This is a genomic window from Xanthomonas sp. WHRI 6106, assembly GCF_040202405.1.
In the GTDB taxonomy this organism is placed as follows: domain Bacteria; phylum Pseudomonadota; class Gammaproteobacteria; order Xanthomonadales; family Xanthomonadaceae; genus Xanthomonas; species Xanthomonas cannabis.
The window spans coordinates 1-55,250 of sequence record NZ_JBEGFC010000001.1; the positions used below are offsets into that span (position 1 = coordinate 1).

The 55,250-nt window shown below is 64.3% G+C and carries 59 protein-coding genes, 1 other RNA gene and 2 pseudogenes (1 of these 62 running past the window's edge); 50 read left to right on the top strand and 12 right to left on the bottom strand.

The window, feature by feature from the left end; genetic code table 11:
* From ABQZ09_RS00005 to ABQZ09_RS00155, 31 genes are all read left to right on the top strand, one after another.
* Positions 1–564: EF-Tu C-terminal domain-related protein (locus ABQZ09_RS00005; RefSeq protein ID WP_349775806.1), on the top strand; the 564-nt coding region annotated here is incomplete at its 5' end.
* 460 nt (positions 565–1,024) lie between these two features.
* Positions 1,025–1,336 carry a 30S ribosomal protein S10 gene (gene rpsJ / locus ABQZ09_RS00010; protein ID WP_003486723.1) on the top strand — a complete coding sequence of 104 codons (312 nt, stop codon included), beginning with the start codon at positions 1,025–1,027 and terminating at the stop codon, positions 1,334–1,336.
* An 11-nt stretch (positions 1,337–1,347) separates the two neighbouring features.
* Positions 1,348–1,998, top strand: a complete 651-nt coding sequence (gene rplC / locus ABQZ09_RS00015) for a 50S ribosomal protein L3 (RefSeq protein ID WP_011036123.1) — start codon at positions 1,348–1,350, stop codon at positions 1,996–1,998.
* Between the two features lie 12 nt (positions 1,999–2,010).
* Positions 2,011–2,616, top strand: a complete 606-nt coding sequence (gene rplD, locus ABQZ09_RS00020; protein ID WP_010371054.1) for a 50S ribosomal protein L4 — start codon at positions 2,011–2,013, stop codon at positions 2,614–2,616.
* A complete protein-coding gene (gene rplW / locus ABQZ09_RS00025; protein WP_002811694.1) occupies positions 2,613–2,912 on the top strand; it encodes a 50S ribosomal protein L23 in 300 nt (99 codons plus the stop codon). Before rplD ends, rplW begins: the two co-directional genes overlap by 4 nt.
* A gap of 10 nt (positions 2,913–2,922) precedes the next feature.
* The gene (rplB, locus tag ABQZ09_RS00030) at positions 2,923–3,750 is read left to right on the top strand and encodes a 50S ribosomal protein L2 (RefSeq protein WP_003486715.1); all 828 of its coding nucleotides are present in this window, start codon (positions 2,923–2,925) and stop codon (positions 3,748–3,750) included.
* A 6-nt stretch (positions 3,751–3,756) separates the two neighbouring features.
* Positions 3,757–4,026 (top strand): 30S ribosomal protein S19, encoded by a 270-nt coding sequence (gene rpsS, locus ABQZ09_RS00035; RefSeq protein WP_005993369.1) that lies wholly within the window; start codon positions 3,757–3,759, stop codon positions 4,024–4,026.
* Positions 4,027–4,038: 12 nt separating this feature from the next.
* Entirely contained in the window at positions 4,039–4,374 is a 336-nt protein-coding gene (gene rplV, locus ABQZ09_RS00040; protein ID WP_002811686.1) for a 50S ribosomal protein L22, read from the top strand.
* A gap of 17 nt (positions 4,375–4,391) precedes the next feature.
* Positions 4,392–5,126: a 30S ribosomal protein S3 gene (gene rpsC, locus ABQZ09_RS00045; RefSeq protein WP_039412819.1), complete on the top strand. Its 735-nt coding sequence runs from the start codon at positions 4,392–4,394 to the stop codon at positions 5,124–5,126.
* Between the two features lie 5 nt (positions 5,127–5,131).
* Positions 5,132–5,545 carry a 50S ribosomal protein L16 gene (gene rplP, locus ABQZ09_RS00050; protein ID WP_003486706.1) on the top strand — a complete coding sequence of 138 codons (414 nt, stop codon included), beginning with the start codon at positions 5,132–5,134 and terminating at the stop codon, positions 5,543–5,545.
* Positions 5,545–5,730 (top strand): 50S ribosomal protein L29, encoded by a 186-nt coding sequence (gene rpmC, locus ABQZ09_RS00055; protein ID WP_003486703.1) that lies wholly within the window; start codon positions 5,545–5,547, stop codon positions 5,728–5,730. The genes rplP and rpmC overlap by 1 nt, the downstream gene beginning before the upstream one ends.
* An 11-nt stretch (positions 5,731–5,741) precedes the next feature.
* Positions 5,742–6,011, top strand: coding sequence for a 30S ribosomal protein S17 (rpsQ, locus tag ABQZ09_RS00060; protein ID WP_003486701.1), 270 nt, complete (start codon positions 5,742–5,744; stop codon positions 6,009–6,011).
* 14 nt (positions 6,012–6,025) lie between these two features.
* On the top strand, positions 6,026–6,394 hold the full coding sequence (gene rplN, locus ABQZ09_RS00065) for a 50S ribosomal protein L14 (protein ID WP_003486699.1): 369 nt from the start codon (positions 6,026–6,028) through the stop codon (positions 6,392–6,394).
* A 15-nt stretch (positions 6,395–6,409) separates the two neighbouring features.
* A complete protein-coding gene (gene rplX, locus ABQZ09_RS00070; RefSeq protein ID WP_003486696.1) occupies positions 6,410–6,727 on the top strand; it encodes a 50S ribosomal protein L24 in 318 nt (105 codons plus the stop codon).
* Between the two features lie 11 nt (positions 6,728–6,738).
* Positions 6,739–7,281: a 50S ribosomal protein L5 gene (gene rplE / locus ABQZ09_RS00075; RefSeq protein WP_010371090.1), complete on the top strand. Its 543-nt coding sequence runs from the start codon at positions 6,739–6,741 to the stop codon at positions 7,279–7,281.
* A gap of 18 nt (positions 7,282–7,299) precedes the next feature.
* Positions 7,300–7,605 (top strand): 30S ribosomal protein S14, encoded by a 306-nt coding sequence (rpsN, locus tag ABQZ09_RS00080; RefSeq protein WP_005917137.1) that lies wholly within the window; start codon positions 7,300–7,302, stop codon positions 7,603–7,605.
* 204 nt (positions 7,606–7,809) lie between these two features.
* The gene (gene rpsH / locus ABQZ09_RS00085; RefSeq protein ID WP_010371096.1) at positions 7,810–8,208 is read left to right on the top strand and encodes a 30S ribosomal protein S8; all 399 of its coding nucleotides are present in this window, start codon (positions 7,810–7,812) and stop codon (positions 8,206–8,208) included.
* A 15-nt stretch (positions 8,209–8,223) separates the two neighbouring features.
* Positions 8,224–8,751 (top strand): 50S ribosomal protein L6, encoded by a 528-nt coding sequence (rplF, locus tag ABQZ09_RS00090; protein ID WP_228314452.1) that lies wholly within the window; start codon positions 8,224–8,226, stop codon positions 8,749–8,751.
* A gap of 88 nt (positions 8,752–8,839) precedes the next feature.
* Positions 8,840–9,199 carry a 50S ribosomal protein L18 gene (gene rplR / locus ABQZ09_RS00095; protein ID WP_005993383.1) on the top strand — a complete coding sequence of 120 codons (360 nt, stop codon included), beginning with the start codon at positions 8,840–8,842 and terminating at the stop codon, positions 9,197–9,199.
* Positions 9,200–9,357: 158 nt separating this feature from the next.
* Positions 9,358–9,900, top strand: a complete 543-nt coding sequence (gene rpsE / locus ABQZ09_RS00100) for a 30S ribosomal protein S5 (protein ID WP_003486682.1) — start codon at positions 9,358–9,360, stop codon at positions 9,898–9,900.
* On the top strand, positions 9,893–10,084 hold the full coding sequence (rpmD, locus tag ABQZ09_RS00105; RefSeq protein ID WP_003486678.1) for a 50S ribosomal protein L30: 192 nt from the start codon (positions 9,893–9,895) through the stop codon (positions 10,082–10,084). Before rpsE ends, rpmD begins: the two co-directional genes overlap by 8 nt.
* Positions 10,085–10,088: 4 nt before the next feature.
* The gene (gene rplO / locus ABQZ09_RS00110; RefSeq protein ID WP_003486676.1) at positions 10,089–10,532 is read left to right on the top strand and encodes a 50S ribosomal protein L15; all 444 of its coding nucleotides are present in this window, start codon (positions 10,089–10,091) and stop codon (positions 10,530–10,532) included.
* Between the two features lie 7 nt (positions 10,533–10,539).
* Positions 10,540–11,907 (top strand): preprotein translocase subunit SecY, encoded by a 1,368-nt coding sequence (secY, locus tag ABQZ09_RS00115; protein ID WP_039412801.1) that lies wholly within the window; start codon positions 10,540–10,542, stop codon positions 11,905–11,907.
* 332 nt (positions 11,908–12,239) lie between these two features.
* Positions 12,240–12,596 (top strand): 30S ribosomal protein S13, encoded by a 357-nt coding sequence (gene rpsM, locus ABQZ09_RS00120; protein ID WP_003486672.1) that lies wholly within the window; start codon positions 12,240–12,242, stop codon positions 12,594–12,596.
* Between the two features lie 10 nt (positions 12,597–12,606).
* The gene (rpsK, locus tag ABQZ09_RS00125; protein WP_003486671.1) at positions 12,607–12,999 is read left to right on the top strand and encodes a 30S ribosomal protein S11; all 393 of its coding nucleotides are present in this window, start codon (positions 12,607–12,609) and stop codon (positions 12,997–12,999) included.
* A 15-nt stretch (positions 13,000–13,014) separates the two neighbouring features.
* Positions 13,015–13,641, top strand: coding sequence for a 30S ribosomal protein S4 (rpsD, locus tag ABQZ09_RS00130; RefSeq protein WP_002811641.1), 627 nt, complete (start codon positions 13,015–13,017; stop codon positions 13,639–13,641).
* 53 nt (positions 13,642–13,694) lie between these two features.
* The gene (locus tag ABQZ09_RS00135) at positions 13,695–14,693 is read left to right on the top strand and encodes a DNA-directed RNA polymerase subunit alpha (RefSeq protein WP_002811635.1); all 999 of its coding nucleotides are present in this window, start codon (positions 13,695–13,697) and stop codon (positions 14,691–14,693) included.
* 180 nt (positions 14,694–14,873) lie between these two features.
* On the top strand, positions 14,874–15,257 hold the full coding sequence (gene rplQ, locus ABQZ09_RS00140) for a 50S ribosomal protein L17 (RefSeq protein ID WP_003486665.1): 384 nt from the start codon (positions 14,874–14,876) through the stop codon (positions 15,255–15,257).
* A gap of 321 nt (positions 15,258–15,578) precedes the next feature.
* Entirely contained in the window at positions 15,579–16,097 is a 519-nt protein-coding gene (locus ABQZ09_RS00145) for a disulfide bond formation protein B (RefSeq protein WP_184552666.1), read from the top strand.
* A gap of 463 nt (positions 16,098–16,560) precedes the next feature.
* A complete protein-coding gene (locus ABQZ09_RS00150; protein ID WP_349775807.1) occupies positions 16,561–17,958 on the top strand; it encodes a class II 3-deoxy-7-phosphoheptulonate synthase in 1,398 nt (465 codons plus the stop codon).
* An 85-nt stretch (positions 17,959–18,043) separates the two neighbouring features.
* Complete coding sequence (locus ABQZ09_RS00155; RefSeq protein ID WP_349775808.1) at positions 18,044–19,171, top strand: mechanosensitive ion channel family protein; 1,128 nt, start codon at positions 18,044–18,046, stop codon at positions 19,169–19,171.
* A gap of 178 nt (positions 19,172–19,349) precedes the next feature.
* On the opposite strand, the gene ABQZ09_RS00160 is transcribed toward ABQZ09_RS00155, so the two are convergent.
* The 3 genes from ABQZ09_RS00160 to typA form a co-directional block, all read right to left on the bottom strand.
* Positions 19,350–20,963, bottom strand: a complete 1,614-nt coding sequence (locus tag ABQZ09_RS00160; RefSeq protein ID WP_349776094.1) for an amidase — start codon at positions 20,961–20,963, stop codon at positions 19,350–19,352.
* Positions 20,964–21,068: 105 nt separating this feature from the next.
* Positions 21,069–21,539: a DUF2127 domain-containing protein gene (locus ABQZ09_RS00165; protein WP_047695379.1), complete on the bottom strand. Its 471-nt coding sequence runs from the start codon at positions 21,537–21,539 to the stop codon at positions 21,069–21,071.
* 18 nt (positions 21,540–21,557) lie between these two features.
* Entirely contained in the window at positions 21,558–23,387 is a 1,830-nt protein-coding gene (typA, locus tag ABQZ09_RS00170) for a translational GTPase TypA (RefSeq protein WP_039413200.1), read from the bottom strand.
* Positions 23,388–23,630: 243 nt separating this feature from the next.
* Between typA and ABQZ09_RS00175 the strand changes: the two genes are divergently transcribed.
* Both ABQZ09_RS00175 and ABQZ09_RS00180 read left to right on the top strand, forming a co-directional pair.
* Complete coding sequence (locus ABQZ09_RS00175) at positions 23,631–24,125, top strand: peptidylprolyl isomerase (protein ID WP_039413197.1); 495 nt, start codon at positions 23,631–23,633, stop codon at positions 24,123–24,125.
* 118 nt (positions 24,126–24,243) lie between these two features.
* On the top strand, positions 24,244–25,230 hold the full coding sequence (locus ABQZ09_RS00180) for a malate dehydrogenase (RefSeq protein ID WP_039413194.1): 987 nt from the start codon (positions 24,244–24,246) through the stop codon (positions 25,228–25,230).
* Positions 25,231–25,419: 189 nt separating this feature from the next.
* Here the strand turns inward: ABQZ09_RS00180 and ABQZ09_RS00185 are convergent, their stop codons facing one another.
* Together ABQZ09_RS00185 and ABQZ09_RS00190 are read right to left on the bottom strand one after the other, a co-directional pair.
* Positions 25,420–26,034: a glutathione binding-like protein gene (locus ABQZ09_RS00185; RefSeq protein WP_039413192.1), complete on the bottom strand. Its 615-nt coding sequence runs from the start codon at positions 26,032–26,034 to the stop codon at positions 25,420–25,422.
* 38 nt (positions 26,035–26,072) lie between these two features.
* Positions 26,073–26,147, bottom strand: a non-coding RNA gene (locus ABQZ09_RS00190) — sX9 sRNA.
* Between the two features lie 368 nt (positions 26,148–26,515).
* Between ABQZ09_RS00190 and ABQZ09_RS00195 the strand changes: the two genes are divergently transcribed.
* Positions 26,516–28,351 carry a chloride channel protein gene (locus ABQZ09_RS00195; protein ID WP_349775809.1) on the top strand — a complete coding sequence of 612 codons (1,836 nt, stop codon included), beginning with the start codon at positions 26,516–26,518 and terminating at the stop codon, positions 28,349–28,351.
* Positions 28,352–28,441: 90 nt separating this feature from the next.
* Here ABQZ09_RS00195 and ABQZ09_RS00200 read toward each other — a convergent pair whose 3' ends face one another.
* The 3 genes from ABQZ09_RS00200 to ABQZ09_RS00210 all read right to left on the bottom strand — a co-directional run bounded on the left by ABQZ09_RS00200 (position 28,442) and on the right by ABQZ09_RS00210 (position 32,836).
* On the bottom strand, positions 28,442–28,903 hold the full coding sequence (locus tag ABQZ09_RS00200; protein ID WP_039413190.1) for a cell wall hydrolase: 462 nt from the start codon (positions 28,901–28,903) through the stop codon (positions 28,442–28,444).
* A gap of 611 nt (positions 28,904–29,514) precedes the next feature.
* Positions 29,515–31,548, bottom strand: a complete 2,034-nt coding sequence (locus ABQZ09_RS00205; RefSeq protein ID WP_349775810.1) for an oxidoreductase — start codon at positions 31,546–31,548, stop codon at positions 29,515–29,517.
* Positions 31,549–31,813: 265 nt separating this feature from the next.
* Positions 31,814–32,836 (bottom strand): zinc-binding alcohol dehydrogenase family protein, encoded by a 1,023-nt coding sequence (locus ABQZ09_RS00210; protein WP_349775811.1) that lies wholly within the window; start codon positions 32,834–32,836, stop codon positions 31,814–31,816.
* A gap of 414 nt (positions 32,837–33,250) precedes the next feature.
* Here ABQZ09_RS00210 and ABQZ09_RS00215 point away from each other — a divergent pair, with 414 nt between their 5' ends.
* From ABQZ09_RS00215 to ABQZ09_RS00225, 3 genes are all read left to right on the top strand, one after another.
* Complete coding sequence (locus ABQZ09_RS00215; protein ID WP_029219243.1) at positions 33,251–34,348, top strand: OmpA family protein; 1,098 nt, start codon at positions 33,251–33,253, stop codon at positions 34,346–34,348.
* 200 nt (positions 34,349–34,548) lie between these two features.
* A complete protein-coding gene (locus tag ABQZ09_RS00220; RefSeq protein WP_039413182.1) occupies positions 34,549–35,049 on the top strand; it encodes a hypothetical protein in 501 nt (166 codons plus the stop codon).
* Positions 35,050–35,068: 19 nt separating this feature from the next.
* Entirely contained in the window at positions 35,069–35,929 is an 861-nt protein-coding gene (locus ABQZ09_RS00225) for a pseudouridine synthase (RefSeq protein ID WP_349775812.1), read from the top strand.
* On the opposite strand, the gene ABQZ09_RS00230 is transcribed toward ABQZ09_RS00225, so the two are convergent.
* A complete protein-coding gene (locus ABQZ09_RS00230; RefSeq protein ID WP_039413178.1) occupies positions 35,868–36,272 on the bottom strand; it encodes an HNH endonuclease in 405 nt (134 codons plus the stop codon). The genes ABQZ09_RS00225 and ABQZ09_RS00230 overlap by 62 nt on opposite strands.
* A 2-nt stretch (positions 36,273–36,274) precedes the next feature.
* The gene (gene kbl, locus ABQZ09_RS00235) at positions 36,275–37,483 is read right to left on the bottom strand and encodes a glycine C-acetyltransferase (protein WP_349775813.1); all 1,209 of its coding nucleotides are present in this window, start codon (positions 37,481–37,483) and stop codon (positions 36,275–36,277) included.
* Between the two features lie 92 nt (positions 37,484–37,575).
* Between kbl and ABQZ09_RS00240 the strand changes: the two are divergent.
* The 5 genes and pseudogenes from ABQZ09_RS00240 to ABQZ09_RS00260 all read left to right on the top strand — a co-directional run bounded on the left by ABQZ09_RS00240 (position 37,576) and on the right by ABQZ09_RS00260 (position 42,548).
* Positions 37,576–38,672: pseudogene (locus ABQZ09_RS00240) on the top strand (sulfate ABC transporter substrate-binding protein).
* 2 nt (positions 38,673–38,674) lie between these two features.
* Positions 38,675–39,535: a sulfate ABC transporter permease subunit CysT gene (gene cysT, locus ABQZ09_RS00245; protein WP_184552648.1), complete on the top strand. Its 861-nt coding sequence runs from the start codon at positions 38,675–38,677 to the stop codon at positions 39,533–39,535.
* Positions 39,532–40,485: a sulfate ABC transporter permease subunit CysW gene (gene cysW / locus ABQZ09_RS00250; RefSeq protein ID WP_047695388.1), complete on the top strand. Its 954-nt coding sequence runs from the start codon at positions 39,532–39,534 to the stop codon at positions 40,483–40,485. Before cysT ends, cysW begins: the two co-directional genes overlap by 4 nt.
* 7 nt (positions 40,486–40,492) lie before the next feature.
* Positions 40,493–41,524, top strand: coding sequence for a sulfate/molybdate ABC transporter ATP-binding protein (locus ABQZ09_RS00255; RefSeq protein WP_349775814.1), 1,032 nt, complete (start codon positions 40,493–40,495; stop codon positions 41,522–41,524).
* 307 nt (positions 41,525–41,831) lie between these two features.
* On the top strand, positions 41,832–42,548 hold the full coding sequence (locus tag ABQZ09_RS00260; protein ID WP_349775815.1) for a TorF family putative porin: 717 nt from the start codon (positions 41,832–41,834) through the stop codon (positions 42,546–42,548).
* A gap of 727 nt (positions 42,549–43,275) precedes the next feature.
* On the opposite strand, the gene tdh is transcribed toward ABQZ09_RS00260, so the two are convergent.
* Together tdh and ABQZ09_RS00270 are read right to left on the bottom strand one after the other, a co-directional pair.
* Entirely contained in the window at positions 43,276–44,310 is a 1,035-nt protein-coding gene (tdh, locus tag ABQZ09_RS00265; RefSeq protein ID WP_179455019.1) for an L-threonine 3-dehydrogenase, read from the bottom strand.
* A gap of 570 nt (positions 44,311–44,880) precedes the next feature.
* Positions 44,881–47,292: a TonB-dependent receptor gene (locus tag ABQZ09_RS00270; protein ID WP_349775816.1), complete on the bottom strand. Its 2,412-nt coding sequence runs from the start codon at positions 47,290–47,292 to the stop codon at positions 44,881–44,883.
* A gap of 103 nt (positions 47,293–47,395) precedes the next feature.
* Between ABQZ09_RS00270 and ABQZ09_RS00275 the strand changes: the two genes are divergently transcribed.
* The 8 genes and pseudogenes from ABQZ09_RS00275 to purF form a co-directional block, all read left to right on the top strand.
* Entirely contained in the window at positions 47,396–49,477 is a 2,082-nt protein-coding gene (locus ABQZ09_RS00275) for a phosphocholine-specific phospholipase C (RefSeq protein ID WP_349775817.1), read from the top strand.
* Positions 49,478–49,506: 29 nt separating this feature from the next.
* Positions 49,507–49,919: pseudogene (locus ABQZ09_RS00280) on the top strand (S46 family peptidase); the annotation flags it as partial.
* A 53-nt stretch (positions 49,920–49,972) separates the two neighbouring features.
* Positions 49,973–50,617: a histidine phosphatase family protein gene (locus ABQZ09_RS00285; RefSeq protein ID WP_039412210.1), complete on the top strand. Its 645-nt coding sequence runs from the start codon at positions 49,973–49,975 to the stop codon at positions 50,615–50,617.
* 311 nt (positions 50,618–50,928) lie between these two features.
* Positions 50,929–51,210: a hypothetical protein gene (locus tag ABQZ09_RS00290; protein ID WP_349775818.1), complete on the top strand. Its 282-nt coding sequence runs from the start codon at positions 50,929–50,931 to the stop codon at positions 51,208–51,210.
* A gap of 149 nt (positions 51,211–51,359) precedes the next feature.
* Entirely contained in the window at positions 51,360–52,628 is a 1,269-nt protein-coding gene (gene folC, locus ABQZ09_RS00295; protein ID WP_184552639.1) for a bifunctional tetrahydrofolate synthase/dihydrofolate synthase, read from the top strand.
* A gap of 68 nt (positions 52,629–52,696) precedes the next feature.
* A complete protein-coding gene (locus ABQZ09_RS00300; protein WP_184552637.1) occupies positions 52,697–53,776 on the top strand; it encodes an SPOR domain-containing protein in 1,080 nt (359 codons plus the stop codon).
* Positions 53,777–53,991: 215 nt separating this feature from the next.
* Positions 53,992–54,738, top strand: a complete 747-nt coding sequence (locus ABQZ09_RS00305; protein WP_184552635.1) for a CvpA family protein — start codon at positions 53,992–53,994, stop codon at positions 54,736–54,738.
* 30 nt (positions 54,739–54,768) lie between these two features.
* Positions 54,769–55,250, top strand: the beginning of a protein-coding gene (purF, locus tag ABQZ09_RS00310) for an amidophosphoribosyltransferase (protein ID WP_039412221.1). 985 nt of this gene lie beyond the right edge of the window; only the first 482 of its 1,467 coding nucleotides appear in the window; it begins with the start codon at positions 54,769–54,771; its stop codon lies off the right edge, out of view.

Sequence of the window (55,250 nt, forward strand, 5' to 3'; positions counted from 1 at the left end):
GACCGTCCGTTCCTGATGCCGGTCGAAGACGTGTTCTCGATCTCCGGCCGCGGCACCGTGGTGACCGGTCGTATCGAGCGCGGCATCATCAAGGTGGGCGACGAAATCGAAATCGTCGGTATCCGCGACACGCAGAAGACCACGGTCACCGGCGTGGAAATGTTCCGCAAGCTGCTGGACCAGGGCCAGGCAGGCGACAACGCCGGTCTGCTGCTGCGCGGCACCAAGCGTGACGACGTGGAGCGTGGCCAGGTGCTGTGCAAGCCGGGTTCGATCAAGCCGCACACCGAGTTCGAAGCCGAAGTCTACGTGCTGTCCAAGGACGAGGGTGGCCGTCACACCCCGTTCTTCAAGGGCTACCGTCCGCAGTTCTACTTCCGCACCACCGACATCACTGGCGCCTGCCAGCTGCCGGAAGGCGTGGAGATGGTGATGCCGGGCGACAACGTCAAGATGGTCGTGACCCTGATCAACCCGGTCGCGATGGACGAAGGCCTGCGCTTCGCAATCCGTGAAGGTGGCCGCACCGTCGGCGCCGGCGTGGTTGCCAAGGTCATCAAGTAAGCAGTGCCTGCAGTCGGCGGCGTTTGCCGCTGGCGTCGCACGGAAGGGTCGGCGCAAGCCGGCCCTTTTTATTGCCCCTCGGCCTAGATTGGTTTACCGACATCCGGCTGCAGGTTCTGCGCTTGCGCGCTGAAATCTACGTCGCTATAATGCGCGGCTCGGTGTCCCTGGGTAGGGCGCTGGGTTACAGCGAAAAGAACGGCAGGATGCCGCTCGTGTTCGCCAGACCGGGAAGGTCGTGTTGCATGGAGCACTCAACAACTCATACGTTGTTGACCGTGCTCTAGCTGCGCATTATACTTTTCCGTCTGGGCAGGCCGGTTTACCGGGCTGCCTCAGTTTTTGGGCGGAGGAAAGCCCTCGTCGGCAGGAAGTACGGCGATTTCACCAACGCAGGAATATCGGGGCAGGTATCCCAGAGGCCTTGCCCGTCGCTCTTTTAACGAAGGAAGCTTCCGTCATGTCGGAACAAAAGATCCGGATTCGGTTGAAGGCGTTCGATCATCGTTTGATCGACCGTTCGGCCAGCGAGATCGTCGAAACGGCCAAGCGGACCGGCGCGCAAGTGCGTGGCCCGATCCCGCTGCCGACCAAGATCGAACGTTACACCATCCTCGTATCCCCGCATGCCGACAAGGATGCGCGTGACCAATACGAAACCCGCACGCACAAGCGTGTGCTCGATATCGTCGACCCCAACGACAAGACCGTGGACGCGCTGATGAAGCTCGAACTCGCGGCTGGCGTCGACGTCCAGATCAAGCTCACCTGAGGACTACGACCATGACGAAGAAATATTCGTTGGGCTTCGTGGGCCGCAAGGCTGGTATGAGCCGCGTCTTCACTGAAGACGGCCGCTCGGTACCGGTCACGCTGATCGAAGCAACTCCGAACCGCATCGCGCAGATCAAGACCGTCGAAGTTGACGGCTACAGCGCCGTGCAGATTACCGTTGGCGCGCGTCGCGCCGCACTGGTCAACAAGCCGGCCGCCGGTCACTTCGCCAAGGCGAAGGTCGAAGCGGGTCGTGGCTTGTGGGAATTCCGCGTTGAAGATGCGCAGCTCGGCGATTTCGCCGTTGGCGGCGAAATCAAGGCGGACATCTTCGAGGTCGGCCAGAAGGTCGACGTCCAGGGCGTCACCAAGGGTAAGGGTTTCCAGGGCACCATCAAGCGCTACAACTTCCGTATGGGCGATGCAACCCACGGTAACTCGCTGTCGCATCGCGCGCCGGGTTCGCTGGGTCAGCGCCAGACCCCGGGTCGTGTTTTCCCGGGCAAGAAGATGTCGGGCCACATGGGCGCCGTGCAGCAAAGCACGCAGAACCTGGAAGTGGTCAAGGTCGACGTCGAGCGTGGTCTGATTGCTATCCGCGGCGCCGTGCCTGGCGCAGCTGGTGGCGACGTGATCGTCCGTCCGGCGAGCAAGGCATAAGGAGAGATGACGATGGAACTCGTTATCACGGGTAGCAACAACAAGGTCTCGGTCTCCGATGCCGTGTTCGGTCGCGAATTCAGCGAGGATCTGGTTCACCAGGTCGTCGTCGCTTATCGCAACGCCGGTCGCGCTGGTACCAAGGCACAGAAGACGCGTTCGGAAGTTGCGGGCACGACCAAGAAGTCGAAGAAGCAGAAGGGCGGCGGCGCGCGTCATGGCGCACTGACGGCTCCGATCTTCGTCGGCGGCGGCGTGACCTTTGCGGCCAAGCCGCGCAGCTTCGAGCAGAAGGTCAACCGCAAAATGTATCGCGCGGCCATCTGCGCGATCTTCTCCGAGTTGAACCGTCAGGGTCGTCTGATGATCGTCGACGCGTTCGACCTCGAAGCGACCAAGACCAAGGGTCTGATCGAGAAGCTGAAGGGACTGGATGTGGGCAAGCGCCCGCTGATCGTCACCGAAGAAGCCTCCGAGCACCTGTATCTGTCCGCCCGCAATCTGCCGTATGTGCAGGTGCGTGATGTGCAGGGTCTGGATCCGGTCGCGCTGGTCGGGGCCGATACGGTCGTGATCACCGCCGATGCGGTCAAGAAGGTCGAGGAGTGGCTGGCATGAGCAGCAACGAAAAAATCTTCAGCGTGCTGCGTGCTCCGCGAGTCTCCGAAAAGACCGCGCGCCTGCAGGAAATCTCCAACCAGTATGTCTTCGAAGTTTCGAACGAAGCCACCAAGGCCGATGTAAAGGCCGCGGTTGAGCAGCTGTTCGACGTCAAGGTCAAGGCAGTCAACGTGGTCAACGTCAAGGGCAAGAGCAAGTCCTTCCGTAACCGTGCTGGCAGCCGTGGCAATTGGCGCAAGGCGTACGTCCGCCTGGTTGATGGTCAGTCCATCGACGTAACGGCCAAGGCCTGAGGTCCATCCCATGCCATTGATGAAGTTCAAACCCACCTCTCCCGGCCGTCGTTCCGCCGTGCGCGTGGTTACTCCCGATCTGCACAAGGGCGCACCGCACGCGGCGCTGCTCGACTCGCAGAGCAAGTCCGGTGGTCGTAACCACCATGGCCGCATCACCGTGCGTCACGTCGGTGGTGGCCATAAGCAGCACTACCGCATCATCGACTTCAAGCGCAACAAGGAAGGCATTCCGGCGCGTGTGGAGCGGATCGAATACGATCCGAACCGTACCGCTCATATCGCCCTGCTGTGCTACGTCGATGGCGAGCGTCGCTACATCATCGCCCCGAAGGGCCTGAAGGCTGGCGACCAGGTCATTGCTGGTGCGAATGCGCCGATCAAGACCGGTAACACGCTGCCGCTGCGCAACATCCCGGTCGGTACGACGGTTCACGGTATCGAGCTGAAGCCGGGTAAGGGCGCTCAGATCGCACGTGCTGCCGGTGCAGCCGTCCAGCTGGTCGCTCGCGAGGGCATCTATGCCACGCTGCGTCTGCGTTCGGGCGAAATGCGCAAGGTGCCGGTCGAATGCCGCGCCACCATCGGTGAAGTCGGCAACGACGAGCACAACCTCGAGAAGCTGGGCAAGGCCGGCGCCAAGCGTTGGCGCGGTGTTCGCCCGACCGTTCGCGGTGCGGCCATGAACCCGGTCGATCACCCGCACGGTGGTGGTGAAGCGAAGGCTGGTCAGGGTAATCCGCATCCGGTCACCCCGTGGGGTGTTCCGACCAAGGGTTACAAGACGCGCAAGAACAAGCGCACCCAGCAGTTCATCGTCCGCGATCGTAGGGGCTAATCGACCATGGCACGTTCACTTAAGAAAGGCCCGTTCGTCGATCACCACCTTGCAAAGAAGGTGGAGTCCGCTGCGGGTAGCAAGAAGCCGATCAAGACCTGGTCGCGCCGTTCGATGATCCTGCCCGAAATGGTAGGCATCACCATCGCCGTGCATAACGGCAAGAACCACATTCCGGTGCTCGTCAACGAGAATATGGTCGGCCACAAGCTCGGCGAATTTGCCGTCACCCGGACCTTCAAGGGTCACGGTGGCGACAAGAAGTCGAGCAGGTAAGGAGAGATGACGATGGAAGCGAAAGCAATCCTGCGCACCGCGCGCATCTCCCCGCAGAAGGCCCGCCTGGTCGCTGATCAGGTGCGTGGTTTGTCCGCCGAGCGTGCGGTCAATCTGCTGAAGTTCTCGGACAAGAAGGCTGCACACCTGATCAAAAAGGTAGTGGAGTCGGCTATTGCCAATGCCGAGAACAATCAGGGCGCGGATGTCGACGAGCTGAAGGTCAAGACCATCATGGTTGATGAAGGTCCCTCCCTGAAGCGTTTCATGGCGCGGGCGAAAGGCCGCGGTACCCGCATCCTCAAGCGCACCAGTCACATCACTGTGATTGTCGGCGCCGCCAAGTAAGCGGAAAGGAAAAGACCATGGGTCATAAAGTTCATCCGACTGGAATCCGTCTTGGTATCTCCAAAGACTGGAACTCCAAGTGGTACGCAAACAAGGGCGACTTCGCCGGTTACCTGGCAGCCGACCTGAAAGTGCGTGAAATGCTGCGCAAGAAGCTCGCGCAGGCAGGTGTCAGCAAGATCTTGATCGAGCGCCCTGCCAAAACCGCCCGCGTCACCATTCACACCGCCCGTCCGGGCGTGGTGATCGGCAAGCGTGGTGAGGATATTGAAAAGCTGCGTAAGGAAGTGAGCGAACTGATGGGCGTTCCGGCGCACATCAACGTCACCGAAGTGCGCAAGCCGGAGCTGGATGCGCAGCTGGTCGCCGAGTCGATCGCGCAGCAGCTCGAGCGTCGCATCATGTTCCGCCGCGCAATGAAGCGCTCGGTTGGTAACGCGATGCGCTTGAGTGCCCTGGGCATCAAGGTCAACGTGGCTGGCCGCCTCAACGGTGCAGAAATCGCCCGTTCGGAGTGGTACCGCGAAGGTCGCGTGCCGCTGCACACGCTACGTGCCGACATTGATTACGGTTTTGCCGAGGCGTCCACGACGTACGGCATCATCGGTATCAAGGTCTGGATCTATAAGGGCGAGGTTTTCGACTTCTCCCAGGTTGGCCAGGAAAAGCAGGACGACAGCCCGCGCAACGATCGTAACGATCGCGGCGACCGTGGTGACCGCCCGTCGCGCCCGGCTCGTGAAGCGAGGTAACGGCAATGTTGCAACCCAAGCGAACCAAATATCGCAAGATGCACAAGGGCCGCAATGACGGCCTGGCATGGAGCGGAAACGCCGTCAGCTTCGGCGAATATGGCCTCAAGGCCACGGCGCACGGTCAGCTGACCGCGCGCCAGATTGAAGCAGCACGCCGCACGATCAGCCGCCATGTCAAGAAGGGCGGCAAGATGTGGATCCGTGTGTTCCCCGACAAGCCGATCACCAAGAAGCCGATCGAAGTCCGCATGGGCTCCGGTAAGGGCAACGTGGAGTACTGGGTCGCGCAGATTCAGCCGGGCCGCATGATCTATGAAATCGAGGGGATTCCCGAAGAGACCGCACGTGAGGCATTCCGCCTTGCCGCTGCCAAGCTCTCGGTGACGACCACTTTCGTGACCCGGACGGTGCGCTGATGGATATCAAACAACTCCGCGAAAAGTCGGCTGACGAACTGAAGGCCCACCTGACCGACCTGCGTAAGGAGCAGTTCTCGCTCCGTATGCAGCAGGTCACCGGCCAGCTGCCGAAGACCCACGAAACCCGCCGGGTGCGCCGCGAGATTGCTCGCGTCAAGCACCTGCTCGGCAGCACCAAGTAAGGACGGCCGCGATGAGCGACAATAACGAAAAGCAAACGCTGCGCACGGTCGAAGGCCGTGTCGTCAGCAACAAGATGGACAAGACGGTCACCGTGTTGGTGGAGCGCCAGGTCAAGCATGCTCTGTACGGCAAGTACATCAAGCGCTCGACCAAGCTGCACGCACACGATGCCGACAATGCCTGCAATGAAGGCGATGTCGTGCGCGTGACCGAAATTGCGCCAATGTCCAAGACCAAGAACTGGCGGGTGGTGGAAATCGTCACCCGTTCGGCCGAATAAGGGAGATCTGAATCATGATCCAGATGCAGAGCTACCTCGATGTCGCCGACAATTCGGGTGCCAAGGAAGTGATGTGCATCAAGGTGCTGGGCGGCTCCAAGCGCCGCTACGCACATATCGGTGACATCATCAAGGTGACCGTCAAGGACGCCATTCCGCGTGGCAAGGTCAAGAAGGGCGAAGTCTACGACGCCGTCGTGGTGCGTACCCGCAAGGGTGTGCGCCGTCCCGACGGTTCGTTGATCCGCTTCGATGGCAATGCCGCTGTGCTGTTGAACAACAAGCAGGAGCCGATCGGGACCCGCATCTTCGGGCCGGTGACGCGCGAGCTGCGTTCCGAGAAGTTCATGAAGATCGTCTCGCTCGCTCCCGAAGTGCTGTGAGCGGAGGACATACACATGGCTAACCGTATCAAGAAGGGCGACCAGGTCGTCATCAACACCGGCAAGGACAAGGGTAAGCAGGGTGAAGTGGTGCGTGTGGACGGCGATCGCGTGATCGTCTCCAACGCCAACGTCATCAAGCGCCACACCAAGCCGAACCCGCAGGCGGGTGTCGCCGGCGGCGTGGTCGAGCGTGAAGCGTCGATCCATATCTCCAACGTCAATATCGTCAACCCGGCAACGGGCAAGGGCGAGCGCGTTGGCTTCAAGGTGCTGGAGGATGGACGCAAATTGCGTGTGTTCCGCTCCAGCGGTGAGGCGCTCGACGCCTGAGGAATGAGATCATGAACACTCGTCTCGAAAAGTTTTACAAGGAAAACGTGGTGCCGGCCCTGATGAAGGAATTCGGCTACACCAATCCGATGGAAGTGCCGAAGCTGGTCAAGGTCACGCTCAACATGGGCGTGGGCGAGGCGGCTACCAACAAGAAGATTCTGGAAAATGCGGTCGCCGACATGTCCAAGATCTCCGGCCAGAAGCCGGTGGTCACCAAGTCGCGCGTTTCGGTCGCATCGTTCAAGATTCGTGACGGTTGGCCGATCGGCTGCAAGACCACCTTGCGTCGCGCCAAGATGTACGAGTTCCTGGATCGCCTGATCAACATCTCGTTGCCGCGCGTGCGCGACTTCCGTGGTGTGTCCGGTCGTTCCTTCGACGGTCGTGGCAATTTCAACATGGGTGTGAAGGAACAGATCATCTTCCCGGAAATCGACTTCGACGCCGTCGACGCGATCCGCGGTATGGATATCGCCATCACCACCACCGCCAAGACGGATGCGGAAGCGAAGGCGCTGCTGGCAGCGTTCAAGTTCCCGTTCCGTAACTGACCATAGAGGACATCCGAAATGGCAAAGACCTCCATGATCCACCGCGACATCAAGCGCGCAAAGCTGGCGAAGAAATTTGCCGGCAAGCGTGACGCGCTGAAGAAGATCCTCTCCAGCCAGGATGCATCCTACGAAGAGAAGATCGATGCGTCGACCAAGTTGCAGAAGCTGCCGCGCGATTCGTCGCCGAGCCGCCACCGCAACCGTTGCGAGCTGTCTGGTCGTCCGCGCGGTGTCTACCGCAAGTTCGGCCTGGGTCGCAACATGCTGCGCAAGGCCACGATGAACGGCGACGTTCCGGGCCTGCGCAAGGCAAGCTGGTAACAGCAGCCCGGCCGCTCGCGGCCGGTTTGAGCAGGATTGTTCTGTTCAACAAGGGAGTCCGACGCAAGTCGGGCTCTTTTGTCGTATACTTCCGCTTCTGTCTTGCCCGTGCGGGTTTGACGTGGCGTCAAGGGTCCTGGCCCGTCCCCAGGAAAACACAAGATTTTCGCGAAAGCGGATATCGGTGCACTCAAAGGTACTCATATGAGCATGACTGATCCCATCGCCGACCTGCTGGTTCGCATCAAGAATGCGGCCGCGGTTGGTAAGCAGACGGTGAAATTGCCGTCGTCCAAGATCAAGGTTGCGATCGCCCAGGTCCTGAAGGACGAGGGTTACATCACCGACCTGCGCGTTACGGCCACCGAAAACAACAAGTCGGAGCTGGAAATCGTGCTGAAGTATTTCGAAGGCCGCCCGGTCATCGAGACCCTGAAGCGTTTCTCGCGCTCGGGTCTGCGCCAGTACCGCGGCAAGACCGAGCTGCCCAAGGTCCTAGGTGGCCTGGGTATCGCCATCATCTCCACGTCGAAGGGCATCATGACCGATGCGCAGGCTCGCGAAGCCGGCGTTGGTGGTGAAGTCCTGTGCTTCGTGGCCTAAGGGAAGGAATCGAACATGTCCCGTGTAGCCAAGAAGCCTGTTTCCCTTCCGAAGGGTGTTGAGCTCAACGTCCAGCCTGAGCTGGTCAGCGTCAAGGGCCCGAAGGGCACCCTGACTTTGCCCAAGCCGGTGGGCGTGGAAATCGCCATCGATGGCGACGTTGCCACGCTGTCGGCCAATGATCCGTCGCAGATCGCCATCACCGGCACCGTGCGCGCCATTCTGGCCAATATGGTCAAGGGTGTGTCCGAAGGCTTCGAGCGCAAGCTCGAGCTGGTCGGCGTCGGTTACCGTGCCGCCATGCAGGGTAAGGATCTGAGCCTGGCGCTCGGCTTCTCGCACCCGTTGGTGTTCGTGGCGCCGGAAGGCATCACGCTGTCGACCCCGAGCCAGACCGAAATCGTGGTCCAGGGCGCCGACAAGCAGCGCGTCGGCGAAGTCGCCGCCAAGATCCGCGGTTTCCGTCCGCCGGAGCCCTACAAGGGCAAGGGTGTGAAGTACGCCGGTGAAGTCATCATTCGCAAGGAAGCCAAGAAGGCTTAATGGCGAGTCCCTCGCAAGAGCCCGCACATCCATGTGCGGACTTTTGACAGGAACGCGCTCTTCCTTCAGCTTCCGTAGGACACATATCATGAGCATCAACAAGAATATTGCCCGCCTGCGTCGTGCCAAATCGACCCGTGCACACATCCGTGAGCTGGGCGTCGCCCGTCTGTCGGTGCTGCGCACCGGTCAGCACCTGTACGCCCAGGTCTTCACTGCCGACGGTTCCAAGGTGATCGCTGCTGCGAACACCCTGCAGGCCGACGTCAAGGACGGCCTGAAGAACGGCAAGAACAGCGATGCGGCCGTCAAGGTCGGCAAGCTGATCGCCGAGCGCGCCAAGGCTGCGGGCATCGAGAAGGTCGCCTTCGACCGCTCGGGCTATCGCTATCATGGCCGCATCAAGGCGCTCGCCGATGCAGCTCGCGAAGGCGGCCTGCAGTTCTAAGTACTGCTGCGGATGTGGTCATCGACCACGTCCGCGATACCGCCGGCAGGGAGATGCCGGACCGACCCGTTCTTTTGCAGCGGCATCGGGAACACTGCGTGACTCCACAACCATAAGCGGCTTCGAGCCGTACATACTCAATCAATCAAGGAATCAAGATGGCAGAAGAACGTGCACCGCGGGGTCGTGATCGCGACCGTAACCGCGAAGAGAAAGTCGACGATGGCATGATCGAAAAGCTGGTCGCGGTCAACCGCGTCAGCAAGACGGTCAAGGGCGGCCGCCAGTTCACCTTCACCGCGCTGACCGTGGTCGGCGATGGTCTGGGCAAGGTCGGTTTCGGTTATGGCAAGGCGCGCGAAGTGCCAGTTGCCATCCAGAAGTCGATGGAGCAGGCACGCAAGAACCTGGCCACTGTCGATCTGAACAACGGCACCCTGTGGCATGCCGTCAAGTCGGGCCATGGTGCAGCACGCGTGTACATGCAGCCGGCTTCGGAAGGTACGGGCGTCATCGCAGGCGGCGCCATGCGCGCGGTGCTGGAAGCGGTTGGCGTCAAGAACGTGCTGGCCAAGGCTGTTGGTTCGCGTAATCCGATCAACCTGGTCCGCGCGACTCTGAAGGGTCTGTCGGAAGTGCAGTCGCCGGCACGCGTTGCGGCCAAGCGCGGCAAGAAGGTGGAGGAGCTCAACCATGGCTAAGGACACCAACAAGACCGTGAAGGTGCGCCTGGTGCGTGGCCTGCGTGGAACCCAGTCGCGTCACCGCCTGTCGGTGCGTGCGTTGGGCCTGAATAAGCTCAACGATGTGCGTGAACTGAAGGACAGCCCGCAGGTGCGTGGCCTGATCAATACGGTTCACTACCTCGTCAAGGTTGAGGAGTAATCCCATGACTCTGCGTCTTAATGACCTCAAGCCGGCCGACGGCGCCCGTACCGAGCGCACCCGCGTCGGTCGTGGTATCGGTTCGGGCCTCGGCAAGACCGCTGGTCGCGGTCACAAGGGTTCGTTCGCTCGTAAGGGTGGCGGCAAGATCAAGGCCGGCTTCGAAGGCGGCCAGACCCCGATGCAGCGCCGTCTGCCCAAGATCGGTTTCCGCTCCAAGATGGCGCGCGATACCGCAGAAGTGCTGTCGTATCAGCTGGACAAGCTGGATGCCGGCGATGTCGATTTCGCAGCGCTGCGTGCGGCCAATCTGGTCCCGAGCCGCGCTAAGAAGGCGAAGATCGTGCTGAAGGGCGAGCTGAGCAAGAAGTTCGTGCTGAAGGGCGTTGCGGCAACCGCGGGCGCCAAGGCGGCAATCGAAGCTGCCGGCGGCAGCGTAGAGGAGTAATCGGCAGATGGCGCAGGCTGGCATTGGTAACCTCGGTGGCGGGCTCGGCAAGTTCACGGAACTTCGCCAGCGGCTACTGTTCGTCCTTGGGGCATTGATCGTCTATCGCATCGGCTGCTATGTGCCGGTGCCGGGCGTCAATCCCGATGCCATGCTTTCGTTGATGCAGGCGCAGGGCGGCGGCATCGTGGACATGTTCAACATGTTCTCGGGCGGCGCCCTGCACCGTTTCAGTATTTTTGCGTTGAATGTGATGCCGTATATCTCGGCATCGATCGTGATCCAGTTGGCCACGCACATCTTTCCCGCGCTCAAGGCGATGCAGAAAGAAGGTGAGTCCGGCCGACGCAAGATCACCCAGTATTCGCGTATCGGTGCGGTGCTGCTGGCAGTGGTGCAGGGCGGCAGTATCGCGCTGGCGCTGCAGAATCAGACGGCGCCGGGTGGTGCTCCGGTGGTGTATGCGCCGGGCATGGGTTTCGTGCTCACCGCGGTGATCGCGTTGACCGCCGGTACCATCTTTCTGATGTGGGTTGGCGAGCAGGTGACCGAGCGCGGCATCGGTAACGGCGTATCGCTGATCATCTTCGCGGGCATCGTGGCGGGCCTTCCGTCTGCCGCGATCCAGACGGTTGAGGCGTTCCGCGAAGGCAATCTGAGTTTCATCTCGCTGCTGTTGATCGTCATCACCATCCTGGCGTTTACGCTGTTCGTGGTGTTCGTCGAGCGCGGGCAGCGGCGGATCACGGTCAACTACGCGCGCCGCCAGGGCGGTCGCAATGCGTACATGAACCAGACCTCGTTCCTGCCGTTGAAGCTCAACATGGCTGGCGTGATCCCGCCGATCTTCGCATCCAGCATCCTGGCATTCCCGGCCACGCTGTCGATGTGGTCTGGCCAGGCGGCGTCGGGTAGCGGTGTTGGCTCGTGGCTGCAGAAGATCGCCAACGCGCTGGGTCCTGGCGAGCCGGTGCACATGCTGGTATTTGCGGCGCTGATCATTGGTTTTGCATTCTTCTACACTGCGCTGGTGTTCAATTCGCAGGAAACTGCCGACAACCTCAAGAAGTCGGGCGCGTTGATTCCGGGCATCCGTCCGGGCAAGGCGACGGCCGATTATGTGGATGGCGTGCTGACGCGCCTGACCGCAGCCGGCTCGTTGTACCTGGTGATCGTCTGCCTGCTGCCGGAAATCATGCGTACGCAGCTCGGCACTTCGTTCCATTTCGGCGGTACCTCGTTGCTGATTGCGGTGGTGGTGGTGATGGACTTCATTGCCCAGATCCAGGCGCACCTGATGTCGCATCAGTATGAGAGCTTGCTGAAGAAGGCCAACCTCAAGGGCGGCTCGCGCGGCGGTCTGGCGCGCGGTTAAGTGGTACACTAGATCTTCATTACGTGAAGACGGCCTGGTTCCCGGGCCACGATCTTCCGATCAGAAGGGCGGCTCGCGCGACGTCTCGCGCGCGGGTGTGACGGGGTGGTCCTGTGCGGGAGTAGCACAGGCGATTCGGAGAGGGTTTCTGGATCAACACCGTCCGGCGCCGGAGCGAGGGCACACTCCCCACGCCGGGTCCATGGAACCTTTGGTTCCACGGGCTTCAAAGCAATCCGAGGCCTTGCTATAATTCCGAGTTCACTTTTGATCCATCCTGCCGGATGGCGCCTGGGCGCTGTCGGGCCATCACTCAGTTGGAGAATCGCGTCATGGCGCGTATTGCAGGCGTCAACCTGCCAGCCCAGAAGCACGTCTGGGTCGGGTTGCAAAGCATCTACGGCATCGGCCGTACCCGTTCGAAGAAGCTCTGCGAATCCGCAGGCGTTACCTCGACCACGAAGATTCGTGATCTGTCCGAACCCGAAATCGAGCGCCTGCGCGCCGAAGTCGGCAAGTATGTCGTCGAAGGCGACCTGCGCCGTGAAATCGGTATCGCGATCAAGCGACTGATGGACCTGGGCTGCTATCGCGGTCTGCGTCATCGCCGTGGTCTCCCGCTGCGTGGTCAGCGCACCCGTACCAACGCCCGCACCCGCAAGGGTCCGCGCAAGGCGATCAGGAAGTAAGGGATAGATCATGGCCAAGCCAGCAGAAAAGAAAACGAAGAAGAAGATCAAGCGCGTCATCACTGACGGCGTTGCGCACGTCCACGCTTCGTTCAACAACACCATCGTCACCATCACCGATCGCCAGGGCAATGCACTGTCGTGGGCTACGTCCGGCGGCGCCGGTTTCCGTGGTTCGCGCAAGTCGACCCCGTTCGCTGCTCAGGTTGCCGCCGAAAAGGCTGGCCGCGCTGCGCTCGATTACGGCGTGAAGTCGCTGGAAGTGCGTATCAAGGGTCCGGGTCCGGGCCGTGAGTCGGCCGTGCGTTCGTTGAACAACGTGGGCTACAAGATCACCAACATCATCGACGTGACGCCAATCCCGCACAACGGGTGCCGTCCGCCGAAGAAGCGTCGCGTCTAAAGGGAGCGATAAGAAATGGCTCGTTATATCGGTCCTACCTGTAAGCTCGCCCGCCGCGAAGGCGCCGACCTTTCCCTCAAGAGCCCGGCGCGTGCGCTGGACTCCAAGTGCAAGCTTGAGCAGAAGCCCGGCCAGCACGGCGCGGCTCGCAAGGGCAAGCTCTCCGACTACGCCACCCAGCTGCGTGAGAAGCAGAAGGTCAAGCGTATCTACGGTCTGCTGGAACGCCAGTTCCGCAACTACTACAAGAAGGCCTCGACCAAGAAGGGCAACACCGGCGAGAACCTGCTGCAGTTGCTGGAAACCCGCCTGGATAACGTGTGCTACCGCATGGGCTTTGCCGTCACCCGTCCGGCCGCGCGCCAGCTGGTGTCGCACCGTGGCGTGCTGGTCAATGGCAAGTCGGTGAATCTGGCCTCGTACCAGATCAAGGCTGGCGATGCGATCACGCTGTCGGAAAAGGCACAGAAGCAGCTCCGCGTGCAGGAAGCCCTGACCGTGGCTGAGCAGCACGACATGACGCCGTCGTGGGTTGAAGTCGATTCGAAGAAGTTCAGCGGCGTGTTCAAGGCCGTGCCGGATCGCGCTGACCTGCCTTCGGATATCAACGAAGCGCTGATCGTCGAGTTGTATTCGAAGTAATTCACATTGGAGAGCCTCCGGCATTGCCGGAGGTTCGCAGGAGACCCCGCAACATGACGGTTACCGCCAACCAGGTTCTGCGCCCCCGTGGTCCGCAGATCGAACGTCTTACCGACAACCGTGCCAAGGTCGTGATCGAACCCTTGGAGCGCGGTTACGGGCACACGCTGGGCAATGCCCTGCGTCGTGTGTTGTTGTCGTCGATCCCCGGTTTTGCGATCACCGAGGTCGAGATCGACGGCGTGCTGCACGAGTACACCACGGTCGAAGGTTTGCAGGAAGACGTGCTTGACGTCCTGCTGAACCTGAAGGATGTGGCCATTCGTATGCACAGTGGCGATAGCGCCACGCTGTCGTTGTCCAAGCAGGGTCCGGGCACGGTCACTGCGGCCGACATCAGGACCGATCACAACGTTGAGATCATCAACGGCGACCACGTGATCTGCCACCTGACCAAAGACACCGCACTGAACATGCGCCTGAAGATCGAGCGTGGGTTTGGCTACCAGCCGGCTGCTGCGCGTCGTCGTCCGGACGAGGAGACCCGTACCATCGGTCGCCTGATGCTGGATGCGTCGTTCTCGCCGGTGCGTCGCGTTGCTTACGCCGTGGAAGCTGCACGCGTCGAACAGCGTACCGACCTCGACAAGCTGGTCATCGATATCGAAACCAACGGCACGATCGATGCCGAGGAAGCCGTGCGCACCGCCGCCGACATCCTCAGCGATCAGCTGTCGGTGTTCGGCGATTTCACCCACCGTGATCGCGGTGCGGCCAAGCCGGCTGCCAGCGGCGTGGATCCGGTGCTGCTGCGCCCGATCGACGACCTCGAGCTGACCGTGCGTTCGGCCAACTGTCTGAAGGCCGAGAGCATCTACTACATCGGCGATCTGATCCAGAAGACCGAAGTGGAGCTGCTCAAGACCCCGAATCTGGGCAAGAAGTCACTCACCGAAATCAAGGAAGTGCTGGCACAGCGCGGCCTTGCACTGGGCATGAAGCTGGAGAACTGGCCGCCGGCCGGCGTCGCCCAGCACGGCATGCTTGGTTAATGCATCAAGGCATGGGCGTCTTCGGGCGCCCATGCTGTTTTTTACATCGACGGGCCAGAGCCCGCGATGACATCCGGTCGAAGGACGGCCGGCTCGGACCAACCGCAGTCCATTCAGCAGCGCCAGGATGGCGACAACGTCTCTCAAAGCAGTCTCAACATTCTTTAGGAAATTACACTCATGCGTCACCAGAAATCCGGTCGTAAATTCAACCGCACCAGCGCGCACCGCGAAGCCATGTTCCGCAATATGGCCGCTTCGCTGTTCAAGCACGAGCTGATCAAGACCACCTTGCCGAAGGCCAAGGAACTGCGTCGCGTCGCCGAGCCGCTGATCACCATCGGCAAGGTCGATGGCGTTGCCAACCGTCGTCTGGCGTTTGCCCGCCTGCGCGACAAGGAAGCAGTGGGCAAGCTGTTCGTCGAACTGGGCCCGCGTTACGCGACCCGTCCCGGCGGCTACCTGCGCATCCTGAAGGCCGGCTTCCGCGCCGGTGACAATGCGCCGATGGCGTACGTCGAGCTGGTCGACCGTCCGGTCGTGGCAGAGGAAGTGGCCGAGTAATCGGATCGCACTTTGCAGGATTCTCGAAAAGCCCGGCTGATGCCGGGCTTTTTGTTTGGCATGTACCCGGCATGTGCGGCAGGTGTCCTTCAGCGCGTTTAGGATGCTGCGCGTGGGGTATTGCCCTGTTCCGTGCATGGGCTGCGGGCGCGTTCGGGGTGCGTGCCGTCGATCGCCAGAGTGCAGTGGCCGGATGCAGACTGAGTCGTCAGGCTGGCCTGCGGCATTCTTCGCGGCATGCGACGGGCACGTGGAGGCGTGCGTGGTCACGGCGGCGGCGATGACTGATAATCGGGGCTCGATCCTAGGCAAGCAGTAACGATGAATCCATTTCGTTGGGGTTTTCGGGCGCAGTTTCTGTTGGGCTTTCTTGCGTGTGCAGGACTGCTTGCCTATGCGATCTATGTGCAGTTGCACCTTGGGCTCGAACCGTGCCCGCTGTGTATCTTCCAGCGCATCGCATTTGCCGCCCTGGCCGTGTTCTTCCTGCTGGGCGCATTGCACGGGCCGCGGCGCGCTGGGGCGCGCAAGGTCTACGGGGTGTTGAGCTTCATCGCGGCAGGCGTGGGCATGGGCATCGCGGCGCGGCATGTCTGGGTGCAGATCCGGCCCAAGGACATGATGTCGTCATGCGGTCCGCCGCTGAGCTTCCTGAGCGAGACGATGGGGCCCTTTGAAGTGTTCCGTACCGTGCTGACCGGCACTGGTGACTGCGGCAACATCGATTGGCGTTTTCTGGGCCTGAGCATGCCGATGTGGAGCATGGTCTGGTTTGTCTCGCTTGCACTCTGGGCGCTGTATGCCGGCTTCAAGGCGCGACGTAGCTTGGTTCACCACTGACGCGTGGTGTGCGGCTGAATGGATGGCGATGGCGGCCGGAGCCTGGAGGCGGAAGCCTGCCGCTGACCTGAACGCGGTAGCGCGTGGTTGCGCCGCGCTTTCGTACAGACGGTATCCAGCTCGGTGTCTGCAGGGCGGCAGCCTCGGCGGCGATGGCGGCGGCCGTGACTGAGACGGAGGACAGCAGGATGGCGGCGATGGCAGCGGAAAGCAGCCCGGGGGCATGGCGGCTGCACGATTGGCCAGCGATGGGTAACCCCTCAACCTGCTGCTCGCGAGCAACACTGGCGTAGGTTGGAAGTCGTACCCACTATCGGCGCTTTGCTTGCCGTTCACCCGCGTCCGCCGTAGCGGTGCAGGTTCTGATGTGACCGCGCCCCGATGCTGGCAGTGGACTTCGCATCGCTGCTTTGCCTGACGCGCCCGGCTCTGCCACCATCACGGGCTGTCCAGGAGCCTCGTCATGAATCTTTCCGCCCCAACTTCCGTTTCCGATACCGCTGCCTCGTCGTGGGCGCCCGGTAGCTGGCGTGGCAAACCAGCGCTGCAGCTGCCGGTGTATCCGGACCAGGGCGCGTTGCAGGCCGCCATGGACGAGTTGGGACAGCTGCCGCCGCTGGTGACCTCATGGGAGATCTTCGCGCTCAAGCGCCAGCTGGCCGAAGCCCAGGAGGGCAAGCGCTTCCTGCTGCAGGGCGGCGACTGTGCGGAAAACTTCAGCGATTGCGAATCGGGCACCATTTCCAATCGCCTCAAGGTGCTCCTGCAGATGAGCCTGGTGCTGGTGCACGGCCTGCGCCTTCCGGTGGTACGGGTGGGCCGCTTTGCCGGGCAATACGCCAAGCCGCGCTCGGCCGATATTGAAACCCGTGATGGTGTGACCTTGCCGAGCTATCGCGGCGATGTGATCAATGCGCCTGCCTTCACCGAGGCGGCGCGTGTGCCCGATCCGCGCCGCATGATCACCGCGCATTCGCGTTCGGCGATGACGATGAATTTCGTGCGCGCCTTGATCGACGGCGGCTTCGCCGACCTGCACCACCCCGAGTACTGGAATCTGGACTGGGTGGGCTATTCGCCGCTGGCGGCGGACTACCAGAAGATGGTGGCTTCGATCGGCGATGCGGTGCGCTTCATGGAGACCTTGTCCGGCTCGGAGGTGTACAACCTCAATCGCATCGACTTCTACACCTCGCACGAAGCGCTGCTGCTGCCGTACGAAGAAGGCCTGACGCGGCAGGTGCCGCGCCAGTGGGGCTGGTTCAACCTCAGCACGCACTACCCGTGGATCGGCATGCGCACCGCGGCGCTGGATGGCGCGCACGTGGAGTACCTGCGCGGCGTGCGCAATCCGATCGCGATCAAGGTGGGGCCGTCGGTGCAGCCGGACCAGCTGCTGCGCCTGATCGATGTGCTCAACCCCGAAGACGAGCCGGGACGTCTGAGCTTCATCCATCGCATGGGTGCGGCGCAGATTGCCGAAAAACTGCCGCCGCTGCTGGACGCGGTCAAGCGTGACGGGCGCCGCGTGCTGTGGGTGTGCGATGCGATGCACGGCAATACCGAGAGCACCGGAAATGGCTACAAGACCCGGCGTTTCGACAATATCCGCAGCGAGGTGGAGACCTCGTTCGACCTGCATGCGGCCGCCGGCACGCGGCTGGGGGGCGTGCATCTGGAACTCACCGGCGAAGATGTCACCGAGTGCACCGGTGGCGCGCGCGAGTTGACCGAGCGCGATCTGGAGCGCGCGTACCGCTCCAGCGTGGATCCGCGCCTGAACTACGAACAGTCGCTGGAAATTGCGATGGCAATCGTGCGCAAGCAGCAACAGGTGGCGTCGCAACCGCTGGGCGCATGAGCGGCGTGTGCGCATGACGTGACGCTCATGCCGCTTGCGGCATGCTCTGGCAGCCATCCCTCTCTCCCCCCACAGGAGGAACGGTTTGACTGCCGATTGGAACGTCATCCGCGAATACGCAATTCCGCTTGGCGCCGCGCTGCTGGCCGGCGTCGTCACCTGGTCGCTGATGCTGTGGCTGTTTCGCCGCATGCAGGGCCGCGACTACCGCCGTGCGCGCATCATCCGCGTGATCACGTTGCCGGCGGCGTTCATCCTGCCGCTGTTGTTTTTGCGGATCGCCACAGAAGCCATTCCGCTGGAAGGCAAGGCACTGATTGCGTTGCAGAGCCTGTTGCACGTGGGCATCGTCGGCTGCGTAACCTGGTTGCTGGTGCGTGCGGTCGCTGCCGGCGAGGCGGCGATCCTGCGCAGCAATCCGATCGAAGTCTCCGATAACCTCACTGCCCGACGCATCCAGACCCAGACGCGGGTGCTGAGCCGTGTCGTGATGGGCACGGTGATCCTGCTCGGCATTTCGGTGGTGCTGCTGGGCTTTGAGCAAGTACGCCAGATCGGCAAGACCTTGCTGGCCTCGGCCGGCATCATCGGGCTGGTGGCCGGTATTGCGGCCAAGCCAGTGTTCGGCAACCTGATCGCCGGATTGCAGATCGCGCTGACCCAGCCGATCCGTCTGGACGATGTGGTGATCGTGGAAGGCGAATGGGGCCGCATCGAGGAGATCGGCAGCTCGTATGTGGTGGTACGGATCTGGGATGAGCGGCGCATGGTGGTGCCGCTGACCTGGTTCATCGAAAACCCGTTCCAGAACTGGACGCGCGCCAGTGCGGACCTACTCGGTACCGCGTTCCTGTGGCTGGATTACCGCACACCGATCGCGGCGGTGCGCTCTGAACTGGAACGCATCTGTCAGAGCGAGCCGCTATGGGATGGCCGCGTTTGCGTCACCCAGATCACCGATACCAGCGACAACACCATCCAGGTACGATTGCTGGTAAGCGCGCGCAATTCCGGCGATGCGTTCGATCTGCGCTGCCTGGTGCGCGAACGCATGATCGATTTCCTGACCCGCGAGCACGCCTATGCGCTGCCCAGGATCCGCGCCGAAATTGCGGCGCAGGAAAAGCCGGTGTCGCGCGCCGCAGAACCGATCTCGCCGGAGAGCGTACGTTCGCCGGGTGCGGAAGACGGCGAGCCTGCAGCATCGATCTAGCGTTGCCGGCAGACATGCCTGTCGCGTAGGTGTGCGCTGGCGGTCAAGCGGTTCGCCATGCTGCGCATCGGACGGACGACGGTGCGCAGCTGCCTGGGCGGCAAACAGCGCGACAGCCGGGTGAGGCTGTCTCACGACGTTGATGCCCGTACCGCCGCCGCATTGCCTTGCGGTGCGGTCAGTCGGCCGTCTTCGGTTGCGATGCGCCCGGTGTCGACGGCGGTGCGCTCGGCGCATAGCCGGGCGCGAACCGCGCGCGGCTGCGTTGCTCGTAGGCATAGGCCAGTTCGATCAGGCGTCGCTCGCTCCAGGCAGTGCCCATGAACAGCAGTCCGAGCGGCAAGCCTTGGGTCTGCCCCATCGGCACGCTCAGGCTTGGATACCCGGCCACTGCTGCGGCGCCGTATCCGGCACCGGGAAAGGTGTCGCCCTTGCCGAGCGTGGTGACCCAGGCGGCGCCGGTGGTCGGCACGATCAGGGCGTCTAGGCGGTCGGCCTTCAAGGCCGCGTCGATGCCTTGATCGCCGGCGAGCCGTCTGGCGCTGGCACGCGCGCGCAGATAGCCCGGGTCCTCCAGGCCCGGCGCCGCCTGCGCCTGCTCGAACAACTCCTGGCCAAAGTAAGGCATTTCGCGCTGCGCATTGGCGCGATTGAATGCAATCAGGGCGTCCAGATCCTTGACCGGCGCGGCATGGCTGCGCAGGTAGGCATTCAAGCCGGCCTTGAATTCGACCAGTAAGACCATCTGCTCAGCAGCATCCCACTTGCCGTCCGTGACCAGGGCAGTCTCAACCACCGTGGCACCTGCCGCGCGCAAGGTCTGTACGGCGCGATCCAATGCGGCGGCGATCGCGGGATCCTCGCGCAGTGGATTGCGCAGCAGTCCCAGGCGCGCGCCGCGCAGGCCGTCGGGTTTGAGGTGGGTGAGATAGTCTGGAGTGGACGACGGCGCAGTGTGCGTGGCCGGGTCCTGCGGGTCGGGTGCGACGATGGCCTGCAGCAGCGCGGCCGCGTCGGCCACGCTGCGCGTCATCGGCCCGGCGGTGTCCTGGCTGGACGAGATTGGAATGATGCCGTCGCGGCTGACCAGGCCAACGGTCGGCTTGAGTCCAACCAGGCCATTGACCGAGGCCGGGCAGGTGATGCTGCCATCGGTTTCGGTGCCGATGCCGAGCGTGGCCAGGCTGGCGGCGATCGCCGCGCCGGTGCCGGCGCTGGAGCCGCACGGGTTACGGTCCAGCGCATACGGATTGCGGGTCAGCCCGCCGCGGGCGCTCCAGCCGGAACTGGACTGGGTGGAGCGGAAGTTGGCCCACTCGCTCAGGTTGGTCTTGCCCAGGATCACCGCGCCGGCGGCCCGCAGGCGCTGCACCAGAAAGGCGTCGCGTGTCGGGCGGAATCCGGCCAGGGCCAGCGAGCCGGCACTGTTGACCATGGGCAGCGCGTCGATGTTGTCCTTGAGCAGCACCGGAATGCCATGCAGCGGCCCGCGCACGCGGCCGGCGCGGCGCTCTGCATCCAGCGTGCGCGCATCGGCTTCGGCCTGTGGATTGAGTTCGATCACGGCGTTGAGCTGCGGACCGGCGCGGTCGATGCTGGCGATCCGCTGCAGATAGCCGCGCGTCAGCGCCAGGCTGGTGGTGCCGCCATCGCGCATGCGGTCCTGCAGGCCGGCGACATCGGCATCGACCAGATCGAGCGTAGCGGTAGACGGGGCGGCCGCGGTTGCCGGGCGTGCCGGGTCATCGGCATGCGCGCAGCTGCACAAGGCCAGCGACAGCGCAAAGGACAGGACGGTGGATCGCATGGATGGTCTTCCCCGGGAACTGTCCGCAGGCTAACGGCGCTGCGTCGGGGTGACAACGGATAAGGCGTGCCCGCAGACGGGCAGGGCGGGTCAGCGGCGCCGACGCCGGACCAGATCGCGCGCCAATACGCCGACCACGATCAGATTGATCGCCAGCACGGCCCAGGCGGTCCAGCCGGGATGGCGGACGATGGCATAGATATCGAAAGGCAGATAGATGGCCGCCGACAGGCAGCCCAGCACCGAGGCCCAGGCCCGGGCACGCCACAGGCCCCACGCTTCCACCACATGCAGCAGGCCATAGGCCAGCATGGCCGCGGCAGCCAGGTGTACGGCATCGGGGTTGATGGTCTTGAGCAACGACGGCAGTGCGCCGTGGTCGGGGTCCAGATTGAAACGGCGGATCAGCGTGCTGACCGCATGCTGCAACGGAAGCGGGCCCAGAATTTCCAGGCCCGTCGCCGCCAGCAACGCAAGCGTGCCCTTGACCGCCTCCAGCAAGGCAATCGCGTGGAGACCCGGATGCGCGCGCGCATCCGGGCTGTAGGGCGTGTTGCTCACGACAGTGGTCGTCAGTGCTTAGCCGGAACGGCCAGCGCGCTTACGGTCGCTTTCGGTCAAGAACTTCTTGCGCAGGCGGATTTCCTTCGGGGTGACTTCCACCAGCTCGTCGTCTTCGATGAAGTCCAGCGCCTGTTCCAGCGTGTACTTGATGGCCGGGGTCAGCTTGATTGCATCGTCCTTGCCCGACGCGCGCATGTTGGTCAGCGGCTTGGTCTTGATCGCGTTGACGGTCAGATCGTTGTCCTTGGAGTGGATGCCGATCAGCTGGCCTTCGTACACGTTGTCGCCTTCAGCGGCGAACAGACGGCCACGCTCTTCCAACGGTCCCAGTGCATAGGCCGGCGTTGCGCCCGGTGCATTGGCAATCATCACGCCGTTCTGGCGCTTGGCGATGGCGCCCTGTTCCTTCGGACCGTAATGGTCGAATACGTGGAACAGCAGGCCCGAGCCCTGGGTCAGGGTGCGGAATTCGTTCTGGAAGCCGATCAGGCCACGCGCCGGGATCATGTAATCCAGACGCACGCGGCCCTTGCCGTCCGGCTCCATGTTCTTCAGCTGGCCCTTGCGGGTGCCCAGCTTTTCCATCACGCCACCCTGGTGCTGTTCTTCGATGTCCACCACCAGCTGTTCGATCGGCTCCATCAGCTTGCCGTCGATTTCCTTGATGATGACTTCCGGACGCGACACGGCCAGCTCGTAGCCTTCACGGCGCATGTTTTCGATCAGCACCGACAGGTGCAGTTCGCCACGGCCGGAGACCAGGAACTTGTCGGCGTCCGAGCCTTCCTCGACCTTCAACGCCACGTTGTGCACCTTCTCGCGGTCCAGGCGGTCGCGCAGCTGGCGGCTGGTCAGGAACTTGCCGCCGGACAGGTCCTTGTTGCCGGCGAACGGCGAGTTGTTGACCTGGAAGGTCATCGAGATGGTGGGCTCGTCCACGGTCAGCGCCGGCAGCGCTTCGGGGTGATCGAGCGCGCACACGGTGTCGGAGATGGTCAGTTCCTGGATGCCGGAGATGGCCACGATGTCGCCGGCCTCGGCAGTGTCCTGCTCGATGCGCTCCAGGCCGAGGAAGCCCAGCACCTGCAGCACCTTGCCCTGACGCTTCTTGCCTTCGCGGTCGATCACGCTGACCGGCATGTTCTTCTTCAGCACGCCGCGCTGGATACGGCCGATGCCGATCACGCCGACGAAGTTGTTGTAGTCCAGCTGGCTGATGCGCATCTGGAACGGGCCGTCCGGGTCAACGTCCGGGGCCGACACATGCTGCATGATCGCTTCGTACAGCGGGGTCATGTCGCCGTCGCGCACGTCCGAATCCAGGCTGGCGTAGCCGTTCAGTGCGGAGGTATAGACGATCGGGAAGTCCAGCTGTTCGTCGGTGGCGCCGAGCTTGTCGAACAGGTCGAACACCTGGTCGATCACCCAGTCCGGGCGTGCGCCGGGACGGTCGATCTTGTTGACCACCACGATCGGCTTGAAGCCCATCGCGAAGGCCTTCTGGGTCACGAAGCGGGTCTGCGGCATCGGGCCGTCCATCGCGTCGACCAGGATCAGCACCGAGTCCACCATCGACAGCACGCGCTCGACTTCGCCACCGAAGTCGGCGTGTCCCGGGGTGTCGACGATGTTGATGCGGTTGCCCTGCCAGGTGATGGCGGTGTTCTTGGCCAGGATCGTGATGCCACGTTCCTTTTCCTGGTCGTTGCTGTCCATCACGCGCTCAGCCAAGACGGTGCGTTCGGACAGGGTGCCGGACTGCTTCAGCAGGCAGTCGACGAGGGTGGTCTTGCCATGGTCGACGTGCGCGACGATGGCGATATTGCGGAGTTTTTCAATGGACATGCGGAAAGGGCCCCTGTCTGGCGCCAGTCTTGAGATGAGGTAAGCCCGACATTATAGCGGTTTCATTGCGCTGCCGTTGCCAATTGACCAAAGTCGATTCAGATCGCCCATTCAGCCAGCGTGACGGGCCGAGCGGCCGGGGCGGTCAGGACCGTTGGACCATGGTCGTAACCGCGCGGCTGGTCACGCGCCCGGGTGTATCCTAATGGGCTGTTGATCACTCCAGAACCTGCAAGGATTTCCATGTCCCTGATCGCCACTTTCGACACGTCCCGCGGCCCGATCGTCGTCGAGCTGTACCCGGAGAAGGCTCCGCTGACCGTTGCCAACTTCGTCAACCTGGCCAAGCGCGGCTTCTACAACGGCCTGAGCTTCCACCGCGTCATCGCCGACTTCATGATCCAGGGCGGCTGCCCGGAAGGGTCCGGTCGCGGCGGCCCGGGTTACCGGTTCGAAGACGAGACCAATAACGGTGTCGGCCACGAGCGCGGCGTGCTGTCCATGGCCAATGCCGGCCCCAACACCAACGGCAGCCAGTTCTTCATCACCCACACCGCCACGCCGTGGCTGGATGGCAAGCACACCGTGTTCGGCAAGGTCACCCAGGGCCTGGACGTGGTCGATAGCGTTGCCCAGGGCGACACCATCAACACCCTCACCATTGAAGGCGATACCGACGCCGTGCTGGCCGCCAAGGCCGACCGCGTTGCGGAGTGGAACAAGATCCTCGCCGCCTGATCGCATCCTGTCGAACGGCCGCCCTGTGCGGCCGTTTGCTTGTCAACGCGCGCCGCCAGGCCTTGGGCCCCGCCAGCGCGCCACCCCCACCAACGCTTTTTAGCAGAGGAAACATCCCATGAAAGCACCTGTTCGTGTTGCTGTGACCGGCGCCGCCGGCCAGATCGGCTATGCCCTGCTGTTCCGTATCGCCTCGGGCGAAATGCTGGGCAAGGATCAGCCGGTCATCCTGCAGTTGCTTGAACTGCCGCTCGAGAAGGCGCAGGCCGCCCTCAAGGGCGTGATGATGGAACTGGAAGATTGCGCGTTCCCGCTGCTGGCCGGCATGGTCGGTACCGACGACGCCGAAGTGGCGTTCAAGGACGTCGATGTCGCCCTGCTCGTGGGTTCGCGTCCGCGCGGCCCGGGCATGGAGCGCAAGGACCTGCTGTTGGCCAATGCGGAGATCTTCACCGCGCAGGGCGCGGCGTTGAACAAGGTCGCCAAGCGCGACGTCAAGGTGCTGGTGGTCGGCAACCCGGCCAACACCAATGCCTATATCGCGATGAAGTCGGCCCCGGATCTGGACCCGAAGAATTTCACCGCCATGCTGCGCCTGGACCACAACCGCGCGCTGAGCCAGCTCTCGGCCAAGCTCGGCAAGCCGGTCGGCGGCATCGAAAAGCTGGTGGTGTGGGGCAACCACAGCCCGACCATGTACCCGGACTATCGTTTCGCCACCGCTGATGGCGCCTCCATCGGCGATGCGATCAACGACCAGGAATGGAATGCGTCCACCTTCATCCCGACCGTGGGCAAGCGCGGCGCGGCGATCATCGAAGCGCGTGGCCTGTCCTCGGCTGCGTCGGCTGCCAATGCGGCCATCGATCACGTGCGCGACTGGGTGCTGGGCAGCAACGGCAAGTGGGTCACCATGGGCGTGCCGTCGGACGGTTCCTACGGCATTCCGGAGGGCGTGATGTTCGGCTTCCCGGTCACCACCGAAAACGGCAAGTACACCATCGTCAAGGATCTGCCGATCGACGACTTCAGCCAGAAGTACATCGACAAGACCCTGGCCGAGCTGGAAGAAGAGCGCAGCGGCGTGTCGCACCTGCTGGGCTGATTCATACGTGTGTCGCAAGTAAAAAACGCCGGGCACTGCCCGGCGTTTTTTTGTGGCCGCATGCCGGTGGTCTCGACAAGCGATGCGATGCGCGGCGATGGTGCGCCTGAGGCGGGATGCCTTGCGACGTGCATCTTCGGCGATGCACATCGCTGGCAGCCACGTCGCATCACCAGGCAGCGGTGGCGTTTACGCCAGGCCTTCGGCCGACAGCGCAGCCTGCACATCGGCGTCGGCCTGCATGCGCTGGAAGAAGGCATCCAGTGCGCTCAGTCCGCTCAGATCCACGCCTGCCTTGTTGGCCCAACGCACCGTCACGAACAGATAGGCATCGGCTCCGGTATGGCTGTCGCCGGCCAGCCACTGGCGGTCTTGCAGATGTGCGTCGACGCGGGTGTAGAGCGTGCGCAACTTGCTGCGTGCATCGTCTTGGCTGCGCGCAATCAAGGCCTCGTCCTGCAGATAGGCGGTGCTGCCGAAGATGGGCTTGAAGGCCGGATGCACATCGGCATTCGAAAAGGCGATCCAGCGGTTGATCTCGGCGCGGCTGCGCGCGCTGCCATCGCCGCCCAGGCCGGTAAGCGGGGCGATGTCGGCGATGTAGTTGAGGATGGCGGCATTCTGGGTCAAGGCCCAGTCGTCGACGACCAGCAGTGGCACCGCACCGGCCGGGTTCAGGCGCAGATACTCGGGCGACTTCATGGTGGCTGCATCGACCACGACCAGGTCGAAGGGCAGCCCGGACCAACGCAACACGATGTGATCTGCCAGCGAACAGGCGCCCGGCTTGGTGTAAAGCTTCATGGTCAATCCAATGAGGAACAGGTGCGCAAGCTTAGAGCAGCCAACAGAACGTAGCGAGCAGTCGTCAGGTAGCTGTGGACAGCGCGCTCGGGACCGGAGTACGCGTGGTACATGCCGATTCCGGGCGCCGACCGCGCCCGCCTGGCGGCTGCACGGTGATGTTGTCAGCCGCTCTTAGGCGGGCGTATGCCGCTGCCGTGCGGTCGTCCGGCCAGCAGCGAGCGTGGTGCGGGCGGCTGCGTGTGGCCAGCGAATGCGCAAGGCGAGCCAGGTGGCGCATGTAGGGCGCCGCCGGCTCGATGCGACGAGAGAAAGAGCTAGACGTCTTTGCCGTGGTGTCCTGCCAGGCGCGTGGGAGGTCGCGTGCTCGATCGAACGACATGCCTCGCCGATGCGGTGCGCGCGCCGATTTAAGTTCCAGCCAGCTACTACGAGGTGATCGGCGTAGCCTTTGCCGCGTCGCATTTTCTGGCGTTTCCCCTTGAACGACTCTGCTCACACCACGCAATCACGCGTGGCGATTCCGCTTGTCCCCGCGTTGGGCACCGCGCAGGTGCAGGCCCACTTGCCGCAGCAATCTCCACCGCTGGAACGTCGCGTGATCTGGATCGCCAGCTTGGGGGTGATGCTGGCATTCGTGGTGGCCGGCGTGGCGCAGGTGCTCACCGCGTTGATCGGACTGGTGACCAATCTTGCGTACTTCGGGCGCCTGCGCACCGAGATGGTCAGCCCGGCAGGACACGCACTGGGTGCCTGGGCCATTGCGGTGCCGGTGCTCGGTGGAGTGATCGTCGGCATCATGGCTCGCCATGGCTCGCGCGCGATTCGCGGGCACGGCATTCCCGAAGCGATGGAACAGGTCTTGCGCAACGACAGCCGCATTCCGCCGATCATGACCTGGCTCAAGCCGACATCGTCTGCGGTGGCGATCGGGACTGGCGGGCCGTTTGGTGCGGAAGGGCCGATCATCGCCACCGGTGGCGCACTCGGTTCGCTGCTGGGGCAGCGGTTGCATGTCACTGCCGACGAGCGCAAGACCTTGCTTGCCGCAGGTGCAGCCGCAGGCATGGCCGCGATCTTTGCGACACCGATCGCTGCGGTGGTCCTGGCGATCGAATTGCTGCTGTTCGAACGCCGCGCGCGCTCGCTGATTCCGGTGGCATTGGCTGCGATGGTCGGCGCTGCGATGCATGCTGTGTTCGAAGGCAGCGGGCCGGTATTTCCGATGCCGACATTGCCGCCGGCGATGCTGAGCGCATTGTTCGCCTATGTCGCGATGGGCGCGCTGGTCGGTGCGATCAGCGTTGGGGTGACGCGTCTGACCTACGGCATCGAAGACGCCTTTGAGCACATTCCGCTGCACTGGATGTGGTGGCCTGCGATCGGTGGCCTGGTCGTCGGCATTGTCGGCTATTGGGTGCCGCGCACGTTGGGTGTGGGCTACGACAACATCATTCTCGTGCTGGGCGGCAGCGCGGGGCTGGGTACGATGCTGGTGCTGTGCGTTGCCAAGCTGGTGTCCTGGTCGGTGGCGCTGGGCAGCGGCACGTCCGGCGGCACGCTCGCACCGTTGTTCACCATCGGCGGCGCCTTGGGTGGCGTGCTGGGGATCGCGTTGGCGACGTATGCGCCCGCCCTGGGCGTGGATCCGCGAATGGCGGCACTGGTGTGCATGGCGGCGATGTTTGCAGGCGCATCACGCGCATTTCTGGCGTCGGTGATCTTTGCCTTCGAAGCCACGCAGCAAACGCAGGGGTTAGTGCCGTTGTTGGGTGCCTGCGCGGCGGCGTATCTGGTTTCGGGCCTGATGATGCGGCACACGATCATGACTGAAAAAATCGTGCGTCGCGGTGTGCGCGTTCCATCGGACTACAGTGCGGATCACCTGGATCAGATTGCCGTGCGCACCGTGTGCAGCCGCGACGTGGTGAGCCTGCATGAGACGCAAACCCTGCACGAGGTACGCCAGTGGTTGAGCAGTGGTGCAGCAGGCATCACCCATCACGGCTTCCCCGTGATCGGATCCGACGCTGCGCTGCGGGGCGTGCTGACACGCCGTGATCTGCTCGATTCCCGCCACGCAGACGATCTGCCGCTCTGCGCACTCGTGCAACGCGCCCCGGTGGTGATCGGTGAAGAGCATTCGTTGCGCGATGCCGCCGATCACATGAGCGATGCCGGGGTGGGGCGGTTGGTGGTCGTCGACGGGGCGCAAACATTGCGCGTGCTCGGCATCGTCACGCGCAGTGATCTACTGGCGGCGCACCGCGGACGCCTGCGTGCAGCGCGCGACATCAAACGCAGCGCGATGCGGTAGATCGTTATCCGTGGGAACGGCGGCAAACACTGCGTGCATGCGGGCGGCGGTAACGACACGCCGCAGCGCATTGCAAGGCAGGGATGTCGGTCAGGACGCAGTGCGCGGACGCAGCTTCTGCACGCGGTAGAACGTGTGGTCGCCGATGGTGGCAACCTGATAGGCGTTACGCCAGCTCGGGCTGGCGATTGCACTGGCGGCGAAGTGGCTCGCGCCTGGCACGATCTCCTTGCGCTGCCCCACGGGCAACGCCCAGTTGCGCTCCGCAGCCAGGGCCACGCCCAATGCCTTGTTCCAGGCATCGTCATTCTTCAACTGCGTACCCGGAGAGACGATGGTGGGTGCGAACTGCTTGCGCGCGGTCACCACCTGGCACATCGAGTCGCCCCACAGCCCGCTGTCCAGCCGACGCAACGCAACTTCTGCAACGGCCTGCTGGCCACGCAAGGTCTGGTCGCGCGCTTCCAGATAGACGGTGGTACTCAAACACAACGAATCTGCAGCAGGCTGCGGCAATAATTGCGACAGCCAGAGTATCCAAGCCAGTTTCATAGAACTCCTTGCTCCGTATGGGCCGATCCGCAGAGCGCCCAATGTGGGTGCACCAGTGCGAAGGGCTTGGCGTCATGGGGAGGCGACCTGTCACGGGCCGCCCGGTCTCCGGCGAAGAGAGATCTACCGGAGGTGCCCACCAAGTGGGTGGGTCAAAAAGTTGGCGCAAGGTAGGCGCCGATCACACAATCGTGGCTGAATGGGCAGGGTTGACGCAGCGTCAGCGCGGCTGCGCCTACGTTGCGCCGGTGTCGGCTCACGCATCGCAACACGCCGCACGCGTCGCATTGACGGAGCGACACGCGCGCGTTGCGAAACGGCAGGCGATGCAGCGCAAGCACGATGGCGCGCGCTACTTTTTAGTTCACACGGCCTGCACGCATTGCGTGTTCGGCAGCGAACACGCATGCGCGCTTTTCTGTCACACGAGACCGTTGCAACGCACGATGTCATCGCGCACGGCGCACGACGAAACCACTTACGTCGGCAAGGACGCGTTCCGCTTACAGGCAGAAGCCGCATGCGCTTTATCGTCAGATGCGCAATGACCGAAGCTGTGCCACGGTGTGAGGGCAGCTCTCGGCGCACCGGCGTCGTTCGAGTTGGGTTGTTTACAACGTGGCAGCGAGTCGGCTGGCCTGGTTGATGGCACGCTTGGCATCCAGTTCGGCGGCCACGTCTGCGCCGCCGATCAGATGCGGTTGCTGACCGTTGGCCTGCAGCGCGGCAAGCAATTCACGCCGCGGCTCCTGCCCGGCGCAGACCACTACCGTGCCCACGTCGAGCAGTTGCTCGCTGCCGTCCACGCGGATGCGCAGGCCGGCATCGTCCACCCCCAGATACTCCACACCACCGAGCATCTTGACGCCTTTGGCCTTGAGCGTTGCGCGGTGAATCCAGCCGGTGGTCTTGCCCAGCCGCGCGCCGGGGCGCCCGGGGCTGCGCTGCAACAGCCAGACCTGGCGGGCAGGGCGCTCGGGCTGCGGTTTGCACAGCGCGCCGCGAGCCTCGAACGTCGGATCCACGCCCCATTCGGCCATCCAGCGCTGTGGATCCAGCGATACCGACGCACCCTCATGCACCAGGAATTCGCCGACATCGAAGCCAATTCCACCGGCCCCGATGATCGCCACCTTGCCGGCGGCGACGTGGCGGCCCAGCACCACGTCCAGATAGCTGACCACCATCGGATGATCGGCGCCGGGAAAGTCCACCTTGCGCGGCTCGATACCGGTTGCCAGCACCACCTCGTCGAAGTCCTGCAGGTTGTCTGCCTGCACGCGCGTCTCCAGCCGCAGCTGCACGCCGGTGGCCTCGATGCGGTGGCTGAAATAGCGCAGCGTTTCAGTGAATTCTTCCTTGCCGGGAATGCGTTTTGCCACGTTGAACTGGCCGCCGATGGCGCTGCTCGCATCGAACAGCGTCACCCGGTGACCGCGTTCTGCCGCCACCGTCGCGCACGCAAGGCCCGCGGGTCCGGCGCCGACCACGGCAATGCGCTTGGGCGTGGCCGTGGGTGCGTAGACCAGCTCGGTTTCGTGCACGGCGCGCGGGTTGACCAAGCAGGTGGCCAGCTTGTTTTCGAACACATGGTCCAGGCACGCCTGATTGCAGGCGATACACGTATTGATGGTGTGCGATTGCCCGGCGCGCGCCTTGTTGGTCCACTGCGGGTCGGCCAGCAACGGCCGTGCCAGCGACACCATGTCCGCCGCGCCGTCGGCGAGGATGCGCTCGGCCACCTCCGGCATGTTGATGCGGTTGCTCGCCACCACCGGAATGCGCAGGTGCGGTTTGAGCTTTGCGGTCACGCTGGCGAATGCGGCGCGTGGTACCGAGGTGGCAATGGTCGGAATGCGCGCCTCATGCCAGCCGATGCCGGAGTTGATGATGGTCGCGCCGGCCGCTTCGATCGCCTGCGCCTGTGCCAGGATCTCCTGCCACTGGTTGCCGTCCTCGACCAGGTCCACCAACGACAATCGGTAGATGATGATGAAGTCCTCTCCGCAGGCCTCGCGGATGCGGCGCACGATCTCCACGGCAAAGCGCATGCGTTTGGCTGCGTCGCCGCCCCAGGCGTCGCTGCGCTTGTTGGTACGCGCGGCGGTGAACTCGTTGATCAGATAGCCTTCCGATCCCATCACCTCCACGCCGTCGTAGCCGGCCTCGCGTGCCAGCCGCGCTGCGCGGGCATACGCGGCAATCTGCCGGTCCACTGCCGATGCCGACAACGCGCGCGGGGTGAAGGGATTGATCGGCGCCTGCAGTTTGGAAGGCGCCACCGACAACGGATGGTAGGCATAGCGCCCGGCGTGCAGCAGTTGCAGGCAGATCTTGGCGCCGTGCGCGTGCACCGACCGGGTGACCTGGCGATGCGGGCGTACTTCCCAGGGCCACGACAGCTTGCCGCCGAAAGGTTTGAGCCAGCCCACCACGTTCGGCGAGAAACCGCCGGTCACGATCAGGCCGACACCGCCCTCCGCCCGCTCGGCAAAATACGCGGCCAGCTTGGGGAAATCGCGCGCGCGGTCTTCCAGCCCGGTGTGCATCGAGCCCATCAGGACCCGGTTGCGCAGTTGGGTGAAGCCCAGATCGAGCGGGGTGAACAGGTGCGGGAAGGCGGAAGGGCCGGTGGCGGGCGACATGAGATGGATACGCTGGCGTACGGAGTGCGCACGATGCCGTCAAACGGGCGTGGCGGCAAGCCCCGGTAGCGGATTTCGCGTCGCGACAGCACCGCAGGCACCATCGCGCCCTCCGTGCGCGCTACCGCCTTCTTGCGTACCGTCTGCCCACGCAGCCGCAGCGGGCCAGATCCCGGCGCTCGTTGTCACCGGATGGCAGGCGTCGGCAGCGTGCAGCGCATCCACTGCCGCCGCCGTGCAAGCTGCGGCGCAGCCACCGATGCGGTTACCAGCCGGCCAGCACCAGCTTGCCGATCGTGCTGCCGCTTTCCAGGCGCCGATGCGCCTGGCGCAGATTTTCGGCGTTGATCGGCGACAGCGTCTCGGTGTGCGTCGTGCGTAGCTCGCCGGCATCGATCAGGCTCGCGGCGCGGTTGAGGATGCGGTGCTGTTCCACCATGTCGTCGGTCGCGTGGCGCGCCCGCGCGAACATGTGCTCCCAATGGATGCCGATGCACTTGGACTTGTAGGGGCCGCCAATGGTCAGCGCACCGCGCGGCTCCACGATCAGGCCGATATGCCCTTGCGGTGCCAGGACTTCGCCCAACTGCTGCCAGTAGCGGTCGGTATCGGCCAGGTTCAGCGCCGCGTCCAAGGTCTGCAGGCCCAGTGCCTGTAACTGCGCGTGCAACGGACGATGGTGATCGATCACATGATGAGCGCCCATCTGCCGGACCCATTCAATGCTCTCCGGGCGCGATGCAGTCGCGATCACCGTGAAGCCGGCATGCCGTGCCAACTGGATCGCGATCGATCCAACGCCACCAGCGCCGCCAATGATCAACAGGTGCCGACCGCGTTGACGCGCGCCGTCGAAGGCGAAGGGCATGCGCTGGAACAGCAGCTCCCAGGCCGTCAGGGTGGTCAGCGGCAATGCCGCTGCCTGCGCAAAGCTGAGCGAGGTCGGCTTGCAGCCGGCAATGCGTGCATCCACCCACTGGAACTGCGCGTTGCTGCCCGGCCGGCCGACATCGCCGGCGTAATACACCTCATCGCCTACCGCAAACGCGGTGACCTCCGGACCGACCGCTTCGATCACTCCGGCCGCGTCGTAGCCCAGGATCATCGGCTCGGGCAAGGCCTGCGGCGTGGACGCGCGTACCTTGGTGTCGACCGGATTCACGGAGATCGCTTCCACCCGTACCAATAAGTCATACCCCGAGGGCGCCCCGGGGCTTGGTAGCTCGATGTCAAGCAGTGATGCAGGGTCGTCGATCGGCAAGGATCTGGTGAGGGCGACGGCTTTCATCGGGATGCTCCTGATGGGAAGTTCAGGGTGCGTTGTGAAGTCAGTGCGCTGCAACCACGCACCCCACAATTCAGCTCGCACGGGGCCTGGCGTTCACCTATGTGGTTTTCCTGCCACGTCGGGGCACCCGAAGGTGCCTTGAATGGAACCGTCTTCAATCGCGCCGATTCGGCTGATGTTCATGTGTTCCGATAAGCGAAAGTGAGCGCCGGGCCCTTTTCTTCATGAAACTGTATACGTAATATCGAATGGGCTCGGCGGCCCTGGCGATTGCTTTCACATGTTATATGACCGTTAACGCGATCTTCACCGAGGCCGGCTTAATCTGCGCCCCGATGGCTCTGGATGTGACGAGCATCTTTACCAAGAACACCGCCTCTATCGGTTTTATCTCCCAAAGAAGGAGCTGTATAAATGAACAAGAAAATTCTCACTGCCGCGTTGCTCGGCGGTCTGGCAGTGGCCCAGGCTGCTTCCGCGCAGGAGTTCGATGACCGTTGGTACCTGACCGGTAGCGCTGGCTTCAACTTCCAGGACAGCGATCGCCTGACCAATGATGCTCCGTTCGTCACCCTGGGCCTGGGCAAGTTCGTCAGCCCGAACTGGTCGATCGACGGTGAACTGAACTATCAGAACCCGAACTTCGACGCCAACCAGGACCAGAACTGGAGCCAGTACGGCATCTCGTTCGACCTGCGTCGCCACTTCATCCAGGAAGGCCGCGGCTGGAACCCCTACCTGCTGTTCGGTCTGGGCTACCAGCGTTCGGAAGAAGAATTCGACGCGACCCCGAACCCGGTGTCGCCGGGCCAGCAGAAGGACGGCAACTTTGCCGCCAAGGCTGGTGTCGGTCTGCAGACCACCTTCGACAAGCGCGTCGCCGTGCGTGCTGAACTGGCCTACCGCGCCGACTTCAACGACCAGAGCGTTGCTGCTCCGCAGGAAGACTGGTTCGGCGACGTGCTGGCTTCGGTCGGCGTCGTGATCCCGCTGGGACCGGCTCCGTCGACCGCTCCGCCGCCGGCTCCGGCTCCGGTTGCTCCGAGCTGCGCCGATCTGGATGACGACGGTGACGGCGTCAACAACTGCGACGACAAGTGCCCGAACTCGCAGCCTGGCCAGACCATCGGTCCGGACGGTTGCCCGGTTCCTGTCTCGATCGACCTGAAGGGCGTGAACTTCGACTTCAACAAGTCGACCCTGCGTCCGGATGCCGTGTCGATCCTGAGCGAAGCGACCGAGATCCTGAAGCGTTACCCCGACCTGAAGGTCGAGGTTGCCGGTCACACCGACTCGAAGGGTACCGACGCGTACAACCAGAAGCTGTCCGAGCGTCGCGCGACCACCGTGTACGACTACCTGACCAAGAACGGCGTTGATGCGTCGCGTCTGGTCGGCCCGATCGGCTACGGCGAGAGCCGTCCGATTGCTCCGAACGCCAACCCGGATGGTTCCGACAATCCGGAAGGCCGTGCGAAGAACCGTCGTACCGAGCTGAACGTCCAGAACTAATCTGGCCGCTGGCTTGCTTCATACAAAACCCGGCCTCGTGCCGGGTTTTGTCTATGTGTGAACCGAAAACTCCCGAATTCAGCCGCAGCCGGATCGCCATGCTGTCTGCGTTGCCATCGATATGCGGTTCCTGTTGAAACAGCGTTCATCGCTGCCTACACTCGCCGCGTCGACACCACACTCTTACTGGAAGAACCACGATGCTGCGTACCGCTTCGGCAGGATTGCTCTGTCTCGCCTTGATTCCCGCCGCCTACGCCGCACCGAACTGCGCCGGCAACACGGTCTCCCAGCCGCTGCCGTTGCCCGCCACCGTCATCGCACCGGCCGCTGCCGAGTTCTATGCCCGCAGCGTGCAGCTGGGCATGCCCACCGGCGTGCTGGCACAGCCGTATAGCAGTGATCAATCGGTCGACCGCGTGCTGCTGCGCCTGCGCGTGGAAGGCTGCCAGGACCTGGCCAAGGTCATTCCACCGGGCGGCACCGTCAACCCGAACGATCCGGCGGCCTACAAGGCCACGACCGCTTTCGACAACACGCCGTGGCGCTTTGACATGAGCCAGAACGGCAAGCGCATGACCGCCGAAGAATTCGATGCCTGGATGAAGGCGCGCGGCGTGCGCGTGGTCAAGGCGCGTCCGGTGGCCGCACCGGCGCCGGCTGCGCCTGCTGCCGACGTCAAGCCGGTCGAAACCAAGTAAGCCGCACGGTCGGGACGGCATGACCCGGCGACCACCGCCGGCGACGTCCCGGCCTCGTCAGCGCGCCCCGGCGGCCCCGGTGCGCGGCGTGCGTGCATCGGCTGCAGGTGCCGATCACTCTGCGCCACGCCATGGGCTGGCGCGGGTGTTGTCCAAGCTGGGTGTGTGTTCGCGCACCGAAGCGGCGCGCTGGATCGCCGATGGGCGGGTCAGCGTCGCCATGCGGGTGATCCGCGACCCCGAGTTTCCGATCCGCACCGACCAGCAGGCATCCATTACCGTCGATGGGCAGCCGCTGGCCGGGCCTGCGCGCCTGTACCTGATGCTCAACAAACCGCGCGGTGTGGTGACCACGGCCCGCGACGAGCAGGGCAGGGACACCGTCTACCGCTGCTTCGATGGCGCCGGTTTGCCGTGGATCGCGCCGGTGGGGCGGCTGGACAAGGCCAGCGAGGGGCTGTTGCTCTTCAGCAATGACCCGCAATGGGCTGCGGCAGTGACCGACCCGGGCAGCGGGCCGGACAAGACCTATCACGTGCAGATCGATTGCCGCCCGAGTGCCGAGCGGCTGGCGCAACTGCAGGCCGGAGTGATCGACCCCGACCTGGACGGCGGCGGGGTGTTGCTGCGCGCCAAACAGGTGCGGTTGTTGCGCGAAGGCGAGCGCAATGCCTGGCTGGAAATCGTGCTGGACGAAGGCCGCAACCGGCAGATCCGCCGGCTGCTGGCGGCCTTGGATATCGGTGTGCTGCGGCTGGTGCGCGTGGCGATCGGTTCGCTGGCAATGGGGGCGCTGGGCAAGGGCGCCTGGCGCGAGCTCAGTGCGGCGGAAGTCCGGGCGCTGATGTCGGCTCCCGCCAGCGCGCCAGGCGCGCGCTGAGCAAGGCGCCGACCACTTCGACGGCGCGCGCATCGCCAGCACCGTTGGCGTCATGGCGCCTGCCCTTGGCGTGGTTGCAGCTGGCACAGGCCAGCGCGAGATTGCGTGCGTCATTGGGGGCGTCACCCACCAGCGCGCAGAGCGCGGCGGCGGCGCGCCGGCCGAACCAGGCCTGCGGTACCACGTGTTCCAGGGTGGTGTGGCCGAGCGGCTCGCCGTCGGCACGGACCTGCAGGCGCCGCCGGCAATGCAGGCAGCGGGTTTCCCAGCGATCGGCAAGCCGCTGCGCCTGGGCATCGGTCTGCGCCGCGAGCAGGAGCCGTTGGCGCAGGACCGTGCGCATGCTCAGGACTTGATGACGTCCAGTTCGCGGCCGATCTTGATGAAGGCATCGATGGCCTGATCCAGGTGCTCGCGGGTGTGTGCGGCGCTGATCTGGGTACGGATGCGCGCCTGCCCCTTGGGCACCACCGGGAAGAAGAAGCCGATGGCGTAGATGCCTTCCTCGAGCAGGCGCTCTGCAAACTTCTGCGCCAATGGCGCGTCGTAGAGCATCACCGGGCTGATCGGGTGCACGCCGGGCTTGAGATCGAAGCCGGCCGCGGTCATGCGCTCACGGAAGTAGCGGGTGTTGTCCACCAGCTGCGTGCGCAGCTCGCCGGCCGCGTCCAGCATTTCGAACGCCTTGATGCCGGCGGCCACCACGTGCGGCGGCAGCGAGTTGGAAAACAGGTAGGGTCGCGAACGCTGGCGCAGCAGTTCGATCACTTCGCGCCTTGCGGTGGTGAAGCCTCCCAGTGCGCCGCCCATGGCCTTGCCCAGGGTGCCGGTGAAGATGTCGATCTGGTCCAGCACGCCCTTGACCTCGGCCGAGCCGCGGCCGGTGGCGCCGAGAAAACCGGTGGCGTGGCATTCGTCGATGTGCACCAGCGCGTTGTACTTGCGGGCCAGGGCAGTGATCTCGTCCAGCGGGGCGATGAAGCCGTCCATCGAGAACACGCCGTCGCTGGTGATCAGCTTGGTCTTGCAGCCGGCCGCGTCGGCGGCCTGCAGTTGCGCTTCCAGGTCGGCCATGTCGCAGTTGGCGTAACGGAAACGCTTGGCCTTGCACAGGCGCACGCCGTCGATGATGGAGGCATGGTTGAGCGCGTCGGAAATGATGGCATCCGCTTCGCCAAGCAATGGTTCGAACAGGCCGCCGTTGGCGTCGAAACAGGCCGCGTAAAGGATGGTGTCTTCGGTGCCGAAGAACTCGGCGATGGTGCGTTCCAGTTGCTTGTGCAGGTCCTGGGTGCCGCAGATGAAGCGCACCGACGCCATGCCGAAGCCATGCGTGTCCAGCGCGTCCTTGGCCGCCTGGATGATGTCCGGGTGGTCGGCCAGGCCCAGGTAGTTGTTGGCGCAGAAGTTCAGCACGCTGCGGCCGTCTGCGAGGGTGATCCGGGCCGACTGCGGGCCGGTGATGATGCGCTCGGACTTGAACAGGCCCTGGGACTGGAGGGTCTCCAGTTCGGCGGCGTAGTGGGCGGTGAGCGCGGCAGGCGGACGGGTCATGGCGGTCGCTGTGGCAAGGAAAGAAGCGCAATGTTAACGATCACAATGGCATACCACTACGTCATGCAAAATCGGCATAAGCGGCGGCGCGGATGTCATTTCACCGCCTGCGTGCCGCTGCGCAGCATGGCATGCTTGCTGTTCAGCTGCGCCCACCGGCCAGGAGATCGTTGTGACACACCCCCGTATCCGTCTTGCTTCCCTGTTCTGCACGCTACTGGCGCTGGCTGGCCCGGCCGGCGCGCGTGACATCGGGCTGCTCAACGTGAGCTACGACCCCACCCGCGAGTTCTACCGCGACTACAACGCCGCCTTCGCAGCCCAGTGGAAGCAGCAGCATCCACAGGACACGGTGACCGTGGAAACCTCGCATGGCGGCTCGGGCAAGCAGGCGCGGGCAGTCATCGACGGCATCGAAGCCGATGTGGTCACCCTGGCACTGGCCTACGACGTGGACGCGATTGCCGAAAAGGCCAAGCTGATCGATAGCGATTGGGAAAAGCGGCTGCCGGACAACAGCGCCCCTTACACGTCGACCATCGTGTTCCTAGTGCGCAAGGGCAACCCGAAAAATATCCACGACTGGCCGGACCTGCTGCGCTCGGGCGTGGCGGTGGTGACGCCGAATCCGAAGACCTCCGGTGGTGCGCGCTGGAACTATCTGGCCGCCTGGGCCTATGCCGACCATATCTTCAAGGGCGACCGCGAGCGCATCCTGCGCTACATGCAGGCCTTGTTCCGTAACGTCCCGGTGCTCGATACCGGTGCACGCGGCGCTACCACCACCTTCGTCCAGCGCGGGATCGGCGATGTCCTGCTGGCCTGGGAAAACGAGGCGCTGCTGGCGCGCGAGGAACTGGGCAAGGACAAGTTCGAGATCGTGGTGCCGAAGCTGTCGATCCTGGCCGAGCCGTCGGTGGCGCTGGTGGACAGGAACGTGGACAAGCGTGGCACCCGCGAGGTGGCCGAAGCCTACCTGCGCTATCTGTATGCGCCCGAGGGACAGAAGCTGGCAGCCAAGCATTTCTATCGCCCGCGGCATCCTGAATTTGCCGATGCGGCCGACATGGCGAGGTTTCCGGACATCAAGCTGGTAACCATCCAGCAGGCGTTCGGCTCATGGGAGAAGGCGCAGCAGGAGCATTTTGCCGACGGCGGTCTGTTCGACCAGATCCAGGCCAAGAAGTAGCCATGCGGACATCGGTTGCATCCGGCCCGGTGTCGCCATCGCGCCGGCGCGTGATGCCGGGGTTGGGCTTGAGTCTGGGCATCACCCTGACCTGGCTGGGCCTGATCGTGCTGATCCCGCTGCTGGGGATTTTCATCAAGACTAGCGGGCTGGGCTGGGAGGGGCTGTGGAAGGTCTGGAGCGAGCCGCGCGTGCTGTCGGCGTTGCAGGTGAGCTTCGGCACTGCGTTTGCGGCCGGTGCCTTCAATGCGGTGATGGGCACCTGGGTGGCCTGGGTGTTCGTGCGCTACAGCTTTCCGGGCAAGCGCTTGTTCGATGCGGTGATCGATCTGCCGTTCGCGTTGCCTACAGCAGTGGCCGGTATTGCGTTGACCGCGTTGTATGGCGGCAACGGCTGGGTCGGGCGTTGGCTGGAGGCGATCGGCATCAAGGTGGCGTACACCCAGCTGGGCATCGTGCTGGCGCTGGTGTTCGTGGGCCTGCCGTTCGTGGTGCGGGTGGTGCAGCCGGTGCTGGCCGAAAGCGAGCGGGAGCTGGAAGCGGCCGCCGCCACGTTGGGTGCCTCGCGCTGGCAAACGGTGTGGCGGGTGGTGCTGCCGGGGCTGTGGCCTGCGGTGCTGACCGGCTTTGCGCTGGCGTTTGCGCGCGGGGTGGGTGAGTACGGCTCGGTGATCTTCATTGCCGGCAACCTGCCCAATTCCACCGAGATCGCGCCGCTGCTGATCACCATCCGGCTGGAAGAATTCGACTACGCCGGCGCCACCGCGATTGCGGCGGCCATGTTGCTGCTGTCGTTCGTGATCCTGCTGCTGGTCAATACGTTGCAGGCACGCCTGCTGCGCTATCAACGGAGGCCCGCATGAGCGATGCTGTTTCATCGTTGCCCTCCCTGTTGCAGACACGCACGATGACCGAGCAGGCGCGCCGTATCACCGACTCGGCCACCAACGAGCCGCGCTGGGTGCAGTGGTTGATGATCCTGGGCGCGTTGGCCTTCCTGCTGGCCTTCCTGCTGCTGCCGCTGGTGCTGGTGTTCGCCGAGGCGTTGCGTGGCGGCTGGGATACTTTCCTGCGCGCAGTGGTCGACCCGGATGCGTTGTCGGCGATCAAGCTGACGCTGATGGTGACTGCGATCGTGTTGCCGCTGAACCTGGTCTTTGGCGTCGCTGCGGCATGGGCCATCAGCAAGCATCAGTTCCGGGGCAAACGCCTGCTGGTCAGCCTGATCGACCTGCCGTTCTCGGTGTCGCCGGTGGTGGCAGGCCTGATCTTCGTGCTGATCTTCGGGCGCAGTGGCTGGGCCTGGCCGCTGATCGACGAAGGGTGGCGGGTGCAGCTGCCGGCGCTGGGCGAATTTGTGATCCAGCTGCCGCGGATCGTATTCGCGTTGCCGGGCATCGTGCTGGCAACGACGTTTGTCACTTTCCCATTCATCGCGCGCGAGCTGATGCCGCTGATGGAGCAGCAGGGCAGCGATGAAGAGCTGGCTGCGCTGAGCCTGGGCGCGAGCGGCTGGCAGATGTTCTGGCGGGTGACCCTGCCCAATATCCGCTGGGGGCTGCTGTACGGCGTGCTGTTGTGCGCGGCGCGCGCGATGGGCGAGTTCGGTGCGGTATCGGTGGTGTCCGGGCATATTCGCGGGCGCACCAACACGCTGCCGCTGCACGTGGAAATTCTCTATAACGAATACGCCTATAGCGCCGCATTTGCCTGCGCCTCGCTGCTGGCCTTGACCGCGCTGCTGACGCTGGCATTGAAGACATATCTGGAATGGCGGCACGGCGATGCGCTGGCCGCCAACCACCGCCACTGAGGTGACCATGGGCATCCGCATCCACCGCCTGCGCAAGCAGTTCGACACCTTCACCGCGCTGGACGACATCACCCTGGACGTGCGCCAGGGCGAGTTGCTGGCCCTGCTCGGTCCCTCAGGTTCGGGCAAGACCACCTTGCTGCGGATCATGGCCGGGCTGGAGCATGCCGATGGCGGGCAGGTGCTGTTCGGCGACGAGGACGCCACCCGCATGAGCGTGCAATCGCGCCGGGTCGGCTTCGTGTTCCAGCACTATGCGCTGTTCAAGCATATGGACGTGTTCGAGAACATCGCCTTCGGGCTGCGCGTGCGGCGTGCCAACGAGCGCTGGGCCGAAGCGCGCATCCGTGCACGCGTGGAAGAGCTGTTGGCGCTGGTGCAGTTGCAGGGCCTGGAGCAGCGCTATCCCACCCAGCTCTCCGGCGGCCAACGGCAGCGCGTGGCATTGGCGCGCGCGCTGGCGATCGAGCCGCGCGTGCTGCTGCTGGACGAGCCGTTCGGTGCGCTGGATGCGCAGGTGCGTCGCGACCTGCGGCGCTGGCTGCGGGAGCTGCACGAGCGCACCGGCCTGACCACGGTGTTCGTGACCCACGATCAGGAAGAGGCGCTGGAACTGGCCGACCGCGTGGCCATCCTCAACCGCGGCCGCATCGAGCAGCTCGACACGCCGGCGATGATCTACGACAAGCCGGCCTCGCCGTTTGTGTATTCGTTTGTGGGGGCGGTGAACCGCATTCCCGGGGTGCTGGCGCAGGGGCGGATCCAGGTGGCCGGGCATGCGCTGCCCGCGGCCAATGCGGCCCTGGCCGCAGGTCCGGTCGAGGTCTACGTGCGTCCGGAAGACCTGGTCCCCGACGAGGCGGGCTGGCCGGCCACGGTGGCCTGGTCGCAGCGCAGCGGCGCGCGTCTGCGCCTGCGCGCGACGCTGGAGCCGGCAGGCAACGAGGTGGAAGTGGAACTGCCGGCGTCGGCCGGAAGTTTTCAGCCAGGGCAGCAACTACGCCTGGCCGCGCGCCACTACGGCGTGTTTCCGGCCTGACCTAGCCGGCTGGTACCAGCCGGGAATCGGGATGGGTCATAGGGGATTGGTGATAGGGGATTGGGGCAGGGCAGGGATTCGCTTCGCTGTGGCCAATCCCGAATCCCAATCTCCACTCCCGTCCCATCAAGATTCGGCTCTGCTGGTCGATGAGACGGAGGCCTGATCGGCGTCATCGGCTTGTGCAGGATGTGCGCTGGATCCAGCGAGCGCAACGTTCATGTTGCGCTGCAATGACAGTTCGACTAAGAAGTCAGTGCAGCTCGCTTCGCGCCATCCGCCCGCCCATCGCTCCAGGAGATGCCCCATGAAGCAGACCCCGCTCGCCTGTTGTCTGTCGTTGCTGTTGTTGTCTGTCGCGCCGCTGGCACAGGCACAGGAGGAAGACGCGCCTGCCTCGCCACTCAGCGGGACCTTTGCGGTGACCAGCGACTACCTGTTCCGCGGTATCTCGCAGACCAACGAAGACCCGGCGTTCCAGGCCGGGCTGACCTACAAGTTGCCGTATGGCTTTTACGTCGGCACCTGGGGTTCGAATGTCGACTACGGCGCGGGTGATCCGAATTGGGAGGTGGACGGCTTCGTCGGCTACAACACCGACCTGAGCGCCAACTTCAACCTGGATGTGATGGTGAACCGCTATCAGTACCTGGGCGCGGGCGCGTCCAACTACGCCGAGCTGATCACCAAGACCACATTCCTGAAAACCTACAGCCTGACCCTTGCCTACACCAACGATCTGTACGGCACCGACACGGACGGCTACTACTACGCGCTGGATGCCAATTGGGCATTGCCGCACAACTTCACCATTGGCGCCCATGCCGGGCACAGCATCTACACCGCCGCACTCAGCAAGGTGGACCACGACTACAACGATTTCGGCGTCAACGTGGGCAAGACCTTCGGCCCGCTGGGCCTGACCGTGGGCTATTACGACACCAGCGAAGCGGCCGAATTCGGTTTTGGCCGGCAGAATTCGCAGAACCATCTGGTGGCGACGGCGACAGTCACTTGGCCGTGATGGCGATGGACTAAGCAGCGGCTCTGACGCGTCGGCTGCGAAGGGGATAGGCGGCAAGAGCGGCCGCGTGGATTCTTCGCCGCCTGTTTAAACGACGCTTTGCTTTAATCTTGCTTGTTTTGTTTTGGCGTGATTGCATCGTGCGGATCGATTGCTTGTAGAGCGGTTGATCTGTGTCTTGGCTGCAGGGCCCTTGCCCGCCCACCATCGCGGGACACGCTGCAAGTACGTCCATGTAGCTCCTTGGCGGCATCCATGCCGCCAAGGGTCCCGCGACGGTGGGCGGGCAAGGACCAGTGGAGATGGTCGTTGCGCAGAGTTTTTCAACAAGCACCAGTAAATCATCTGATGCGGGTTTCGTTCTTCAATGAAGCCACCAGCAAAGTGGCGGCAGCGGTGTTTCGTTATTCAATCGAGCAACCAAGCCGTCTGACGCGCTGTTTCGTTTTTCAATAAAGTAACCAGCCAACTGTCTGGTGCGGTGTCCTCGCCGCTGGCGGCATGGATGCCGCCAGCGAGCCGCTATGGACGGGTTAACGGCGTGTCCCGCGGGCGGTGAGGGCACCGCGCACTCGACCGACTGAGCTTTGTCTGCCTCGCCGACGTCGCGTGTCTTGAAGCGCTCGCCTGCACCCAAGGACCACTCGCTGCGTTTTCAAGCACTTCTGAAGACCGAAATACAAAAGGCGCCTCGCGGCGCCTTTTGCGTATCTGCACCATTAGCCAATCAATTCCAGCTCAACACAACCTTGCCGGCCTTGCCTTCTTCCATCAGGTCGAAGCCTTTCTGGAAATCGTCGATCGGCAACTGATGGGTCAGCACCTTGTGCAGCGGGAAACCCGACAGCACCAGCTGCGTCATCTTGTACCAGGTCTCGTACATCTTGCGGCCGTAGATGCCCTGCACGGTGAGACCCTTGAAGATGATCTTGTCCCAGTCGCAACCGGCGCCGCGCGGCATGATGCCGAGCATGGCGATCTTGCCGCCGTGATACATGCAGTCGAGCATGTCGTTGAACGCGCGCGGGTTGCCGCTCATTTCCAGGCCCACGTCGAAGCCTTCCATGTGCAGGTCGGCCATGACGTCCTTGAGCGAGGTCTTGGAGACGTTGACCACGCGCGTGGCGCCCATGTCGGCGGCCAGCTTGAGGCGGAAATCGTTGACGTCGGTGACCACCACGTTGCGCGCACCGATGTGCTTGCAGATGCCGGCGGCAATGATGCCGATCGGGCCGGCGCCGGTGATCAGCACGTCTTCGCCGATGACATCGAATTCCAGCGCGCAATGCGCGGCATTGCCGTAGGGGTCGAAGAACGCGGCCAGCTCGGACGGGATCTGGTCCGGAATCGGCCACAGGTTGGACGCGGGCATCACCATGTATTCGGCGAAGGCGCCGTTGACGTTGACGCCGATGCCGACCGTGTTCGGGCACAGGTGCGGGCGCCCGCCGCGGCAGTTGCGGCAGTGACCGCAGACGATGTGGCCTTCGGCCGAGACGCGCTGGCCCACCTGGTAACCGGTGACCGCCGAACCGAGCTCGGCCACGCGGCCGACGAACTCATGGCCGATGGTCAGGCCGGGGGTGATGGTGCGCTGGCTCCACTCGTCCCACAGGTAGATATGCAGATCGGTACCGCAAATGGCGGTCTTTTCCAGCTTGATTAATACCTCGTTGGGGCCTGGCGTCGGCACGGGAACCTGTTCCAGCCAGATGCCTTTGTTTGCTTCGCGCTTGACCAGCGCCTTCATCGTCTGCGCCATCTGGCGGGGCCTGCTGAGTGAAAGATAAGCCGCTGATTATATGCGGGGGCCAGGCGGATGCATGTGGCGGTGCAGGAGCAATGGTCCCGGCGCAGTCCGGGTCGGGTGGTGGTGGTTATGAGTGGGGGGCAGACAGGATGCGTCTGTTGCCAGGCGGTTGCCCCCATCCGCCCTTCGGGCACCTTCCCCCGCAGGCGGGGGAAGGGCAGGGAAGTCGAGCGACAGAGAAGTCGAGGTACAAGGAAGTCGAGGTACAAGGAAGTCCAGCGACAGGGAAGTCGGCAAGCAGGGACGTCGATAAGGAGGGAGGCCGCTGTGCAAGACCGGCCACGCTTGGGGGAGGCAAAGGAAAAGCGGAGAAGGCAAAAAGTAGATGAGGCCGAGAACGGCAAGGAAGACAGAAAGCAGGTGAGGCGAGATACGATAAGTCGAGCAAGCGCGAAGCTATGGGGAACAGGCGCTGCGGACCGGCTTGAGGCGTCAAGACGCCGCCGGCCGGCCTTCTCCCGCGCGCGGGAGAAGGTGGCGCGTAGCGCCGGATGAGGGCGCTTTCAGGCGCTGCAGCGCTACTTAAAACTTCACATCCAGGCTCATGAAGTACTGCCGTGGCGCACCCACCACCATGGTCTGGTTGTAGCCGTCCGGATCGGAGGCGACGTAGCCGTTGGTGCCGGTGCTGGCGAAGTAGCGCTTGTCGGTGAGGTTGGTGATGTTGAGGGCGAGCGCGACATTCTCGACCGGGCCGACGCGGCCGAAGTCGTAGCGTGCGCCGGCATTGAACAGCCAGTACGACGGCACCTGTGAGTCGTTGAGGAAGGTGATGTAGCGCTTGTCGACATACTTGCCGTCCAGGTCCAGGCGCAGGTTGCCGAGCTGGTAGCTGGCGCTGGAGGAGAACATCAGCGCCGGAATGCCGACCACGTCCTTGCCGGAGGTGGCGACCACGCCGTTGTTGAGGTAATCGTCCTGATAGCGCGAGCGGTTCCAAGACAGCGAGTTCAACCAGCTCAGGCCTTCGACCGGGCGCCACATCAGGGCCAGATCCGCACCGGTGCTGTGTACCGCACCGACATTGCTCAGGATCGAGGCGCAGGTCTGCACCGCGGTGCACGGCGAGGTGGTCAACAGGCGGTTGGAGAACTTGGTGAAGTAGGCATCGGCCGAAAGCTGGAACTGCTCGTCCTGCAGGCGGTAACCCATCTGCACGGTTTGCGATTCTTCCGGCTCCAACGTGGAGCGGCTGCGGTCGAAGGCGGCCTGCGAGGTGGCGAACGGAGTGAAACCGAAGGCGGCGATGTTCTTGCTGTAGGACGCGTAGATGTCCTGGCGCTCGTCGAGTTTGTAGTTCACGCCCACCTGCGGCAGGAAGTTGTCTTCGGCACGGATGCGGCCCTGCGCCAGTGCGGTGGTCGGCACCAGCGATTGCGCGCGTGTGGTGGTGTCCAGCGCCTTTGCGCCGTAGTTCAGCGTCAGCCGGTCATCGAGCAGGCGCACGGTGTCCTGCAGGTACAGCATGCGGGTCTGGGTGGTGTAGCGTTGTTGGAAATCGCGGCGGAACGGGGTCTGTGCCTCAAGGACGTTGTACAGCGAGGTATAGCCCTCGTTGCCGAGCGCGAAGTAATTGCGGCCCTGCGTGGTGCGCGCGTTTTCCGCCCATGCACCGACTTCCAGATCGTGATTGCCCCACGACCACTTCAAGGCGCTGGTGCCGCCAAAACGGTCCAGGCCATAATCGGTGGTACGCATCGACACCGGAACCTGCGCCGAGGTGGCCACGTACGGCGTCACCCATTGCCCTTCGCCACGATTGGCGTGGTAGTAGCCGGTGGCATCGAGCGTTGCGCCACCGAACACGAAGGTGCCGGACAGGCCGGCAAGATTGTCGCGACGCAGGCCGCCGCCGGCGTAGTAGCTGGCATCGAGCCAGCTGTAATCGCTCGGCAGCCCGGCCAGCGATTGCGGGTAACCGTTGGCCACGCCGCTGGTGGCGCCGGTGTTTTGATACGCACGCGCCATCTGCACGGCGGTGGCCCAGTCCGGCTGCAGATAGTCGTAGTCCCAGCCCAGTGCGCGCTGGCTGGTCAACGACAGATCCATGTAGTCGTATTCCTTGCGCCGCGAGGTATCCACGAACAGGCTCAGGCGGTTGCCGTCGCCCCACTGGTACACGGTCTTGAGGTTGGCCTGTTCGGAGGTCTGGTCGCCGAAGCCCTTCCACTTGTCGGTGCTGGCATTGGCGTAGGACAGGTACGCCGACAAGCCGTTGCGGTCGCCGGTGTCGGCGCGCACGAAGGTGCGGCGCGTCGCATCGCTGCCCATCGTCTGCACCAACCGCGCGCCGGGCGTGGTCTGCGGATCGGCCGAATAGAACTGCATGGTGCCGCCGAGATTGGTATTGGAGGCGGTGCCGAGCGCGCCGGCGCCTTGCGCGATTTCCACCGAGCCAAGGTTTTCCGAAATGATGGCGCGGGTGATGTGCAGGCCGTTGGTGACGCCGTAACTCATGTTGCCCAGCGGGATGCCGTCGAGCGTGTAGCCCAGACGGCTCTGATCGAAGCCGTGCAGGGTGACCTGCGTGGACCACTCGTAGGTGCCGAACGGGTCGGCGGACTGGAACTGCACGCCGGGCAGTTTTTCGACGGCCTTGAAGGCGCTGCTGCCCGGTGTGAGTTGTTCGATGTCCTGGCGGCTGATGCGCTGCACCTGCCGCGTGCTGCCCTGCGAGACCACGTTGATGGCGTCCAGCTGCGTTGCATTGCCTGTGGCATCGGCCGGTGTTGCCGGTGCGTCGGCCACGCTGGTCACCGGGTCGGCGGCCTGCGCCATGACGGGAAGCAGCGCGGCCAGGGCGAGCGCCAGCGGAGTGACATCAAAACGACGAGCGGAAGTCATGGGGGAATCCTGTTCGAGCACGGCTGAGGGCGGACGCGCGGTGCAACACCGGCGTTTCGCGACGCAGGGTGTCAACGGCTCATGAAACATTGATGACGGTGGCTGTCGCAAAACTGTCGTGCTCGCCCGCTATACACGTGTTCTGCAGCCGCATCGCGTGCTGCATTGCACGGGCTTCGTTAGGATTTTGGTCATGACGTCATCTGCTTCGCGCCGCGATTTCCTCAAGCGGGTTGCTGCACTCACTGCGGCCGGGGCGCTGCCTTCGTCGATCGGGCGCGCGCTGGCGCTGCCGGCCAATTCGCGCACCGGCACGTTGCGCGACATCGAGCATGTGGTGATCCTGATGCAGGAAAATCGCTCGTTCGATCATTATTTCGGCGCACTGCGCGGCGTGCGCGGATTCGGCGACCCGCATGCGTTGCAACTGCGCGACGGCAACCCGGTCTGGAGCCAGCCTGCGGCCGATGGACGGCGCCTGTTGCCGTTCGCGTTCGATTCGCAAACCACCTGCGCGCCGCTGATCAAGAGCCTGGACCACTCCTGGAAAGCCGGCCACGGACAGGACCCGGCACGCTGGGCCGAATACGACGCCTGGGTGCCGTACAAGGGCGAGCTGACGATGGGCTATTTCCAGCGTCAGGACATCCCGTACTACCACGCGCTCGCCGACGCCTTTACCATCTGCGATGGCTATTTCTGCTCGATGCACGGGCCGACCAATCCCAACCGCATGTACCTGTTCACCGGCACCAGCGGCCTGAGCGTGGGCGACCTGCGCGCACAAGTGGCCGACAACGCCGACGATGGCAACTGGACCGCCGACATGGCGCGCGACAAACCCGGTTACGCGGCGATGGGCTGGACCACCTATGCGCAGCGGTTGCAGGCCGCCGGCATCGATTGGCGCGTGTATCAGGAATACGACAACTTCGGCTGCAACTCGCTGGCGTATTTTGCGCACTACCGGGGGCTCGATCGCGCCGACGAGCGCTATCGGCGCGCACGTGCCTGCGTGCCTGGGTCCACCGCAGAAAACGCAGCACACACCCAGGCCGATCACCTGATTGCGGCCGTTGCAGACGATGTGCAGGCCAATCGCCTGCCGCAGGTGTCGTGGATCATTCCGCCCACCGCGTATTGCGAACATCCCGAAGCACCGCCGGCCTATGGCGAATCGCTGGTGGCGCGTTTGATCGATGCGCTGACCTCCAATCCGGAGGTCTGGGCCAAGACTGCATTGATCATCAACTACGACGAGAACGATGGCTTCTTCGATCATGTGCCGGCACCGCTGCCGGCGCTGGACGCACGCATGGGGCGCAGCAATGTCGATGTGCGCGGCGAGTCGTACAACGGTGTGCCGGTCGGCCTGGGCATCCGCGTGCCGATGTTGGTGATCTCGCCTTGGACGCGGGGCGGCTGGGTCAATTCGCAGGTGTTCGACCACACCTCGGTGCTGCGCCTGCTGGAGCGTCGCTTCGGTGTGGCCGAGCCGAATATCAGCCCATGGCGTCGTGCGGTCAGCGGCGATCTCACCAGCGTGTTCGACTTCCGCAAGCCGGACGATTCGGCGCTGAGCGCCTTGCCCTCCATCGACGACTACCGTGCGCGCATGGCTGCGGTCCGCAACAAGCCGCTGCCGGCGCCACCGGCCACGGCGCGCATGCCGCGCCAGGAGCCGGGGCAACGTCCGGCACGCGCGTTGCCCTACGCCCTGCAGGTGCATGCGCGCGAACACGCGGGCGAAGCGCTGCAGCTACAGTTCGTCAACACCGGCACCGCGGCGGCGGCCTTCAATGTCTACAGTGGCGCCGCCAGCGGCGGGCCCTGGTATTACACCGTGTTGCCGGGCACGCAGCTCGACGACGTGCCGGTGGGCGCTGCACCCGATGGCGCGTATGCCTTGCGCGTGCACGGGCCCAATGGATTCCTGCGCGAGTTTGCCGGCGTTGCGCGGCCCGCATCGGCGCAGCAGGCAGCGCCGTGGCTGGAAGCGCGGCAGGAGGGCGATGCGCTGGTGCTGGAGATCGGCAATGCCGGGCAACAGGCCTGCACGCTGCAACTGCGCGCGCTGGACCACGGCGACCCCCGTCCACGCTCGCTGCAGCTGGCCGGTGGCCAGCGCCAGACCATCCATCTGGCGCTGGCGGCAAGCGATCACTGGTACGACGTGGTGGTGGAGCAACCGGGTGCGGCATTTCGCCGCCGGCTGGCAGGGCATCTGGAAACCGGCCGGCCCAGTCGCAGCGATCCGGCATTGGGACGCGCCTGAGCGGAGGCCTGCCGCTGCGTGCATCCGCGGGCGTGGCGTGCACGCCGTTCACCACGCGGGGTGGTTTGGCCGCCAAAGGCACCTGGCGCCGCCCCGCTCGACGCGCCCAAGCCGTCGCTGACGGCGATCAGGGCCAAGCGCTGCCGGTTCGAAGACACGCGCCTGGGCTCGGTGCCGGTCAACTTCGTGTCGGAGATGGACATCAGTGGCGGCAACGCCGGCGTGCCGGTAATGGATGCGCAGGGCAGTTGGTCGGTCTGGGGTTCGACGGCAACGGGAGTCGGTCAGCAGCGACTGGACCTCCGACCCGGCGATGACCCGCTCGACCGCTGCACAAAGCGATCTGCGCTGGATCATGACCGCGGTGGCGCCCGCATTGCAGGTACCGAAGGCGCCGGGTGTGCGCTGGGTCGGCCGGGCAGGGGGCGGGGAGCGGTTATGATGCGGTCCGGTTTCGCCGCAGCGAGCCGCCCCTCCCCAAGGAACTCTCAGCGCATGCGCATCCTGCTTGCTCGTCACGGCGAGACGCCGTGGAACGCCGAAGGCCGTTACCAGGGCCAGATCGATATCCCGCTGTCGCCGGTGGGCGAAGGGCAGGCACGTGCGCTGGGCGAACGGCTGCACACGCTGCAGATCGACCGCGCAGTGGCCTCGCCGCTGTCGCGCGCGCAGGCTACCGCCAAGGCTGCGTTGGGTGCATCGCGCGAAAGCCTGCTGCAGACCGATGCCGACCTGCAGGAAATCGCCCATGGCGAGTGGGAAGGCCTGCTGGCCAGCGAGATCAACGACAAGGATCCCGCCCGCCTGCGCGCCTGGCGCGAAGAGCCGGACACCGTGCTGATGCCGGGCGGCGAATCGTTGCGTCAGGTGCTGGACCGCAGCTGGCGCGGCCTGGCGCGTGCCGCCGATGGGCTGGGTGCCGACGACACCTTGCTGGTGGTTGCGCACGATGCGGTCAATCGCGTGATCCTGTGCAAGATCCTCGGCCTGCCGCTGTCCAAGCTGTGGAGCTTCCGCCAGGCGCCCACCACGCTCAACCTGCTCGAAGGCGACGACGTCGATCATCTCGAAGTGGTCCGTTTGAACGACTGCGCCCACCACACGCCGTTTTTCGGCGAGGCCAAGCATCGGGCGTTGTAAGACGACCTAGGCAAGGCGCCAGGGCACGCAATGACGCGTCACACCGTCGCAATCCGCAGCCGGCCGAACGCCGTTCGTTACACGCTGTTTGCGAGTGCGATCGTTGTTGGTGCTCGGGGCGTTTTCCGATTTCATTCCCGCACCGTTTCTATCCGGACAACGCTGGGTCGCACCGATGTGGCTGCTGGGTGCTGGATTGACGGCGTTTGTTGTCGTGCAGGCGTACCGCGGCGGTGGATGGAAGGCGGTCATCGGCAAGCACGTGGTCACTACAATTTGGTGGTCTGTCTCGCGCCGCCGTACTGGGTTTTTTGTGTTGGCTGGTGCTGGCCAGAGGTGGGCCTTGGGTCTACACGCGCATCGCCGGTGTTGAGTTTGAAGAAGTGCATGTCATGCAGACCGCCTATGTGCGCACTGCGCGGACCTGCAAATACCGGTTGAGTGGCGGGCCGCTCGCGCATCGGTTTCCAGGCCATCTGTGCATCGACGAAGCACTGTACCGACGTCATCCGGAGCAGCAGATGCCGGTGCGGTTGCGTGGTCAACGGTCTGCGCTGGGCATGCGTATTGCGGTGGTCGCTGAAGACGCTTGACTGTGTGCGTGGCGGCGTTCGCCAATGTGCTGGTCGATCTCGTGTCACTTCGTTTGACGAAGCAATCGCGATGTCTTGAGCAGCCCTGCGGTGTGCGTTGCACAAGTACAAACGGCGATAATGTGAGCCTCTTCCGTGCAACCCTTGCCATGAACGCCACCGACTCTCTCTCCGACTGGCTCGCCTACATCGAGCAGCAGCATCCCAGCGCCATCGACATGGGCCTGGAGCGCGTGCGCGAGGTTGCGGCGCGCCTGCAGATCGAAGCGCCCGCCAGGCACGTCATTGTCGTGGGCGGTACCAACGGCAAGGGCTCGACGGTTGCCTTCATCGAGGCGATCGGGCGCGCGGCCGGCTGGAAGGTCGGCGCCTACACCTCGCCGCATCTGCTGCGCTACAACGAACGCGTGCGCATCGACGGCAATGAGGCCAGCGACGCGCAGCTGGTCGAAGCGTTTGCTGCGGTCGAGGCGGTGCGCGGTGATACCACGCTAACCTATTTCGAATACGGCACGCTCGCCGCGCTGTGGCTGTTTCAGCAGTCCGCGCTGGAGTTGGCGGTGCTGGAAATCGGCCTGGGTGGGCGCCTGGATGCGGTCAACATCGTCGATTCGGACGTGGCGGTGATCACCACCGTGGATATCGACCACACCGACTGGCTGGGCGAGGATCGCGAAGCGATCGGCACCGAGAAGGCCGGCATCATCCGCGCCTGGAAACCGGTGGTGCTGGGCGAAATCGACCCGCCTTCCAGCGTGCTGCGGCGCGCTTACCAACTGGGTGCCAACGCCATCCGCGCCGGCAGCGATTACTTCTTCGAGCCGATCGACGCCCGGCAATGGCGTTGGCGCGATGTGGCCGTGACCCTGGAGCTGCCGATGCCGGCCCTGCTGGCGCCGGTGCAGCTGGCCAATGCCGCGGCCGCCATCGCGGCGCTGCAGGTGCTGCCGGTGGAGGTGCCCGCAGCGGCCTGGGCGCAGGGCATGACCGATGCGCAGGTGGTGGGGCGCCTGCAGCGCATGGACGTCGCCGGCGTGGAGGTGCTGCTGGATGTGGGGCACAACCCGCAGGCTGCACGCGCGCTGGGTCAGGCACTGGCTGCGCAGCCGATCGCCGGCGTCACCCATGCCGTCTATGCCGGGCTGGCGGACAAGGATGCGGTGGGCGTAGTGGAGGCAGTGGCGGGGCAGGTGGATCGCTGGACGCTGGCGGGACTGCAAGGTGCCCGCGCCCAATCGGCTCAGGCCCTGCAGCAGCGTCTGCAGGGCACGGCCGCGGCCCAGGCGGCGTGTCATGCCGATGTTGCGCATGCGCTACGCGCGGTGCTGGCCGCCGCCCGGCCCGGCGACCGTGTATTGGTCTTTGGCTCCTTTCTTACCGTTGCCGACGCGCTAACCGCACTTCGTTCAGCCCACTAGGGTCGGCGGGGTGGCGCCGGCCTTATAATCGCCGCGGCACCCCGCCACGCCGCCTTTAGCTCTCTTCTGTGGACACTGCTCTGAAACAGCGACTGATTGGCGCCATCGTTCTGGTGGCACTTGCCGTGATTTTCCTTCCGATGCTGGTCAAGGGCCCCGCGCCATCCAGCGGCGTGGCCGACGTCCCGCTCGAAGCGCCTGCCGCGCCCGGCAATGGCGAATTCGAAACCCGTGAATTGCCGCTGGTCACTCCGGGCAATGCACCGGCTGGTGGCGCCTTGGGTATGGCGGGTGCCCCCAGCGCGCCTGCAGCGGTGCAGGACAACCCGGATGCCGCCGATCTGGCCAACCCCTCCAGCGCGCCGTCGGCGCCAGAAGTGGCGGCCGGCAACTACGCGGTGAATTTTGGCGCGTATGCCACCAGCGCCGATGCCGATGCGGTGATTGCGCGGCTCAAGCAGGCGAACTTGCCTGGCTTCAGCGAGAAGACCCAGATCGGTGGCCGCCCCGCCTGGCGCGTGCGCGTGGGGCCGTATGCCGATCAGGCCCAGGCCGAATCGGCCCGCCTGCAGGCAGTGAAGGTGCGCAGCGACGTCAATGCGCAGGTGGTGACGCTGGACGCGAATGCCGCCGCACCGGCACCGGTCGCGACGCCGACGCCCGCGCCGACTGCAAAACCGAGCAGCAGCGTGGCCGCTGCCAGCGCGCCGGCTGCGCCAAAGACCGAGAGCCTTCCGCCGGAACCGGCCAAGCCGGTCGCAGCGGCACCCAAGCCGGCCGAAGCGCCCAAGCCGACACCCGCCCAGCCAGATGTTGCCAAGGCAGCGCCGGCCAAGCCAGAACCTGCCAAGCCCGAAGTTGCCAAGCCGGTTGCCGCTGCGCCGACCGCGCCGCCAGCACCTGCCGCGAGCGGCGTCGGGTTTGCCGTGCAGCTGGGCGCATTCGGGCGCGCCGAAGATGCCGACGCCCTGCGCGACCGCGTGCGCGCCGCCGGCTTCAGCGCCTTCGTCGAACAGGTTCGTACCGACAAGGGCGCGCTCAACCGCGTGCGTGTCGGGCCAGTGGCCAATCGCGGCGATGCCGAGCAGTTGCGTGCGCAGGTCGCCGCCAAGGTCGGCATTTCCGGCATGGTGCGCCCGCATCCATAAACGCCTGCGCCGGCCGCAAGCAAGCGCGGCCGCTGCGTGTGTGGCAGCCGCTCGTACACTGCACGGCTGGCGCACCGCCATGTGTCCGCTAGCTGCCCGCATTGCGCTGCCGGCTGCGGCTGGATTTTTGAACGCCTCGCACCCACGGAGGGGAGGGCAATGACGACCGAGCCAGAATGCAGTAACGGCGCGCGCGCCGCGCGGAGACCTCGCCAATGATCGACATGGTGCTGGGCGTCATCATTGTGGTGTCGGCGTTGCTGGGCCTGCTGCGCGGCTTCGTCGCCATCGTGGTCGGCACCTTGTCGTGGCTGCTGGCCGGCTGGGCCACCTTTCTGTTCGGCGGCGCGGCGGCGCGCTGGCTGGCCGATGGCAAGCATCCCTCGGCCACCGAGTCGTTCGGTGGCTACGCCATGGTGTTTGTCGGCGTGCTGATCAGCGTGGCGGTGATCGGCATGCTGATCCGCGCCGGCGTGGACGCGGTCAAGCTTGGCGGCACCGACCGCATGCTCGGCTTCGGCCTGGGCGTGGTGCGCGGCGCGTTCTTGGCCAGCGTGCTGGTGCTGCTGATGGGCTTCACCCCGCTGCCGCGGGAGCCGTCCTGGCGCCAGTCAGTGCTGCTGCCCATGCTCCAGCCCGGTGCGGGCTGGATGCGCGCGCAGCTGCCGGCCTGGCGGATGCCATCGATGGAGATGCCATCGATGGAACTCGGCAACTTGCCAACGGAGTTGGGGAAGTTGCCCTCGGCAGGCGATAATACGGACCTGGGCAAGGCACTTGGCGGTTCCGGCCTGGGCGACACCATCACGCGTGCGCTTGGCAAACCCGGCAAAGCTGCCAGCGACGGACGTGATCCGACGCAGGCGATGCCGGCCAATATCGATCCGGCGCAGGTTCGCGGCGGAGAAAGCGACCCGGCTCGGGTCGAATCCCAAGGCCAGGCACGGCCACCTTCACAGTAACGGCGCAAGCCGAAGCGGAGAACGCGCACCATGTGTGGCATCGTCGGTATTGTCGGCAACCAGAACGTCGCCGGGCAGCTGTATGACGGCCTGACCGTCCTGCAGCATCGTGGGCAGGACGCCGCAGGCATCGCCACCGCAGACGGCACGCGCCTGCGCGTGCAAAAAGCCAATGGCCTGGTGCGCGACGTCTTCGACGAAAAGAAGATGGCGGTGCTCGAAGGCCGCGTCGGCATCGCGCACTGCCGCTACCCGACCGCCGGTTCGGAAGGCATGGACGAGGCGCAGCCGTTCTACGTCAACTCGCCCTACGGCATCGCGTTGGCGCACAACGGCAACCTGATCAACACCGAGGCCTTGCGCCAGCAGGTGTTCGAAGCCGACCGCCGCAACATCAACACCGATTCGGACAGCGAAGTGCTGCTGAACGTGTTCGCCTACGAGCTGGACGCGCAGCGCATGCTCACCCCCGAAGCGGCAATCCGCGCGGTGGCCGGTGTGCACCGCCGCTG

Bases quoted from the DNA above. Each gene is read 5' to 3' on its own strand.
- rpmD (WP_003486678.1), top strand. From the start codon at position 9,893: ATGGCTAAGGACACCAACAAGACCGTGAAGGTGCGCCTGGTGCGTGGC.
- rpsC (WP_039412819.1), top strand. From the start codon at position 4,392: ATGGGTCATAAAGTTCATCCGACTGGAATCCGTCTTGGTATCTCCAAA.
- ABQZ09_RS00135 (WP_002811635.1), top strand. From the start codon at position 13,695: ATGACGGTTACCGCCAACCAGGTTCTGCGCCCCCGTGGTCCGCAGATC.
- rpsN (WP_005917137.1), top strand. From the start codon at position 7,300: ATGGCAAAGACCTCCATGATCCACCGCGACATCAAGCGCGCAAAGCTG.
- rpsQ (WP_003486701.1), top strand. From the start codon at position 5,742: ATGAGCGACAATAACGAAAAGCAAACGCTGCGCACGGTCGAAGGCCGT.
- rplE (WP_010371090.1), top strand. From the start codon at position 6,739: ATGAACACTCGTCTCGAAAAGTTTTACAAGGAAAACGTGGTGCCGGCC.
- rplQ (WP_003486665.1), top strand. From the start codon at position 14,874: ATGCGTCACCAGAAATCCGGTCGTAAATTCAACCGCACCAGCGCGCAC.
- rpsD (WP_002811641.1), top strand. From the start codon at position 13,015: ATGGCTCGTTATATCGGTCCTACCTGTAAGCTCGCCCGCCGCGAAGGC.
- secY (WP_039412801.1), top strand. From the start codon at position 10,540: ATGGCGCAGGCTGGCATTGGTAACCTCGGTGGCGGGCTCGGCAAGTTC.
- ABQZ09_RS00150 (WP_349775807.1), top strand. From the start codon at position 16,561: ATGAATCTTTCCGCCCCAACTTCCGTTTCCGATACCGCTGCCTCGTCG.
- rpsK (WP_003486671.1), top strand. From the start codon at position 12,607: ATGGCCAAGCCAGCAGAAAAGAAAACGAAGAAGAAGATCAAGCGCGTC.
- rplX (WP_003486696.1), top strand. From the start codon at position 6,410: ATGGCTAACCGTATCAAGAAGGGCGACCAGGTCGTCATCAACACCGGC.
- rpsS (WP_005993369.1), top strand. From the start codon at position 3,757: ATGGCACGTTCACTTAAGAAAGGCCCGTTCGTCGATCACCACCTTGCA.
- ABQZ09_RS00260 (WP_349775815.1), top strand. From the start codon at position 41,832: ATGAAGCAGACCCCGCTCGCCTGTTGTCTGTCGTTGCTGTTGTTGTCT.
- typA (WP_039413200.1), bottom strand. From the start codon at position 23,387: ATGTCCATTGAAAAACTCCGCAATATCGCCATCGTCGCGCACGTCGAC.
- ABQZ09_RS00225 (WP_349775812.1), top strand. From the start codon at position 35,069: ATGACCCGGCGACCACCGCCGGCGACGTCCCGGCCTCGTCAGCGCGCC.
- ABQZ09_RS00205 (WP_349775810.1), bottom strand. From the start codon at position 31,548: ATGTCGCCCGCCACCGGCCCTTCCGCCTTCCCGCACCTGTTCACCCCG.
- rpsH (WP_010371096.1), top strand. From the start codon at position 7,810: ATGAGCATGACTGATCCCATCGCCGACCTGCTGGTTCGCATCAAGAAT.
- rplD (WP_010371054.1), top strand. From the start codon at position 2,011: ATGGAACTCGTTATCACGGGTAGCAACAACAAGGTCTCGGTCTCCGAT.
- rplN (WP_003486699.1), top strand. From the start codon at position 6,026: ATGATCCAGATGCAGAGCTACCTCGATGTCGCCGACAATTCGGGTGCC.
- ABQZ09_RS00180 (WP_039413194.1), top strand. From the start codon at position 24,244: ATGAAAGCACCTGTTCGTGTTGCTGTGACCGGCGCCGCCGGCCAGATC.
- ABQZ09_RS00175 (WP_039413197.1), top strand. From the start codon at position 23,631: ATGTCCCTGATCGCCACTTTCGACACGTCCCGCGGCCCGATCGTCGTC.
- rplB (WP_003486715.1), top strand. From the start codon at position 2,923: ATGCCATTGATGAAGTTCAAACCCACCTCTCCCGGCCGTCGTTCCGCC.
- ABQZ09_RS00285 (WP_039412210.1), top strand. From the start codon at position 49,973: ATGCGCATCCTGCTTGCTCGTCACGGCGAGACGCCGTGGAACGCCGAA.
- rplF (WP_228314452.1), top strand. From the start codon at position 8,224: ATGTCCCGTGTAGCCAAGAAGCCTGTTTCCCTTCCGAAGGGTGTTGAG.
- ABQZ09_RS00210 (WP_349775811.1), bottom strand. From the start codon at position 32,836: ATGAAAGCCGTCGCCCTCACCAGATCCTTGCCGATCGACGACCCTGCA.
- folC (WP_184552639.1), top strand. From the start codon at position 51,360: ATGAACGCCACCGACTCTCTCTCCGACTGGCTCGCCTACATCGAGCAG.
- ABQZ09_RS00200 (WP_039413190.1), bottom strand. From the start codon at position 28,903: ATGAAACTGGCTTGGATACTCTGGCTGTCGCAATTATTGCCGCAGCCT.
- rpsM (WP_003486672.1), top strand. From the start codon at position 12,240: ATGGCGCGTATTGCAGGCGTCAACCTGCCAGCCCAGAAGCACGTCTGG.
- rplP (WP_003486706.1), top strand. From the start codon at position 5,132: ATGTTGCAACCCAAGCGAACCAAATATCGCAAGATGCACAAGGGCCGC.
- rplO (WP_003486676.1), top strand. From the start codon at position 10,089: ATGACTCTGCGTCTTAATGACCTCAAGCCGGCCGACGGCGCCCGTACC.
- ABQZ09_RS00215 (WP_029219243.1), top strand. From the start codon at position 33,251: ATGAACAAGAAAATTCTCACTGCCGCGTTGCTCGGCGGTCTGGCAGTG.
- ABQZ09_RS00220 (WP_039413182.1), top strand. From the start codon at position 34,549: ATGCTGCGTACCGCTTCGGCAGGATTGCTCTGTCTCGCCTTGATTCCC.
- ABQZ09_RS00275 (WP_349775817.1), top strand. From the start codon at position 47,396: ATGACGTCATCTGCTTCGCGCCGCGATTTCCTCAAGCGGGTTGCTGCA.
- cysW (WP_047695388.1), top strand. From the start codon at position 39,532: ATGAGCGATGCTGTTTCATCGTTGCCCTCCCTGTTGCAGACACGCACG.
- ABQZ09_RS00305 (WP_184552635.1), top strand. From the start codon at position 53,992: ATGATCGACATGGTGCTGGGCGTCATCATTGTGGTGTCGGCGTTGCTG.
- rplW (WP_002811694.1), top strand. From the start codon at position 2,613: ATGAGCAGCAACGAAAAAATCTTCAGCGTGCTGCGTGCTCCGCGAGTC.
- ABQZ09_RS00255 (WP_349775814.1), top strand. From the start codon at position 40,493: ATGGGCATCCGCATCCACCGCCTGCGCAAGCAGTTCGACACCTTCACC.
- rplR (WP_005993383.1), top strand. From the start codon at position 8,840: ATGAGCATCAACAAGAATATTGCCCGCCTGCGTCGTGCCAAATCGACC.
- ABQZ09_RS00270 (WP_349775816.1), bottom strand. From the start codon at position 47,292: ATGTTTCATGAGCCGTTGACACCCTGCGTCGCGAAACGCCGGTGTTGC.
- kbl (WP_349775813.1), bottom strand. From the start codon at position 37,483: ATGACCCGTCCGCCTGCCGCGCTCACCGCCCACTACGCCGCCGAACTG.
- tdh (WP_179455019.1), bottom strand. From the start codon at position 44,310: ATGGCGCAGACGATGAAGGCGCTGGTCAAGCGCGAAGCAAACAAAGGC.
- cysT (WP_184552648.1), top strand. From the start codon at position 38,675: ATGCGGACATCGGTTGCATCCGGCCCGGTGTCGCCATCGCGCCGGCGC.
- ABQZ09_RS00145 (WP_184552666.1), top strand. From the start codon at position 15,579: ATGAATCCATTTCGTTGGGGTTTTCGGGCGCAGTTTCTGTTGGGCTTT.
- rpmC (WP_003486703.1), top strand. From the start codon at position 5,545: ATGGATATCAAACAACTCCGCGAAAAGTCGGCTGACGAACTGAAGGCC.
- rpsE (WP_003486682.1), top strand. From the start codon at position 9,358: ATGGCAGAAGAACGTGCACCGCGGGGTCGTGATCGCGACCGTAACCGC.
- rplV (WP_002811686.1), top strand. From the start codon at position 4,039: ATGGAAGCGAAAGCAATCCTGCGCACCGCGCGCATCTCCCCGCAGAAG.
- rplC (WP_011036123.1), top strand. From the start codon at position 1,348: ATGACGAAGAAATATTCGTTGGGCTTCGTGGGCCGCAAGGCTGGTATG.
- ABQZ09_RS00185 (WP_039413192.1), bottom strand. From the start codon at position 26,034: ATGAAGCTTTACACCAAGCCGGGCGCCTGTTCGCTGGCAGATCACATC.
- ABQZ09_RS00230 (WP_039413178.1), bottom strand. From the start codon at position 36,272: ATGCGCACGGTCCTGCGCCAACGGCTCCTGCTCGCGGCGCAGACCGAT.
- rpsJ (WP_003486723.1), top strand. From the start codon at position 1,025: ATGTCGGAACAAAAGATCCGGATTCGGTTGAAGGCGTTCGATCATCGT.